The sequence below is a fragment of the Gordonia lacunae genome (assembly GCF_002149015.1).
Classification (GTDB): Bacteria; Actinomycetota; Actinomycetes; order Mycobacteriales; family Mycobacteriaceae; genus Gordonia; species Gordonia lacunae.
On sequence record NZ_NGFO01000005.1, the window covers coordinates 1 to 57,671 of the forward strand.

At 69.1% G+C, this 57,671-nt stretch carries 35 protein-coding genes (1 of these 35 running past the window's edge); 23 read left to right on the forward strand and 12 right to left on the reverse strand.

Annotated features, from left to right (window positions below; genetic code table 11):
• Nucleotides 1-87: 87 nt before the first annotated feature.
• Entirely contained in the window at nucleotides 88-1,200 is a 1,113-nt protein-coding gene (locus CA982_RS05560; protein ID WP_086534367.1) for a CaiB/BaiF CoA transferase family protein, read from the reverse strand.
• Between the two features lie 196 nt (nucleotides 1,201-1,396).
• Between CA982_RS05560 and mftE the strand changes: the two genes are divergently transcribed.
• Genes mftE through CA982_RS05585 form a run of 5 tightly spaced genes read left to right on the forward strand, consistent with a single transcriptional unit; the run spans nucleotide 1,397 to nucleotide 6,068 of the window.
• Nucleotides 1,397-2,092, forward strand: coding sequence for a mycofactocin biosynthesis peptidyl-dipeptidase MftE (mftE, locus tag CA982_RS05565; RefSeq protein WP_086534368.1), 696 nt, complete (start codon nucleotides 1,397-1,399; stop codon nucleotides 2,090-2,092).
• Nucleotides 2,089-3,624: a mycofactocin biosynthesis glycosyltransferase MftF gene (mftF, locus tag CA982_RS05570; RefSeq protein ID WP_086534369.1), complete on the forward strand. Its 1,536-nt coding sequence runs from the start codon at nucleotides 2,089-2,091 to the stop codon at nucleotides 3,622-3,624. Before mftE ends, mftF begins: the two co-directional genes overlap by 4 nt.
• Nucleotides 3,621-4,955 (forward strand): mycofactocin system GMC family oxidoreductase MftG, encoded by a 1,335-nt coding sequence (gene mftG, locus CA982_RS05575; RefSeq protein ID WP_086534370.1) that lies wholly within the window; start codon nucleotides 3,621-3,623, stop codon nucleotides 4,953-4,955. Before mftF ends, mftG begins: the two co-directional genes overlap by 4 nt.
• A gap of 38 nt (nucleotides 4,956-4,993) precedes the next feature.
• Nucleotides 4,994-5,425: a PPOX class F420-dependent oxidoreductase gene (locus tag CA982_RS05580; protein WP_086534371.1), complete on the forward strand. Its 432-nt coding sequence runs from the start codon at nucleotides 4,994-4,996 to the stop codon at nucleotides 5,423-5,425.
• Nucleotides 5,412-6,068, forward strand: coding sequence for a hypothetical protein (locus CA982_RS05585; protein ID WP_208617891.1), 657 nt, complete (start codon nucleotides 5,412-5,414; stop codon nucleotides 6,066-6,068). Before CA982_RS05580 ends, CA982_RS05585 begins: the two co-directional genes overlap by 14 nt.
• A gap of 14 nt (nucleotides 6,069-6,082) precedes the next feature.
• Here CA982_RS05585 and CA982_RS05590 read toward each other — a convergent pair whose 3' ends face one another.
• The 9 genes from CA982_RS05590 to CA982_RS05630 all read right to left on the reverse strand — a co-directional run bounded on the left by CA982_RS05590 (nucleotide 6,083) and on the right by CA982_RS05630 (nucleotide 17,376).
• Nucleotides 6,083-6,841, reverse strand: coding sequence for a MerR family transcriptional regulator (locus CA982_RS05590; protein ID WP_086534372.1), 759 nt, complete (start codon nucleotides 6,839-6,841; stop codon nucleotides 6,083-6,085).
• A gap of 4 nt (nucleotides 6,842-6,845) precedes the next feature.
• Entirely contained in the window at nucleotides 6,846-8,339 is a 1,494-nt protein-coding gene (locus CA982_RS05595) for a flavin-containing monooxygenase (RefSeq protein ID WP_086534373.1), read from the reverse strand.
• Nucleotides 8,340-8,349: 10 nt separating this feature from the next.
• Nucleotides 8,350-9,273: a reductase gene (locus tag CA982_RS05600; RefSeq protein ID WP_086534374.1), complete on the reverse strand. Its 924-nt coding sequence runs from the start codon at nucleotides 9,271-9,273 to the stop codon at nucleotides 8,350-8,352.
• A gap of 43 nt (nucleotides 9,274-9,316) precedes the next feature.
• A complete protein-coding gene (locus tag CA982_RS05605) occupies nucleotides 9,317-10,177 on the reverse strand; it encodes an SDR family NAD(P)-dependent oxidoreductase (RefSeq protein WP_086534375.1) in 861 nt (286 codons plus the stop codon).
• Complete coding sequence (locus tag CA982_RS05610) at nucleotides 10,174-11,181, reverse strand: alpha/beta hydrolase (RefSeq protein ID WP_086534376.1); 1,008 nt, start codon at nucleotides 11,179-11,181, stop codon at nucleotides 10,174-10,176. The genes CA982_RS05605 and CA982_RS05610 overlap by 4 nt, the downstream gene beginning before the upstream one ends.
• Nucleotides 11,182-11,235: 54 nt before the next feature.
• Complete coding sequence (locus CA982_RS05615) at nucleotides 11,236-12,888, reverse strand: NCS1 family nucleobase:cation symporter-1 (RefSeq protein WP_086534377.1); 1,653 nt, start codon at nucleotides 12,886-12,888, stop codon at nucleotides 11,236-11,238.
• Between the two features lie 181 nt (nucleotides 12,889-13,069).
• Nucleotides 13,070-14,980 carry a S9 family peptidase gene (locus tag CA982_RS05620; protein WP_086534378.1) on the reverse strand — a complete coding sequence of 637 codons (1,911 nt, stop codon included), beginning with the start codon at nucleotides 14,978-14,980 and terminating at the stop codon, nucleotides 13,070-13,072.
• Nucleotides 14,977-16,776, reverse strand: a complete 1,800-nt coding sequence (locus CA982_RS05625) for an N-acetylglutaminylglutamine amidotransferase (protein WP_086534379.1) — start codon at nucleotides 16,774-16,776, stop codon at nucleotides 14,977-14,979. Before CA982_RS05625 ends, CA982_RS05620 begins: the two co-directional genes overlap by 4 nt.
• Before the next feature lie 123 nt (nucleotides 16,777-16,899).
• A complete protein-coding gene (locus CA982_RS05630) occupies nucleotides 16,900-17,376 on the reverse strand; it encodes a hotdog fold domain-containing protein (protein ID WP_086534380.1) in 477 nt (158 codons plus the stop codon).
• Between the two features lie 405 nt (nucleotides 17,377-17,781).
• Between CA982_RS05630 and rpsJ the strand changes: the two genes are divergently transcribed.
• From rpsJ to CA982_RS05695, 13 genes are all read left to right on the forward strand, one after another.
• A complete protein-coding gene (gene rpsJ, locus CA982_RS05635) occupies nucleotides 17,782-18,087 on the forward strand; it encodes a 30S ribosomal protein S10 (RefSeq protein ID WP_003938093.1) in 306 nt (101 codons plus the stop codon).
• A gap of 19 nt (nucleotides 18,088-18,106) precedes the next feature.
• The gene (rplC, locus tag CA982_RS05640; protein ID WP_086534381.1) at nucleotides 18,107-18,760 is read left to right on the forward strand and encodes a 50S ribosomal protein L3; all 654 of its coding nucleotides are present in this window, start codon (nucleotides 18,107-18,109) and stop codon (nucleotides 18,758-18,760) included.
• 14 nt (nucleotides 18,761-18,774) lie between these two features.
• Nucleotides 18,775-19,464, forward strand: a complete 690-nt coding sequence (gene rplD / locus CA982_RS05645) for a 50S ribosomal protein L4 (RefSeq protein ID WP_167383333.1) — start codon at nucleotides 18,775-18,777, stop codon at nucleotides 19,462-19,464.
• 1 nt (nucleotide 19,465) lies between these two features.
• On the forward strand, nucleotides 19,466-19,771 hold the full coding sequence (rplW, locus tag CA982_RS05650; RefSeq protein WP_086534383.1) for a 50S ribosomal protein L23: 306 nt from the start codon (nucleotides 19,466-19,468) through the stop codon (nucleotides 19,769-19,771).
• A 30-nt stretch (nucleotides 19,772-19,801) separates the two neighbouring features.
• On the forward strand, nucleotides 19,802-20,638 hold the full coding sequence (gene rplB / locus CA982_RS05655) for a 50S ribosomal protein L2 (RefSeq protein WP_086534384.1): 837 nt from the start codon (nucleotides 19,802-19,804) through the stop codon (nucleotides 20,636-20,638).
• Between the two features lie 17 nt (nucleotides 20,639-20,655).
• The gene (rpsS, locus tag CA982_RS05660; protein ID WP_004020551.1) at nucleotides 20,656-20,937 is read left to right on the forward strand and encodes a 30S ribosomal protein S19; all 282 of its coding nucleotides are present in this window, start codon (nucleotides 20,656-20,658) and stop codon (nucleotides 20,935-20,937) included.
• Nucleotides 20,937-21,347: a 50S ribosomal protein L22 gene (gene rplV / locus CA982_RS05665; protein WP_004020550.1), complete on the forward strand. Its 411-nt coding sequence runs from the start codon at nucleotides 20,937-20,939 to the stop codon at nucleotides 21,345-21,347. Before rpsS ends, rplV begins: the two co-directional genes overlap by 1 nt.
• A gap of 2 nt (nucleotides 21,348-21,349) precedes the next feature.
• A complete protein-coding gene (rpsC, locus tag CA982_RS05670; protein ID WP_004020549.1) occupies nucleotides 21,350-22,156 on the forward strand; it encodes a 30S ribosomal protein S3 in 807 nt (268 codons plus the stop codon).
• A gap of 3 nt (nucleotides 22,157-22,159) precedes the next feature.
• Complete coding sequence (rplP, locus tag CA982_RS05675; RefSeq protein ID WP_086534385.1) at nucleotides 22,160-22,576, forward strand: 50S ribosomal protein L16; 417 nt, start codon at nucleotides 22,160-22,162, stop codon at nucleotides 22,574-22,576.
• Nucleotides 22,576-22,809: a 50S ribosomal protein L29 gene (gene rpmC / locus CA982_RS05680; RefSeq protein WP_004020547.1), complete on the forward strand. Its 234-nt coding sequence runs from the start codon at nucleotides 22,576-22,578 to the stop codon at nucleotides 22,807-22,809. Before rplP ends, rpmC begins: the two co-directional genes overlap by 1 nt.
• The gene (rpsQ, locus tag CA982_RS05685; protein WP_086534386.1) at nucleotides 22,806-23,096 is read left to right on the forward strand and encodes a 30S ribosomal protein S17; all 291 of its coding nucleotides are present in this window, start codon (nucleotides 22,806-22,808) and stop codon (nucleotides 23,094-23,096) included. Before rpmC ends, rpsQ begins: the two co-directional genes overlap by 4 nt.
• Nucleotides 23,097-23,299: 203 nt before the next feature.
• A complete protein-coding gene (locus CA982_RS05690) occupies nucleotides 23,300-24,571 on the forward strand; it encodes a sensor histidine kinase (RefSeq protein ID WP_086534387.1) in 1,272 nt (423 codons plus the stop codon).
• Entirely contained in the window at nucleotides 24,568-25,671 is a 1,104-nt protein-coding gene (locus CA982_RS05695; protein ID WP_086534494.1) for a hypothetical protein, read from the forward strand. The genes CA982_RS05690 and CA982_RS05695 overlap by 4 nt, the downstream gene beginning before the upstream one ends.
• 2 nt (nucleotides 25,672-25,673) lie before the next feature.
• On the opposite strand, the gene CA982_RS05700 is transcribed toward CA982_RS05695, so the two are convergent.
• Both CA982_RS05700 and CA982_RS05705 read right to left on the reverse strand, forming a co-directional pair.
• Nucleotides 25,674-26,054, reverse strand: coding sequence for a GNAT family N-acetyltransferase (locus tag CA982_RS05700; RefSeq protein WP_086534388.1), 381 nt, complete (start codon nucleotides 26,052-26,054; stop codon nucleotides 25,674-25,676).
• Nucleotides 26,051-26,548, reverse strand: a complete 498-nt coding sequence (locus CA982_RS05705) for a phosphoribosyltransferase (RefSeq protein WP_086534495.1) — start codon at nucleotides 26,546-26,548, stop codon at nucleotides 26,051-26,053. Before CA982_RS05705 ends, CA982_RS05700 begins: the two co-directional genes overlap by 4 nt.
• A 357-nt stretch (nucleotides 26,549-26,905) precedes the next feature.
• Between CA982_RS05705 and CA982_RS26825 the strand changes: the two genes are divergently transcribed.
• The 5 genes from CA982_RS26825 to CA982_RS05730 all read left to right on the forward strand — a co-directional run.
• Nucleotides 26,906-28,414: an ATP-binding cassette domain-containing protein gene (locus CA982_RS26825; RefSeq protein WP_244176141.1), complete on the forward strand. Its 1,509-nt coding sequence runs from the start codon at nucleotides 26,906-26,908 to the stop codon at nucleotides 28,412-28,414.
• A 1-nt stretch (nucleotide 28,415) separates the two neighbouring features.
• The gene (locus tag CA982_RS05715; RefSeq protein WP_086534389.1) at nucleotides 28,416-29,243 is read left to right on the forward strand and encodes an ABC transporter permease; all 828 of its coding nucleotides are present in this window, start codon (nucleotides 28,416-28,418) and stop codon (nucleotides 29,241-29,243) included.
• A complete protein-coding gene (locus tag CA982_RS05720; protein ID WP_086534390.1) occupies nucleotides 29,243-30,109 on the forward strand; it encodes an ABC transporter permease in 867 nt (288 codons plus the stop codon). Before CA982_RS05715 ends, CA982_RS05720 begins: the two co-directional genes overlap by 1 nt.
• A 372-nt stretch (nucleotides 30,110-30,481) precedes the next feature.
• Entirely contained in the window at nucleotides 30,482-38,677 is an 8,196-nt protein-coding gene (locus tag CA982_RS05725; RefSeq protein ID WP_086534391.1) for an amino acid adenylation domain-containing protein, read from the forward strand.
• A protein-coding gene (locus CA982_RS05730; RefSeq protein ID WP_086534392.1) for a non-ribosomal peptide synthetase crosses the window boundary here: on the forward strand, nucleotides 38,674-57,671 show its 5' portion. It continues 21,229 nt past the right edge of the window; only the first 18,998 of its 40,227 coding nucleotides appear in the window; it begins with the start codon at nucleotides 38,674-38,676; the stop codon falls past the right edge of the window. The genes CA982_RS05725 and CA982_RS05730 overlap by 4 nt, the downstream gene beginning before the upstream one ends.

Sequence of the window (57,671 nt, forward strand, 5' to 3'; positions counted from 1 at the left end):
GCTTTCGCTCCTCGCACCTCGGGGGGCGGGGTGGGTCGCTTTCGCTCCCCGCGTTCGGTCCTCGCTCCTCGGGGAGCGGGTCGTTCGTCAGTCGGCCCAGAGGGTCGACGGATCGGTCGCCTCGGTGGTCGGGCCCGTCGGGGTCTCCGGCTTGGTGCGCGAGAACCGCGGTGCCACCTGGGCCTGGGTCACGCCGTCGATGTCGACGAGGTTGGCGCGTGCGGCCATGTGGGCGTCGGCGGGCGCCTCGGCGAAGGTGAGGACGGGGGAGGTGCAGGCGTCGGTGCCCTCGAAGACCGCGGCCCAGTCGTCGCGGGTGCGGGACTTGAAGGTCTCGGTGAAGACCTCCTTCAGCTTGTCCCACTGGGCGATGTCGTTCTGGTCCGGCAGATCCGCGTCGGTCAGTTCGAGGCCCTTGAGCAGTTCGGCGTAGAACTGCGGTTCGATCGCGCCGACCGCCATGTACTTGCCGTCGGAGGTCTCGTAGACCTCGTAGTACGGGGCGCCGGTGTCGAGGAGGTTCACGCCTCTTGTGTCGCTCCACAGGCCGGTGCCCCGGAACGCCCACATCATCTGTCCGAGAACGGAAGCGCCGTCGACCATGGCGGCGTCGACCACCTGCCCTCGACCGGAGATCCCGCGCTCGAGCAGCGCCGCGAGGACGCCGACGACGAGGAACATCGACCCACCGCCGAAGTCGCCGGCCAGGTTGAGCGGCGGCACCGGACGGTCGTCCTTGCGTCCGATGGCATGCAGCATCCCGGTGAGCGAGATGTAGTTGATGTCGTGGCCGGCCAGGTTGGCGCGCGGCCCGTCCTGACCCCAGCCGGTCATGCGTCCGTAGACCAGTCCCGGGTTCACCTTCTCGAGATCATCCGGTCCGAGTCCGAGGCGCTCCATCACGCCGGGGCGGAAGCCCTCGAGGATCACGTCGGCCTTGGCGACGAGGCCGAGGATCGTCTCGCGGTCGTTCTCGTCTTTGAGGTTCGCCTCGACGACGCGTCGGCCACGGAGGAGGGCATCGGCGTTGCGGCCCGGCGTGGGCAGCGAGCCGGGCCGTTGCACCCGCACGACATCGGCGCCGAGATCGGCCAGGAGCATGGCGGCATGCGGGCCGGGGCCGATGCCGGCGAATTCGATGACCCGGATCGAACTCAGTGGGCCGGGCTTGCCGCTGTCGCGTGGTGTGGCACTGCTCATGGGTGTCGTCCTCCCGATCGTTGTACTGCGCACTGTGTCAGGTGTCACTGGATGCACCAAGCATTCCACAACCGATCGAACGCTCGTCAGAGTGGTCCGAGGCGGGATCTGGGCGCGTTTTTCGCTTCGTTTTTCGGGCGAGACCGACACACTCGCAAGCACCATCGCTAGCATTGGTCGAATGACAGGGCCATCGATGTTGGGGCAGTGCAACTGGCCAGACCTCGATGGGCAGGTGATCACCCTGCTGGTGCCCCTCGGCTCGGTCGAACAACACGGCCCCCACCTTCCGCTCGACACCGACACGCGCATCGCCGCGGCGATCGCAGACCGCGTGTGCGGACGATCGGACGCTCCCGGGCTCCTGCGCGCCCCTGATCTCAACTACGGTGCCAGCGGCGAACACGAGGGCTTCGCCGGCACCATCTCGATCGGGCACGAGGCGCTGCGGGGTCTGCTCGTCGAATACGGCCGCAGTGCGTGCCGGTGGGCGGCGCGTGTGGTGTTCGTCAACGGACACGGCGGAAACACCAGGACCCTGGTCGAGGCGGTGACCCGACTACGGTACGAAGGCCGGGACGTCGCCTGGTTCCCGTGCGCGTTCGACGGCGCCGATGCGCACGCCGGCTTCACCGAAACGTCTGTGCTGCTGCATGTTTCACCATCAGTGGTCGATCGGTCGCGTGCCGTCGCCGGCAATCGGGAGCCGGTGGGTGCGCTGCTGGGTGCGATGCGGTCGGGCGGTGTGGCCGCCGTCAGCCCCAACGGGGTCCTCGGTGACCCGGAGGGTGCGAACCCCGACGACGGTGCAGGCCTGGTCGGCGACGTCACCGATCGGCTGTGCACTGCGCTCGAGTCGTGGCAGGTCGACGATCTGGGGCGCCTGGGATGACGGCCCTCGACGACTCGGCCCCACGTCGCTGGGCCGAGAACCAGGACGCGAGCGCGGACGGGACGGCTGCCCAGGACGGTTCCGACGCCACCGGCCGGGACGGTGAGCCGGCCGCGGACGTGTCGGCGGGAACGCCCACCGGTCTGCCCGACGGATTCCAGGTGCAGATCGACCTGCGGTGCGCGAAGGCCGGCGACTTCCGCTACCTCGTCGGCGGATCGCCGACACGACTGCTGCGCATGTCCGACACCGCGCTCGGGATGACCTCCGAGGATGGACGGATCGAGGTGTGCGACAACGTGACCCGGCGTCTCGCCCGCGCTCTGCTGGATGCGGGAATCGCCAATCCGCGGCCGATGTTCGGTCCGCAGCCGGACGATGTCACCGTGGTCATCCCGGTGCGGGACAACCAGGACGGTGTCGACCGCCTCCTCGAGGCCCTCGACGGGTTGGCCGTGATCGTCGTCGACGACGGCTCGGCGACGCCGATCGAGACGGACCGGCCGACCGCCCGGGTCCTGCGCTTCGACGAGAATCGCGGCCCGTCGGCGGCGCGCAACGCGGGAGCGGCGGCGGCGACGACCGATTTCGTCGCCTTCCTCGACTCCGACGTCGTGCCGGACCCGGACTGGCTCACGATCTTGCTCACCCACTTCTCGGATCCGACCGTGGGCCTCGTCGCTCCGCGGATCGTCGGACTGCAGTCCGACGACTCGATGGCGGCATCGCTGGCCGAGCGCTACGAGAACGGCTGGTCGTCGCTGGACATGGGGCCCGAGGAGTCCGCGGTGGCGCCGTCCACCCGGACTCCGTACGTGCCCAGTGCGGCGATGGTCGTGCGGCGCAGCGCTTTCTGTGGATTCGACGAGTCACTGCGGGTGGCCGAGGACGTCGACGCATGCTGGCGGATGCACGCGCAGGGATGGCGGATCCGATACGACCCGGTGGCGCGGGTGGCCCACGAGCACCGCACGGACCTGCGGTCGGTGCTCTCGCGTCGCTGCTTCTACGGCACCGGTGCGGCGCACCTGGCCTCCCGGCACGGTGACCGCGCGGCGCCGATGAAGATGTCGGTCCCGATGGCGGCCGCGGTGGTCGCGCTGCTGTCGCGAACCCGTTTCGGTGCCGCACTGGCCATGATCATCCTCACGCACCTCGCGGTCCGGATGCGGCGTCGGCTCGGCGACCTGCCCTCGGCGCCGCTGGTGTCCGCGCAGATGACCGGACGGGCCGCCGGGTTCGGTTTGCTGCAGGCCGCCGATGCGATCTGCCGTCACTACTGGCCGGTGGCGTTGTTGCTCGCGCTGGTGTCGAAGCGATTCCGCACCCTCGCCGTGCAGGTGGCGATCGTCGAGGGGGTGGTCTCCTGGGTCCGGGACCTGCTCGCCGATCCGACCAGTCCACCCACCCTCGGCCCGCTGCGCTACATCCTCATGCACCGACTCGACGATCTGGCCTACGGCGCCGGCCTCTGGCAGGGAGTCATCGCCCATCGAGACCCGGAAGCGTTGCGCCCGGTCATCTCTCGATGACAACGGCCGATCGGTCGTTCACCGCGGACGTCGTCATCGTCGGTGCCGGCAGTGCCGGGTGCGTGCTCGCCGAGAGGCTCTCGCGGGAGCCGGACCGGACCGTCGTACTGCTCGAACGGGGGCCCGCGGGGTTGCCCACACCGGCGGATCTGGATCTCCGGCGACTACCGATCGACGACGCCGCGCCGCACGCGGTCCGGCACGACACCGATCTCGGGGTGTCCGCGGCCCGCGGATCGGCCCTCGGCGGCTCGTCGGCGGTGAACGGCGGGTACTTCCTGAGGTGGCATCGAGACGACTTCGGGTCGTGGCCGGCGGGATGGGAGCCCGACTCCATCGCCGACGCCTATGACGAACTGGACGCGCCCGTGCGAGGCACGATGGGTGTCGGACCTGTGCCCGACGACGAACTCGGAGACGCCGGACGCGCTTTCGAGCGCTACTGGTCGGAGCGGGCGCCGGTGCGCCCGATGACGCAGCGGTGGCCGGTGGTGGGGTTGAATCGGGTGCTGACCAATCGCCGCGGAGTCGGACGTCGCTCGGCCGCGGATGCCTACCTCGCCCCCGCACTGTCACGCCCCAATCTCCGGGTGCTGACCGGGCACACGGTGGACCGCCTGGACACGGCTCGGGCCACGGTGACGGGCGTGCGCGCGGGGGCGCTCGGGGTGAGTGCGGGGGAGGTGATCCTCGCCGCGGGCACCCTCGGGACCGCGGGGATCCTGCTTCGATCGGAACTCCCGGGCGTGACCGGCCGGACGCATGCGCGGTCGCTGATCGCCGGGGAGCATCGAGGCCTCGCGGTGTCGTACTCGAGGCGATCGCCGGCGGATGCGGGAATGGTGTTGCCGACCGTGCTACACACCGACGAAGGTCTCGAGATACGTTGCTATCGGGATGATTTCGCGACCTACATTCGCGGTTTGCCGGCCAGCGGGCCGATCGTCGAGGTGACCGCGATGCGGCACTCGCCGGTGCGGATCGTCGCCGACGACGCACGCGTGCGGATGGAGGTCGACGAGCCGGACCCGGACACCGCCGCCACGCTGCGGACGGCAGCCGACGGGATCGTGGACATGCTGGGGGCGCCGGAGTTCGCCGGCGTCGTCGTGCCGGGGAGCGTCCGTATCGCCGATCGGGCGGGGTTCTCCCAGCACGCCTGGGGGACCATGCCGATGGGTGTCCGGACCGACTGGCTCGGCGGCGTGTCCGGGATCCACGGACTGCGGATCGTCGACGGGTCGATACTTCCCGGCAGCGGACGCAGCGGTCCGCACGCCACCATCATGATGATGGCCTGCCGGATCGGTGCGGTACTCGCGCAACGGTGAGCCGGACGAGTCCGGGACGCACCACCTACCCTGAGAGCATGTCTGCATCCTCGCTGTCCGACCCGGCCGTCCGCGATTTCCTGACCGGCGGCACGAAAACCGGTCATCTCGGATATCTCGCCGCCGACGGACGGCCCCTCGTCGTTCCGGTGTGGTTCGTGCTCGACGGTGACCGGATCGCCTTCAACACCGGCGCCACCACGGCCAAAGGCCGTGCGCTGCTGCGCGATCCGCGGGTCGTGATGTCGGTCGACCTGCCCGAACCGCCCTTCGGGTTCGTGCAGGTGCAGGGCCGCGCCCGCATCACCGACGACCTCGACGAGGTACGTCGCATCGCCTCGCTGTGCGGGGCGCGGTACATGGGCGCCGACCGCGCCGAGGAATTCGGGGCCCGCAACGGGGTGCCCGGCGAGCTGGCGATCTGGATCGAGCCGAGCAAGGTCATCGCGAGCCTCGATGTCACCGCATGAGCGCGGGCACGCGCTCCTGACTCCGACCCTGCGCACCCAGTGCTGGGGGTTCATGGTCGGGTCGGCGCTGTTCGCGCTGGGTTCGGCCCCCGGGCTGGCGCATCTGGCGGGTGCCGGATTCGCCAACGGCTGCTACTTCGTCGGCGCGTGGTTCTTCACCGGTGCGGGTTTCATCCAGCTCGTTCGGAGCGGAACCGTGGCCGAGCTGCGGTCCTCGGCCCCGGGTTCGGTGATCCGTGCCGAATGGCTCGGCGCGGCAACGCAATCAGTGGGCACGATTCTCTTCAACGTGTCGACGACGGGGGCGCTCCTCGCACACACGATCTGGGGCGACCGGCACCTCGTCTGGACCCCTGACGCCGGCGGCTCGATCGCCTTCCTCATCAGTGGCGCGGTCGCCTTCGCCGGGTACACCCGCGCCACCGGACGCCGGTGGGATGCGGGTGACCGCAACTGGTGGTCGGTGCTGATCAACTGGATCGGGTGTGTCGCCTTCGGCGTGTCCGCGGTCGGGGCGTTCGTGACCACGGGCGGCGTCACCGCCGACGCCGTGGCGGCCACGTCCGGGACGTTCGTCGGTGCGATCTGCTTCTTCTTGGCGTCGCTCGTCGTTCTCCCGGAGCGGCACAACGTATCCCGCTGAGCGTGGCTCTGGACTCAGTCCGACTGCGGCGCGTCGGCGTCCGCGCGTTCGTCCACGGCGCTCTGGTGGGCCGAGAGCTCCCGGTCAAGTGCCGTGTCGAGCGCGCGGTCGAGGGCGGCGTGCGCGTTCTCCGTCCCGACGCGGCGCATCATGCCCAGCAGGTTCACCGCCCAGGCCACGTCGTCGTCGTTCTCCGGCAGCCAGCCCGGACCCTTGCGCCGGTCCACCTCGTCGTGCGCGGCCGCGAGCAGGATCTCGGCGGCCTCGTTGATCTTTCCGGTGAACCGTTCGTGCACGTCGGCCAGCGCGGAGATCTGCATGCCCCGCCGTACGAGCTTCGCCAGGTTCCCGATGATGCGCCGATCGACGGCTTCGTACACCCCGTCGCGCGCGGTCTCGGCGATCACCCCGGCGCGCACGAGGGCGGCGACCTGCGCGTCGTCCAGCGGACCGAATCGCTCGTCGAGCTCGGCGCGGGTGATCTCCGGACGCGATGTACTCGACCAGTGCTCGTCGAGGATCTCGTTGAGCTCCAACGCATCCCCGATGCGAGCGCCGGGATTGGTCATGAAGGTGGCGATGTGCTTGAGCGTGAATCCGCTACCGAGCAGCTTGTTGATGGCCCGGAGATTGCGGAGGTGCTTCTCGGTGTAGATCGCCACTCGTCCACGGCGGAGCGGCTGGGGGAGCAGCCCCCGCTCCTGGTAGCCGCGGATGTTCCGGGTGGTGGTTCCGGACACGCGCGCCAGGTCGTCGATCCGGTACTCGGTCATCCCCTCACTGTATCGCTGCCGCGGCCGGAGTCCGAGCCCCCTGGTGGACGAGAATCCGGTAGTCACGCAGCTCGACGCGGCGGAGCTGGCCGACGTACTGGGTGGCGAAGCCGGGATACATCGTCGCGTTGAACCCGTCCTCGGTCAGGTACCAGCTCTGGCAGCCCGAGTTCCACGTGGTCGAGGTCAACCGGCGCTGGATGTCGCGGTTGTACCGCTCCTGCGCCTCGGCGCGGACGTCGAGGGCCTTCCACCCGTGGTCGAGCAGCTGCGTGATGGCGTCGGTGATGTAGTCGATCTGTGCCTCCATGTAGACCAGGGCGGAGCTGTGGCCGGGACCGGAATTGGGTCCGAATGTGAAGAACAGGTTGGGATAGCCGGACACCGCGACGCTGCGGTAGGCGAACGCGCCCCGACCCCACTCCGCGGCCAGATCCCGCCCGTCGAGGCCGGTGATCGGGATCGGCGTCCCGTTCTTGGACACGTCGAAGCCGGTCGCGAACACGATGCAATCGAACTGGTGCTCAACACCTTCGACGGTGCGGATGCCACGTTCGGCGATGCGGGCGATCGGCCAGGTGACCAGTGTGCAGTTCGGCCGTTGCAGCGCCGGGTAGTAGTCGCTGGTCATGAGGAGGCGTTTGCATCCCGCGGCGAAGTCGGGGGTGAGTTGCCTGCGCAGCCACGGGTCGGCGACCTGGGAGCGCAGGTGGAACTTGCTCACCGCCTCGACGACGCGGGTGAGGGGGGTGTTCCAGACGACGCCCAGGGCCACCGTCTCGTGACCCCAGAACCAGAGCGATCGTGCGAGCCGCTGCGCGCCGGGCACCGACCGATACAGCCGTTTGGTGGCCTCACCGGTCCGGACGTCGGCGCGGGGGAGGACCCAGCCGGGAGTGCGCTGGAAGACCTTCACCGACGCGGCCTGTTTCACCAGTTCCGGCACGATCTGCACCGCGCTGGCCCCGGTGCCCACGACCGCGACCTTCTTGCCCGTGAAGTCGTAGTCGTGATCCCAACGCGCGCTGTGGATCTTGTGCCCCTGGTAGTCCTCGATGCCGGGGATGTCGGGGAACGAGGCGTTCGCGAGCGGCCCGGAGGCGAGCACGACCGCGCGCGCCCGTACTTGCTCGTGTCCCTCGTCGAAGGTGATGGTCCACAGGCCTTCGTCGGCGCTGTACTCCAGCCCCGACACCGTGTGACCGAACCGGATGTGCGGGCCGATCCCGGAATCGTCCACCATCGACCGGATGTAGTCGAGGATCTCGGCGCTCCGCGAGTAGGTGTGTGACCACTCGGGATTGGGTGCGAAGCTGTAGGAGTACAGGCGCGACGGGATGTCGCACGCGGCCCCCGGATAGGTGTTGTCGCGCCAGGTGCCACCGACCCGGTCGTCGCGTTCGAAGATCGCGAAGTCGTCGATTCCGCGATCGCGGAGACGGATCGCCGCCCCGATGCCCGCGAAGCCGGCACCGATGATCGCCACCGAGGTGTGCATGCCCACCCCCTCAGGCCGTCGGCTCATAGGTGAGTTCCTGCGACCACGTGGGCGTTCGGTGGACGAGACCGAACGGAATGCGATCGGTGAGCTTCACCATCGAGTCGGCGAACAGGTGGTACGGCACGTTTCCTCGATTGATCACCGCCGCACCGTGGTACGCGACCACCTGGAACATGGGGAGGCGCCGTACGTACTCGCTACGTTCGCCCACCGCCCGGTAACGCTTCATCGCGCTGTACAACCGTTCCTCGTCGACGCCCATCGCGACGATGTTGTCGCGCATCTTGTTCAGGAGCGGAACGTAACTGAGCGCGCCGATCAGGAAGGTCGGCTTGATCCATCCGCCGACGAAGTCGATCGTTCGCTTGCGCAACCCCGCATGTCCGAGGATCTCCATCACCTCGAAGTCGACCGCGAGGTGCCGCGACTCGTCGGAGTTGATCCGCTTGAACACCTCCTGGGCCACCGGGTCCTTGACCTCGTCGGTGATGAACTTGATCAGCGCGCCGTCGAGCGCGACCTCGAGCATCGGGATCACGGTTCCCAGAAAGGACAGGGACATGTCGTCGGAGTGCCGGTCGAGCCAGTTGATCACCAGCTGCACGTTCACATTCGGTGACGGGATCTCGTCGCCGTCGAGCATCCCCCACCGGCGCATCAGTGCCAGTTCGGCATTGGCATGCTTCTGTTCCTCGGCGTGGAAGTGCTCGTAGATGCTCTTGAGCGTCGGGGTCGGGGCCTTCTTCGCCATTGCCGCGAAGCCGCGTGCACCGACGTTCTCGATCCACATGAGGTCACTCATGAAGGGTTTGAGCTTGGCGTGCAGATCCGGCTCGATGAGTTCGGCGCCCGGTGCATCCCAGTCGATGTCGGCCAGAGCCCATTGGCGGTCTTTGATCTTCTGGAGCATGTTGTCGAGGTCGATGGCCATGAGAAGGTCCTTTCGTGTGGTCGTTCGGCCGAGGTCTGACGCGTCAGGACGACGGCAGGAGACGGTTGAGGAGTCCGAGTCCGCGGACGTAGGACGCGGGGAAGTGTCGCTTGAGATGCCAGATCACGCGTGCGTCCAGCTGCGGTAGGACGTAGAGACGTCCCAGGTCGTGGGCGTCGAGTGTCGACGCGGCCACGCCGGCTGGTGACACCCCGGTCCAGCGCATCAGCGTTCCCGCGAGATTCTGTGCGTCCGAGGTGATCCGACCGTCTCGCGCGACGTTGGTCTTGACGAACGTCGGGCACAACACCGTGACACCGATGCCGGAGTGCGCCAGTTCCGCGGCGAGAGTCTCGCTCAGCGAGACCACGCCCGCCTTGGACACGTTGTAGGGGGCCATCACGGGCGCGGCGGCGAAACCTGCTGCCGACGCGACGTTGATGATCCCGCCGCGGCCCGCCTCGCGGAGCATCGGCGCGAAGAGTTCGCAACCGTACACCACGCCCCACAGGTTGATCCCGAGAGTCCAGTCCCAGTCGTCGAACCCGATGTCGCCGACCGGGCGACCGCCGATGCCGACCCCGGCGTTGTTGATGACGAGTGTCGGTGGTCCGTCGAACGTCGTACGGGTGAACGCCGCGAGCGAATCCATCGCCGCCCGGTCCGCGACATCGCAGCCGAAGGCATGGGCCGTCCGGCCGGTCCGGCCGGTGACGAGGGACGCGGTCTCGTCGGCGCGTTCCTCGTCGATGTCGGCGCAGATCACCTCGCCCCCGCGCCGGCCGAGTTCGAGCGCGAATGCCCGGCCGATCCCGCTCCCGGCCCCGGTCACGACTGCTCTGGCGTTCTGCGACAAGGGGTTTCGCAGGAACCGGCGTCGGACGCCGTCGACCGCCGTGATCATGAGGCGTCCGAGACGGTGTGTGCGGCCGGGACGGACGTCGCCGACGGCCCGGTCGACTCCTGGTCGGCCAGGAAGTCGCCGACTCGCCGGAGGGCTGCGTCGGCCTCGGGGCCCAGCCGCGGGAGCGCCTGGAAGACATGCATCATGCCGGGCCAGATCTCCAGCCGGCTGTCACCGCCATGTGCGCGGAGTTCTGCGTCCAGATGGCGCGCGTCGGCGCTGAGCATCTCGGCGCCACCGGTCTGGACCAGGAACGGTGGGAGGTGCCGCGCCGGTGCGAAGTCGAGGGACAGTCGGGGGTCGTCGGCGGCGACGTCGCGGGTGTACAGGGCCACCAGGCGCGCCGCGGCCGCCGCCGTGATGGCCGGGTCGCGCCGGATGCGTTCCTGGGTGCGCGCCAGCTCGAAGGTGAGATCGATGAGCGGGGAGAACAGGACGACCGACGAGGGCTGCTCGGCGGCATCGGCTGCGCGCCGGAGGACGAGATCGCAGGCCAGGTGGCCGCCCGCGGAGTCTCCGGCGATGACGACGTCGCCCGGTGGGAAGCCCTGCCGGAGCAGCCAGTCGAAGCCGGCGGCGACGTCGTCGGCGGCCGCGGGGAACCGGTGCTCGGGTGCCAGGCGGTAGTCGACGACGAACACGGCCAGGCCCGTGGCCAGCGACAGCCGCGCGGCGAGCGAGCGGTGCGTGCGTGCCGAACAGATCGTGTAGGCGCTGCCGTGGATGTAGTAGATCGCGCGTCGCCCGCGCCGGACGCCCGGTCCGAGCACCCACTCCCCGGAGATCCCGTTCTCCTCGACGCGGTGCACCGTCGTCCCGGCGGGGGTGCGCCCGAGGGTGCGCATGATCGTGGCGATGAGGCCACGCGAGAGGCGGATTCCCAGCGGGTTCAGCGGTATCGCGCCGGTGAACGTGCCGAGCCCCCACCTCGTCGCGTGGGCCGTGACGGTTGCCCGCGCGGACGCTCTGGTCGGCAGCGGGGTGGGCGTCGAGATGGTGTGCATCACCTCACACCATCAGCAACTGTGCCATTTGTCAATGGCACGGTTGCGGCATGACTACGTGCGTATGCCTCCGTCGGGGACGGTGTCTGCGGACACGTCGACAGCCGGGATGCCGGCGTCGTCGACCGCACCCGGCGTCACCTCGAGGTCGGCGGTCATGTGGGCGATCGCCGCGGGCCCGTAGATCACGTGGGCCGGCACGAACGTCATCCCCAGCCAGTACAGGGCCAGTCCCAGACCCGCTCCCATGAACCAGGTGAAGCTGGCCTGGTAGACGGTGCCGAAGATGACGACGCTGATCGGGAGGACCGAGGCGATGACGGTGGCGCCCACGGCAACCGGGTTCCAGCCGTTGCGGTACCAGTAGGCGCCCTCGGGCTTCATGGTGAACAGGTCGTCGACCTCGATCTTCTGCTTCTTGATGAGGTAGAAGTCGGCGATCAGGATGCCGAAAAGCGGACCGATCACCGCGCCGAGGGTGTCCATCGTGTAATGGATCGCCGTCGGGTTGTTGAAGAGGTTCCACGGCGTGATGAGCACCGAACCCACCGCGGCGATCATGCCCCCGGTGCGCCAACTGATCTTGGTGGGAGCAACATTCGAGAAGTCGAATGCGGGCGAGACGAAGTTCGCGACGATGTTGATGCCGATCGTGGCGATGGCGAACGTCAGCACGCCCAGCACTGCCGCGGTGGTGTTGTCGATGCGGTCGACGATGTGCACCGGGTCGGTGATGATGTTGCCGTCTTCGTCGGTGCCGATGACCGTGACCGCCGCGGAGACCGTGCACACCACCAGGAGGGAGAAGAAGAGGAAGTTGACCGGCAGTCCCCAGAAATTGCCCTTCTTGACCTCACCGAAAGAGCGGCCGTAGCGCGAGAAGTCGCCGAAGTTGAGCATCGGCCCGGAGAAGTAGGAGACAACGAGCGCGAATGCGCTGATCATCATCGTGATCGACGACCATCCGGAGAGTCCGTCGCCGACCGACAGGTCGAGACTCACGTTGTCCCATCCGGCCTCCACGACGAGGTAGGCCGCCAGCGCGATCATCACGACATACACTGCGGGACCACAGAAGTCGATGAACTTCCGGATCGTCTCCATCCCGTTCCAGAACACGAGCGCCTGCAGGACCCACATCAGGATGAAACCCGCCCAGCCGAGCGCGGACAACCCGAGGAAGCCATGCTGCTCGACGTCGCCCCAGGGCTCGAGTCCCGGCCAGAACTTCAGCGCCAGGAGGCCGAAAGCGACTGACGCCAAGTACGTCTGGATGCCGTACCAGACCACCGCGATCACCCCGCGGATGATCGCCGGGATGTTGGCGCCCTTGACGCCGAAGGACACCCGGGTGGTCACCGGGTAGGGAACGCCCGCCATCTGTGAGGGTTTCGCGACCAGGTTGCAGAGGACGTTGACGGCGATGATGCCGACGAGAAGGGCGACGAGAACCTGCCAGGCGGCGATGCCCAGGGCGAAGAGGCTGCCCGCGAACACGTAACCCCCGACACTGTGCACATCGGACATCCAGAAGGCGAAGATGTTGTACCACGTCCACTTCTGTTCCTTCAGCGGCGCGAGATCGGTGTTGGTGAGCCGGTCGTCGTATGTGGCCTTGACGACGCTCTCGCCGGCGGCGCCGGAATGGGACACCGCCGCTGGTGTCGGTGGGTGCGGACCGGGCGTCCCGGCGGATGGGGTGGACATGGCGTTCTCCTGGTCTTCCGGTCAGCGGCCGGGGGTCGGAAGTCGTTCGGGCGGCGCTGATGGGAAAAATGTAGGAACGCTTTGTTACCCCGCGATGAACGTGCCGAAATATTCGCGGACGTTCGACGACGGGGCCAGACCGGCCGAACCGGGTGTCAGGCCGCCGGGGTCAGGCGTCGGATCAGCGGGGCGCGGGACGGGTGGGGTGTCGCGCGATCCAGTCGGCCACCGCCTCGGTGAGCCGATGTTGGTTGTGTCGCTTGACGATCTCGTGACCTTCGTCGTGGAACATCAACATCTCGGCGACTGCCCCGCGGGCCTGGAGTTCGGCGACGATCTGCTGCGACTCGCTCACCGGGACGTTGGTGTCGTGCGCGCCGTGGACGACGAGCAATGGCGCACGCACCGCGTCGATACGGTGGATGGGCGAGAGATCGGCGAGCAGCTCGCGGTCGGACTCGGGATGGCCGTACTTGGTGTAGGCGGCGACCGCGATCCACGGTTCGGTGTTGCGGAAGAACGATTCGAGGTCACTCATTCCGCAGATCGCGATCCCGGCGGCGAACAGCTCGGGGTGGAACGTCAGGCACGCCAGGGTGAGGTAGCCGCCGTAGGAACGGCCGGAGCAATAGACCGCATCGGGGTCGGCGATGCCCTGCCGGCACAGGAATTCCGCGCAGTCCGCGGCGTCGTTGATCCCGGCGTACCGCCCGTACCGGTCGTCGGCATGGGCGAACAGCCGGCCGTAGCCCGACGAACCGCGGACGTTCGCGGCGAAGACCGTGATCCCGGCGTCGACCAGGGGGCCGAACAGGAACTGGTAGTCCGGGCGGGATTGCCCCTCGGGTCCGCCGTGGAAGTACAGGAGGGTCGGCCCCGGAACGGGGGATCCGGTGGCGTCGCGGGCGCGGAACAGGAAGCCGGACAGCGGCATACCGTCGCGCGCGGAGAACTCGAGGAGTTCGGGCCGGAGCAGGCACGAGGGCCCCTCGCCCGCGATGACGTCGTCGCGGACGGGATACACGGCGCGGTTGGCGACATCGATGAGGTGGACCAGAGGTGAGTGTTGTGGACTCGACACCGTCACGGTGACCACTGAACCCGCCGCACTGATCGAGAGGTCGGACGCCACCTCGCCGGGCAGGTCGATGGGTGGGTGCAGGGTCTGATCGGGCAGCGTCATGATCTGGAACTGACTGCGCCCCTGCACATTCCACAGCAATGCGACCGTCGACTGGTCGTGGCTGACCGCGAACTCGTCGAGCCCGATGTCGACCCGCTGGGCCAACACCCGGAACCGCACGCCGAACCGGCTGACCTCCACACCGAGCAGCCGCGGGAACTTGGCGTCGAAGTCACTGCGCACCAGGGCCTGGACGCTGTCGAGATCGCGGGTCGGTTCGTTCGGCGCGGGCACGAAGACCAGTGAGGAGTGATCGAACCCCTGGTCGAGCAGGTAACCCTGATCGGTGACCGCACCGGGATCCTGCGGTAGGAGAGGGGTCATCGAGATCTCGCCGTCGCCCGAGTCGGGCTGCCGGCGCAACAGCAACATGTCGTGATAGCCGCGGGGACCCACACGGACGAGGGTGGCGCCCTTCCACGAGTCGATGAGCACGCTGCCGACGCGCTGGTCCAGGGTGAGGGTGGTCGCGGTGCCGGGATGCACGCGAAGTGCGTGGGAGGTGCCGTCGGTGTCGATGGCGGTGATGAGGACCCAGTCGGTGTCCCATCCGACGAGACCGACGGTGCCGAACGAGCGGCCGTCGGGACGGGTCGCCGCGATGCGGTGGGCGGTGTCGTCATCGGGATCGGTGGTCACGACCCAGACCTGGTGGTGCTCGCCGCCGCTGGGGGCGATCTCCACCGCCAGCCAGCGGCCGTCGGTGGAGTGCACCACCTTCCGGACGGGTCCGGTGGATCGCAGTTCGACCCACCGCAACTCGCCGACACCGTCCCGGGACAGCGAGCGCTGCGCGGCCCGTGGGTACCCGGTGCCGTCGTCGACGATGTAGGCGAACGCGCTCCCGTCCGGGGAGAGGGAGGCGCCGTAGGTCTTCCAGCCGCGGTCGTCGAATCGCAGAGCCGTCACCGTCGTGTGTTCGCTTCCATGGTCTGCAGCCACATCTCGAGGAGCGCGACCTGCCACAGTTCGTTGCCGTCGAGCCTGGTGCGGATTCCGTTGGGGTCGGCGAAGAGCCGATCGAGCGCCCCGGGCCGGTACAGCCCGCGGTCGCGGGCGGCCTTGGATCGCAGGGTGTCCGAGACGAGGTCGAGGACACCGCCGGTGAGGTGGCGGATGCCCGGCACCGGGAAGTAGCCCTTCGTGCGGTCGATGACGGCCGAGGGCAGAAGCGCCCGGCTGGCCTCCTTGAGCACACCCTTGCCGCCGTGCGCGAGCTTGAGATCGGGAGGACACGTTGCGGCCAGTTCGACGAATTCGTGATCGAGGAACGGGACGCGGGCTTCCAGGCCCCAGGCCATCGTCATCGTGTCGACGCGCTTGACCGGGTCGTCGACGAGCATGACGGTGGTGTCCAGCCGCAGCGCCGCGTCGACGGCCGTGGCCGCGCCCGGCGCGGACTGGTGGGCCCACGCGAATTCGAAGCTGGGGTCGTAGCCGGCCTCCGTGAGGTAGTCGTCGGCGAGGATGCCGCGGATGTCGACGTCGTCGCGGTCGAAGAACACGTCGGCATAGGCACGCGTCGTCTTCTCGCGGGTCACGTCGAGCAGCGGGGGATACCAGCTGTACCCGCCGAGGATCTCGTCCGCGCCCTGGCCGGACTGGACCACCTTGATGGACTTGCTGACCTCCTGGGACAGGAGATAGAAGGCAACGCAGTCGTGGCTGACCATCGGTTCGCCCATCGCTGCGACCGTATCCGGGATCGCGGGCAACAAGCGGTCGGTCCCGATGTGGATCTTGTGGTGGTCGGTGCCGAAGGTGTCGACGATGAGGTCGGAGTAGGCGTACTCGTCGCCCGATTCCCCGGCCGCGGAGTCGAATCCGATGCTGAAGGTGGCGAGATCGGACTGGCCCTGCTCGGCGAGAAGCGCGACGACCAGTGAGGAGTCGACGCCGCCGGACAGCAGCACGCCGACCGGGACATCGGCGACCATGCGCCGGCGCACCGACGTCCGCAGCGAATCGAGCAGCTCGTGTTGCCACCGCTTCTCATCCCAGCCCCGGCGGTCGGGATGCGGCTCGAACGCGGGCTCCCAGTAACGGCGCTCGGTGCGCCGGCCGTCGGGCCGGATCGTCAGAACCGTCGCCGGCGGCAATTTCCGGATGCCGTTGTAGATCGTGTGGGGTGCCGGCACGACGGCGTGGAAGCTGAAGTAGTGGTGCAGGGCCACCCGGTCGATCGAGGTGTCGACGTCACCGGCGCGGAGCAGAGCCTGCACCGACGAGGCGAACCGGAGGCGACCGGGGGTGTCGGCGAGATAGAGCGGCTTGATGCCGAGCCGGTCGCGGCCGAGGGTGACCACGCCGGTGTCGGTGTCGACGATCGCGAACGCGAACATCCCCATGAAGTGGTCGACGCAGTCAGGACCCCAGGCGTGGAACGCCTTGAGGATGACCTCGCTGTCGGCATGGGAGAAGAACGTGTAGCCCTTGCCCTCGAGCTCGGCGCGCAGTTCGTGATGGTTGTAGATGCAGCCGTTGAACACCAAGGCCAGGCCGAGCGCGGGATCGATCATCGGCTGACTGCCCTTCTCGGTCAGGTCGATGATCTTCAGTCGCCGATGCCCCAGCGCCACAGACCCTTTGGCGAAGACACCGGAGCCGTCGGGGCCCCGGCGGGTCATCTCGCAGGTCATCGCGTCGACGGCCGGGACATCCGGTGCCGTGCCGTCGAACCGGATCTCGCCGCAGATTCCACACATGGGTCGCTGGTCCTCCTCGTCGCTGCCGCACTCCGGTGCCGCTGGTGCGCTGGCACACCGGGCGGAGGCATCCTCCCACCCTAGGAGCCGCCCGACGGGACGGCACCCCGGGCGGGGCCGCCGCTACTTCGGCGTCACCCAGGTGGTGATGTCGCAGTGCACGACCTCCACACCCTTGGTGTCGACAATGCTCACCGACACGGTGACGTCGGTGCCGGCGGTGATGGCGTCGAAGTCGACCGGCTCGGCGAGCCGCGCCTCGGCGGTCAGCCGCGTCGTCGCCTTGGTGAGGTAGCTCGTCTGCATCGCCTTCGGGATCCAGCGGTGGGATGTCCGTGTGGTGGCCTCCATCAGCATCCCCATCGCGGCCTCGGCGAGGTTGCAGGCGGCGATCGCGTGGAAGGTGCCGATGTGGTTGTGTACACCGAACCAGTTGGGTGCGGTCACCTTGCAGTAGCCCGGCTCCATCTCCTGCACGAGCGGGAGGACGGTACCGAAATAGGGGACCTTCGCGACCATGCCGAGCGAGAAGAGGACGTTTCCGACCGGATTGGCGGGCAGCTTCTTGCGCAGGGCGAAGGTGGGGTTCGTGGAACTCATGGCGGTATCTTACTCATGAGTCAGGTATGGGCCCGCCCGCGACCGTCGGCGCTGATTTGATCGTGCTCCCGACCTGATGCATACTGTTCGGGTTGCCTTGACCGGCGGACGCAGGTTGTGCCATGTGCCAGACCCGCGAACGCGATCAGGTGAATGACTCCCAGGCCCGGTCTACGGGGACTGGGCGTGTAACGCGTGCGCCGATACCGGCTCACGGTCACGACACGCCCGACCGCGGGTGCCGGGGCACACCGGCTCGTACCAGGTGCGAGCCAACGTACAACGACAGATGAACAGCGTCGATTGCCGTATCTCACACGGTGGTCATGTGCTCAGCCGGCGAGAGCTCGGTCCCGATCACGCGGTGTTTGTCTGTCGAGAACAACTGACGGAAGAGGACACAGCGTGGCGGGACAAAAGATCCGCATCAGGCTCAAGGCCTACGACCACGAGGCGATCGACGCTTCGGCGCGCAAGATCGTGGAGACCGTGACCCGTACCGGGGCACGCGTCGTCGGCCCGGTGCCATTGCCCACCGAGAAGAACGTGTACTGCGTCATCCGTTCGCCGCACAAGTACAAGGACAGCCGCGAACACTTCGAGATGCGTACCCACAAGCGACTCATCGACATCCTCGACCCGACACCGAAGACGGTCGACGCGCTCATGCGCATCGACCTCCCGGCCAGCGTCGACGTCAACATCCAGTAGGACGGGGGCGAGATACATCATGAGCAATCAGAGTTCGACCAAGGGAATCCTGGGCACCAAGCTCGGCATGACCCAGGTCTTCGACGAGAACAACCGCGTCGTGCCGGTCACGGTCATCCAGGCCGGCCCGAACGTGATCACCCAGCTCCGCACCGCGGACCGGGACGGCTACACCGCCGTCCAGCTCGCCTACGGCGCCATCGATCCCCGCAAGGTGACGAAGCCGGTTGCCGGCCAGTACAGCAAGGCCGGGGTCACCCCGCGCCGCCACCTGGCCGAGATCCGCGTCAACGACATCAGCGACTTCGAGGTCGGTCAGGAACTGACCGCCGAGATCTTCGCCGATGGCGCGCTGGTCGACGTGACCGGCACCTCCAAGGGCAAGGGCTTCGCCGGCGTCATGAAGCGTCACGGCTTCGCCGGCCTGGGCGCCAGCCACGGCGTCCACCGCGTGCACCGCGCACCGGGCTCGATCGGTGGCTGCGCCACCCCGGGTCGCGTGTTCAAGGGCATGCGCATGGCAGGCCGCATGGGTAACGACAAGGTCACCACGCAGAACCTCACCGTCCACAAGGTGGACGCCGAGGCCGGTCTCCTGCTGATCAAGGGAGCGATCCCGGGTCGCAAGGGCGGCGTCGTGATGGTTCGCGATGCAGTCAAGGGTGGTGCCTAGAAATGAGTGACACAGTGAGCACCGATACCGCCGCGAAGTTGACGCTGGACGTCAAGACCGCCGACGGCAAGACCAACGGAACCGTTGACCTGCCCGCCGCTCTGTTCGACGCCCCGGCCAACATCGCGCTGATGCACCAGGTCGTCGTGGCCCAGCAGGCCGCGGCACGCCAGGGGACGCACTCCACCAAGACCCGCGCCGAGGTGCGCGGCGGTGGCGCCAAGCCGTACCGCCAGAAGGGCACCGGCCGCGCACGTCAGGGCTCGACCCGCGCGCCGCAGTTCGCCGGCGGTGGCACCGTCCACGGCCCCAAGCCGCGCGACTACAGCCAGCGCACCCCCAAGAAGATGAAGGCCGCCGCCCTGCGCGGTGCCCTGAGCGACCGCGCTCGCAACGAGCGCATCCACGTGATCACCGAACTGGTCTCCGGGCAGAAGCCCTCGACCAAGTCGGCACGTCAGTTCCTGGAGGCACTCTCCGATCGCCGCAAGTTCCTGGTCGTCCTCGGCCGCGAGGACCTGACGGCGTGGCTGAGTGTGGCCAACCTCGACAACGTGCTGCCGATCGCGCCGGATCAGCTCAACACCTACGACGTCCTGGATTCGGACGAGGTGGTGTTCAGCGTCGAGACGCTCAATGCCTTCATCGAGCAGAACACGGCGGATGCCAAGGCTGCCGTCGAGAAGACAGCAGAGGAGGCCTGACATGGCGACCGTTGCAGACCCGCGCGACATCATCCTGGCGCCCGTGATCTCGGAGAAGTCCTACGGGCTCATGGAGGACAACGTGTACACCTTCCTGGTGCACCCGGAGTCCAACAAGACCGAGATCAAGATCGCGATCGAGAAGATCTTCGGTGTCAGCGTTGCCAGCGTCAACACCGCGAACCGACAGGGCAAGCGCAAGCGGACCCGCTCCGGCTACGGCCAGCGCAAGTCCACCAAGCGCGCCATCGTGTCGCTGACCGCAGACAGCAAGCCCATCGAGATCTTCGGGGGCTCGGTCAGCTGACCGGGGCGCCCAGAGAAGGACTAGAGACTCATGGCTATTCGTAAGTACAAGCCGACGACCCCGGGTCGTCGTGGGGCCAGCGGCTCCGATTTCGCGGAGGTCACCCGTGACCATCCCGAGAAGTCGCTGGTGCGTCCGCTGCACGGGCGTGGTGGCCGAAACGCTCACGGCCGCATCACCACTCGTCACAAGGGTGGCGGCCACAAGCGTGCCTACCGTCTGATCGACTTCCGTCGTCACGACAAGGACGGCATCAACGCCAAGGTCGCCCACATCGAGTACGACCCGAACCGCACCGCGCGGATCGCGTTGCTGCACTACGTGGACGGCGAGAAGCGCTACATCATCGCGCCGAAGAACCTGAAGCAGGGCGACATCGTCGAGAGCGGCTCGACCGCCGACATCAAGCCCGGCAACAACCTGCCCCTGCGCAACATCCCGACCGGTACCCAGATCCACGCCGTGGAGCTGCGTCCGGGCGGTGGAGCGAAGATGGCCCGCAGTGCGGGTTCGTCGATCCAGTTGCTCGGCAAGGAGGGCACCTACGCCACGCTGCGTATGCCCTCCGGCGAGATCCGTCGTGTCGACGTGCGCTGCCGCGCCACCGTCGGCGAGGTGGGCAACGCCGAGCAGAGCAACATCAACTGGGGCAAGGCCGGCCGTATGCGCTGGAAGGGCAAGCGCCCGACCGTCCGCGGTGTCGTGATGAACCCCGTCGACCACCCGCACGGTGGTGGTGAGGGCAAGACCTCCGGTGGTCGCCACCCGGTCAGCCCGTGGGGTAAGCCCGAGGGCCGCACCCGCAAGAACAAGGCCAGCGACAAGCTGATCGTCCGTCGCCGTCGTACCGGCAAGAACAAGCGATAACAGGAGGAGGTAAGAGAATGCCACGCAGCCTCAAGAAGGGCCCGTTCGTCGACGACCACCTCCTGAAGAAGGTGGATGTCCAGAACGAGAAGGGCACCAAGCAGGTCATCAAGACCTGGTCCCGTCGTTCGACCATCATTCCCGACTTCATCGGTCACACCTTTGCCGTCCACGACGGACGCAAGCACGTGCCGGTGTTCATCTCGGATTCGATGGTCGGGCACAAGCTGGGCGAGTTCGCCCCCACCCGTACCTTCAAGGGTCACATCAAGGATGACCGGAAAGCGAAGCGCCGGTAATGACTACGCAGACCGATAATCCGACAGCAAAGGCGACCGCCAAGTTCGTGCGCGTCACGCCGATGAAGGCTCGTCGTGTCCTGGACCTGGTCCGCGGCAAGAACGTGGACGAGGCCCTCGACATCCTGCGGTTCGCACCGCAGTCGGCGTCCGAGCCCGTCTACAAGGTCCTGGCAAGCGCCGTCGCCAACGCGGAGAACAACCTGGATCTGGATCGCCGGACCCTGGTCGTCGCCACCGCATTCGCCGACGAGGGGCCGACCCTCAAGCGCTTCCAGCCGCGCGCACAGGGTCGCGCGTTCCGTATCCGCAAGCGCACCAGCCACATCACCGTGGTCGTGGAGAGCTTGCCGGAGAAGGCAGCCGGCGGCCGTGGCCGTTCGCGTCAGCCGAAGAAGAAGGGAGCCTAGTAGTGGGCCAGAAAATCAACCCGCACGGCTTCCGTCTGGGCATCACCACCGACTGGAAGTCGCGGTGGTACGCCGACAAGCAGTACGCGGACTACGTCAAAGAGGATGTCGCCATCCGCAAGCTCCTCTCCACGGGGCTCGAGCGGGCCGGCATCGCGAAGGTGGAGATCGAGCGCACCCGTGACCGGGTTCGCGTGGACATCCACACCGCGCGTCCGGGCATCGTCATCGGTCGCCGTGGCGCCGAGGCCGATCGCATCCGCGGCGACCTGGAGAAGCTGACCGGCAAGCAGGTCCAGCTGAACATCCTCGAGGTCAAGAACGCCGAGTCCGAGGCCCAGCTGGTGGCCCAGGGCGTCGCCGAGCAGCTGAGCAACCGTGTGGCGTTCCGCCGTGCGATGCGCAAGGCGATCCAGTCGGCGATGCGTCAGCCGAACGTGAAGGGCATCCGGGTCCAGTGCTCGGGTCGTCTGGGCGGCGCAGAGATGAGCCGCAGTGAGTTCTACCGCGAGGGTCGCGTCCCGCTGCACACGCTGCGCGCCGACATCGACTACGGACTCTACGAAGCCAAGACCACCTTCGGCCGCATCGGCGTGAAGGTGTGGATCTACAAGGGCGACATCGTCGGTGGACGTCGTGAGCTGGCTGCGGCCGCTCCGGCAGCCGAGGATCGCCGTCCCCGCCGGCCCAGCCGGCCCCGGCGTAGCGGTGCCTCGGGCACCACTGCGACGAGCACCGACGCCGCTCGCGCGGCCGAGGCCGCTCCCGCCGAGGCCACTGCTGGTGCGGCTGAGAAGCAGGAGGGCTAGGCCATGTTGATCCCCCGTCGGGTCAAGCACCGCAAGCAGCACCACCCCAGCCTCAAGGGGCAGGCCAAGGGCGGCACCAAGGTGACGTTCGGCGATTACGGCATCCAGGCCCTGGAAGGCGCGTACATCACCAACCGTCAGATCGAGTCCGCTCGTATCGCGATCAACCGGCACATCAAGCGTGGCGGCAAGGTCTGGATCAACATCTTCCCGGACCGCCCGCTCACCAAGAAGCCGGCCGAAACCCGCATGGGTTCGGGTAAGGGTTCCCCCGAGTGGTGGGTCGCCCCGGTCAAGCCGGGTCGCGTGCTGTTCGAGATGACCTACCCGAACGAGGAGACCGCTCGCGAGGCCCTGCGTCGCGCGCAGCACAAGCTCCCCATCAAGACCAGGATCGTGACCAGAGAGGAGCAGTTCTGATGGCACTCGGAGTTGCTGCGAACGAGCTTCGTGAGCTCAACGACGCTGATCTGGTCGATCGCCTGAAAGAGTCGAAGGAAGAACTGTTCAACCTTCGGTTCCAGATGGCCACCGGCCAGCTCGACAACAACCGTCGCCTGCGGACCGTGCGTCGCGAGATCGCGCGTATCTACACCGTCATGCGCGAGCGGGAGCTGGGCCTGGCGTCCGGACCGGATGGTGATGACGCATGAGTGAGGACCAGAAGGTGACCGAAACCCAGACCGAGGAGCGCGCACGCCGCAAGGAGCGCATCGGCTACGTGGTCAGCGACAAGATGCAGAAGACCATCGTGGTCGAGCTGGAAGATCGTAAGAGCCACCGGCTCTACGGCAAGATCATCCGGACCACGAGCAAGGTCAAGGCCCACGACGAGAACGGCGATGCCGGCGTCGGCGACCGTGTGCGGATCATGGAGACCCGCCCGCTGTCGGCGACCAAGCACTGGCGCCTCGTCGAGGTGCTGGAGAAGGCCAAGTAGGCCCTCTCCCAACGAGATCTACCGCGACCGGCCCGTTCCCCATGGGGGAGCGGGCCGGTTTCGTCTGTCCGATCCCTGGGGGCTCCGGAGCGTGTGGGTTCCGATCCCTGAGGAGCTCCGGAGCGTGCGGAGGAGCGTCACGAAGGGTGTGGTCCCAACGGGGGATTGACCGGCTGAGCCGGGCGGTGTGAGGGTGAGATGCGATGCCCACCACCGATCTCGCGAGCGGCGATTCCCGCGCCCGACCCGCCTGGGTGCGGCGCGCATTCGAATCCGACTCGGTGGAGCCGGACCTGGACCGCGTGCGCCGGGTGGGTGCTCGATTCCTCGGACTGGGGTTCATCGGCTACCCGGTGGTGTCCGCCGCGTCGATACTCGCCTCGGCGTCGCTCACGGACGCCTGGTGGCCTCCGCTGAGCATCCTGCTGTCGGTCGGACCCGGGATCCTGTTGATCGCGGCGACCTTCCGGCCGGGCACCGCATGGCTCACCCCGCTGGCACTGACCTCGTGGGTCGGCTACGTCCTGGGACTCGTGCTGTGGTTCGTGGCCTGGAACGGCACGACACTGGCCGATCCGGGCGACTCTGCCCAGTGGATGGTCGCCTTCTGCGGCATGCCGAGCATGGTGCTGATGCTCGTGCGTCCGCGACTCGCCGTGGTCGCTCTCATCGCGTCCTCGACACTCGCGCATCTCTCCCAGCAGCTCGGCCGATTCGGCGAGGTGACCTCCGACGCGCCGATGGAGGTCATGTGGTCGCTGATGTTCACCGGCGTCTTCCTCGCGGTCGTGCTCGTGGCCACACGGACCGGGCGCGAACTCGACGAGACGCGCGAGGAGACCTACCGCACTGCGGCGAATGTCGCCGCCGCCTCGGCGCGCGAGGTGGAGAAGGAGCGGTTCGACGCCATCGTGCACGACCGGGTGATCGCGTCCCTGCTCGCCGTCCGGCCCGGGCGTCCGGATGATCGGCTGGCGACGCAGGCGGCCTCCGCTCTCGAGGAACTCGCGCGGGTGCCGGGATCGGACGGTCCCGACGCCGCGACCGATGTCGAGGTGATCCGCCGCATCCGGTCGGCCGCCGCGGACGTCTCGGAACGATTCGACGTCGAGGTGGTGGTCGGCGAGACGGGCGGTGACGCGGACGGCCACGACGTGGGGTCCGGGACGGCCACGTATCCGGCCGAGGCGCTCGACGCGGTCGTCGAGGCGATGTCGGAGGCGTTGCGCAACGTCGTCCGTCACGCCGGGGATGACGCCGAGTGCGCTGTGATCGTCCGGTTCGCACCCGACTCGCTGAGCATGGCGGTCGTCGACAACGGGGTCGGTTTCGATCCCGAGACGGTGGCAGTCGGCCGGCTCGGCATCGCCGTCAGCATCCGTGGTCGTCTCGCCCGGCTACCGGGCGGCCACGCGCGGGTGCAGAGCCGCCCGGGGCGCGGGACCACGGTGCAGATCCTGTGGGAGCGGCCGTGAGACGCGATTGCACCCGGGGAACCGACGGCGCCGACCGCGGGGAGGTCGTCAACGCGTTCGGGATCGGCTCGCGGCCCCTCTGGCTGATGATGGGCGTCTTCGCCTGCGGGTACTTCCTCGTCACGTTGTACGCCGACTCGACCGTCACCGGGTGGTGGCAGTGGATCGGGTTGTTCGCCGGGTTCGTGTTGTTCGTCGTCGCGGGGGTGACGATTCTCGACTCACCAGGGGATCCGCTGCCGACGCCGACGACCCTCGCCGTCGCCGGGCTGGCCGTCTCGGCAGTCGCGGCGACACTGTTCTCGCTGCCGTTCCCGCCGACGCACGTGATGCAGACCGGGCCGCCGATGGGTGCGTCGGTGGTCATCCTGGCGTTCGTCGCGGTACGCGGCCGCCCGCTCGCCGCCTGGCTCGCGAGCGGCTGCATCTCGGTGATCGCGACCGTGTGGGGCGCGGTCTCGACGGCGGGTGCCCTGTGGGGACTGTCCATCACCCTGCCCGGTTACGCGATCATGATCATGGGTTCCCTGTTCTCGGTCATGCTGCGCCCGATGGCCCGCCAGATCTACGAACTGCGGGAGGCCAACGAGCGTCAGGTGGCGCTCGACGCCGCCGCGGCGGCCGCGACCGAGGTGCGGGACCGCCGACTCGCCGCCCTCGACGAACGGGCCCGCCCCGTCCTCACCCGGATCGCCCGCCGCGAGTCCTTCAGCGCGGACGAGGTCGTCGTGGCCCGCCTGCTCGAGGCGCAGTTGCGCGACGGCATCCGGGCGTCCGGGCTCGATCTCCCCGTGGTCCGGGATGCTGCCTGGCGCGCACGCCGGCGCGGGGTGCACGTGGTCCTGCTCGACGACGGCGGGCTCGCCGCCCTGGACGATGCGAGTGCGGCAACGGCGCGCGAACGGCTCGCCCTCGCCGTCGCCGCCCTGCTGGACGAGGTCGACGACGGACGGGTGACGGTCCGCATCCAACCGCCGGGGCGCGAGATGCTCGCCTCGGTCGGGGTGGACGCCGGTCATCGCACCGACCGGATCGAGTTCGACCACCGCGTGATCGTCGCCGCCGACTCGGCGCGGGAGACACCTGCCTCGGGCGGATGAGGTCAGGCGGCGCCGCTCCGCAACCACTCGAGGACGGCGGGCGTGACGGGTGCGGTGGCGTCGGCGTACTCCGGGTGTTTCTTGAGGAACGCGGCCACCAGCGGGCACACACCCACGATGGTGAGGTCGCGTGCGCGGGCGTCGTCGAGGGCTTCGCGCACCAGGATCGTCGCGAGGCCGCGTCCGCCGAAGTCGGGGTCGACTTCGGTGTGGAAGAACACCCGCGCCGTCGTCGGGGCGTCCGGGGTGCCGGAGACACGGTCGCGGTACTCGGCGAAGCCGGCCAGTGCCTCACCGCCGGGCGCATCCACGTGGATGTCGTAGCGGCGTTCGGCGGGATTGTCGCGCACCGTGGTCTCGGCGCCGGTCTTGTCCGCGGTCATCGCTGCACCGCCACGATCGGTCCCTGCACGGACCAGGGGAAGTTGATCCACTTGTCGGTGGTCCGCCAGGTGTAATCGGGGATCGTGATGGTGTGCGGCTTCTTGTAGAGAACTGCGTTGCGGACCTCGGCGACCCGGCCCTGCTCCTGGCAGAAGTCGTTGACCAGTTTGAGGGTCTTGCCGGTGTCGGCCACATCGTCGACGACGAGTACCCGCTGGTCGGTCAGGCCGCTCGACTCCAGGAGCGACGGCAGCATCACCGGTTCGGACAGTGTCTCGCCGACGCCGGTGTAGAACTCGACGTTCAGCGAGATCATCAGCTTGCAGTCCAGGGCGTAGGCGAGAGCGCCGGCCGGGATCAGGCCGCCGCGGGCGATGCCGAGGATGATGTCCGGGATGAACGCGTCGTCGGCGACCTGCTGGGCGAGCTCGCGGCAGGCCACGCCGTTGAGCTCCCAGGTGAGGACCTCGCGCTCGGGGGATGTGGTGGTCATGGGGACACTCTTCCAGAGCGTGCGCGGCGGCGGGTGCCCGAAGTCGATGTCGGCGCGGCCGTGTGGTCGGCGTCGGTCGGCCGGTACACGGCCACGAGACGTCGAGAGTGGTGCGACGACGAGAAAGGCCACGTCATCCGCGGGCCCCGGACACGACGTAACCATTCGACCCCGGCCGCGCGACATATTCGTGAAGGACAGACCGAGTCAAATTCGTCGGGAACTCTGATTCGTGCGTAAGTTTGTTGTCGTGGATGCCTAGCGTCAGATCCTTGTCGCCGTCCCATCGGTGGCCGACGACGTGTGACGCTCAGGCTGTCCATGCTGCCGCCCTGTTGTCGACGCGTAGAGGAAGACATGTCCGAGGCCAGTGGTCAGCGACCGTCCGTCGCCTCCTACGCGCCGCGTCATCAACGGCAGGATGCGCCTCTCCCGCCGCTGCCCGAAGATCCGTTCGTGCTGCCGGATCCGGTCGAGGAACAGCTGCGACGCTGGCGCGCCGAGCGTTCGAACCCCACCGTCGACGACACCGCGCCGGTCGATCCCTCGGCCAATGGCCATGTGACGACCCCGTCCGCCGATCCGACGCGCGCGGGCATCCCGCCGGCCGACCCGGCGAGCACGGAGTCCGAACTCACCGATTCCGGGCCGGTCGACGCCGCGCCCGCGGTGGCCACGCGTTCCCCCGAGCCGCAGGACCCGCCGGCCGTGCGTGCCTATGCGGCCCCGTCCGCTCCGCCGGTCGCGCCGCGCCCGCCCTTCGAACGCAACGGTCACGTCGTGCGGCCCGCACCGAACGGTGCCGCGGGACAGGTGGTCCCGGACTGGCAGACCGCCGCCGTCGACGGGTCGGAGTCGCAGACCGTGGCGATCCCGGTCCCCGAACGCGTGCGGGAACCGGCGGCCGGTGACCCCGCGGGCACCGCCATCGAGGCGAGGAACCTGCACAAGAAGTTCAAGGACATGGTCGCGGTCGAGGACGTGAGTTTCACCGTCCCCGCGGGAAGCATCGTCGCGTTGCTCGGACCCAACGGCGCCGGCAAGACCACCACGGTGAACATGCTCTGCACCCTGCTCAAGCCTGACGGCGGGAGCGCCACGGTCAATGGTCACGACGTCTCGCACGACGCGGCCTCGGTCCGGAAGTCGATCATGCTCACCGGCCAGTTCGCCGCCCTCGACGAGGCGTTGACGGGTCGCGAGAACCTGGTCCTGTTCGGCCGGCTCCTGGGCCTCGACAAGACTGCCGCGCGTGCGCGCGCCGACGAACTGCTCGATGCGTTCTCGCTGACCGACGTCGGCGGCAAACGCGTCCGCGAGTACTCGGGCGGTATGCGCCGCCGGATCGATATCGCCTGCGGACTGGTCACCGCGCCGAGGATCGTGTTCCTCGACGAGCCGACGACGGGGCTGGATCCGCGCAGCAGGCTGGAGGTGTGGTCGCTCGTCGAGAAGCTCCGCGACTCCGGTGTCACCATCCTGCTGACCACCCAGTACCTCGAAGAGGCCGACGTCCTGTCCGACAACATCGTCGTCATCGACAAGGGCCGGGTCATCGCCGAGGGAACCTCCGACGAGCTGAAGGCATCGACCGGTGCGGCCTACTGTGAGGTCACGCCGGCGGATCCCGCCGACCGTGTCCGACTCCGCGACACCCTGGCCGACCTCGTCGGCGATCACGTGCAGAACGCCGACGACCACTTCGTCGCGGTACCGGCCCCCGATGGTCCGGAGACGCTCGTCGAGGTCATCCAGCGCACCGCAGCCGCGGGTATCCCACTCTCCGACGTCGCGATGCGTCGGCCTTCGCTGGACGAGGTGTTCCTGGCGTTGACCGACCCACGGCGGGACCGGAGCTCCACCTGACATGACGACTTCTGACGTACTGCGATCGGGGGCGACGTCGGGGGCGGCGACGACCGCGCTGATCGAGCCGCGGGTCCGACCCGTGCAGCAGTGGTGGGCGCTGTCCGGACGCGGGATCTCCAAGGTGTTCCGGGGCGGCGAGGTCATCTTCGCCTTCATCTCGCCGGCCTTCCTCGCGGTGTGCTTCTATCTCCCGCTGCGGAGCATCGTCGAGGTCGCTCCCGGCATCAACTACGGCCAGTTCCTGATGCCCATCATCGTGCTGCAGTCGGTCAACTTCGCCGCGTCCTCGGCGGCGATGCGGGCGGCCTTCGACGGCGTGCAGGGGATCAACACCCGCTTCCGGGTGATGCCGATGTCCCCGGTCATCCCGATGCTGGCGCGGACCGCGACCAACGGTGTGCTGCTGGTGATCTCGCTCACGTGCGCTGCTGTCGCCTGTTTGATCATCGACTGGCGCCCGGGGGGTGGGTTCTGGGGCACCGTCGGCCTGTTCGGTCTGGCGTTCCTGATCGGAGCGCTGTTCTCGTGGGCGGCCGACGGTCTCGGTCTCGTCGCCGGCAGCCCGGAGGCCACCAGCCAGGCCCTGGCCCTGCCGACGCTGATCCTCGGCATGATGTCCACCGGGTTCGTTCCGCTCGAGCAGTTCCCGGAGTGGATTCAGCCGTTCGTGCGCAACCAGCCCATCTCGCAGTTCGCCGACTCGATGCGCGCTCTCGACGCGGGGACCGCCACCTGGCACCAGTTGCAGCCGTCGCTGTGGTGGTGTGCGGGGCTGGCCGCGACCGCGCTGCTGTTGCTGGCCGTCAGCACCCGGAGGACCCGCTGATGAGCGCCGCCGGGGTGGGCCTGTCCACCGGGGAACCGACCGCACAGCGGCACTTCCTGACGACCGCGGCTACCGATGTGCCCACGGAATCGTCGTTCCGGGCGTGGTGGCGGCAGAGTCTCCCGCTGGCGGGCCGGCAGATCGTGGTGTTCGTCCGCGATGTCCCGACGCTGATGCAGGCGTTGCTCTTCCCGGCGCTGAGCATGCTCATGTTCAAGGTCGTGCTGGGCGACGCGATCGGCTCGGCGACCGGTCAGAACAGTGCATACGGCACCGTCCCGCTGGTGATCCTCGTCGGCGCGATGTTCGGATCGATCGCCTCGGCGACCCGGCTGAACCGGGAACGGGCGACCGGTTTGCTCGCCCGGTTGTACGTCCTGCCGATCCACCGGGCGGCAGATCTCACCTCGCGGGTGATGTCCGAACTGGTGCGCATCCTGGTGACGACGCTCATCCTCCTGGCCGCCGGCCACCTCATCGGCTTCCGGTTCACCCAGGGGCTGGGTCCGGCGATCGGGCTCGTGCTGGTCGCACTCGCCTACGGCACCGCCTTCGCGACCCTGACGCTCGCCCTCGCCGTCAGCGCGCGCCCGGGTGCGCCGATCGTGCCGTATCTCGGTCTGGCCTCGAGCCTGCTGATGTTCTTCAACTCCGGCTTCTCACCGATCAGTGCATATCCGGGGTGGCTGCAACCGATCGTGGCGAATCAGCCGATGACGCCGGCTATCGAGACGATGCGGGCGTTGGCGGCGGGTGGACCTCTCGCGGAGAATCTCACGAAAGTCGCGGTTTGGACCGTGGTGATTCTGGTCATTTCCATTTATCCGGCTCTTCGCGGTTATCGGAAAGCCGCGAGGGACCGATGATCGCGAACCGATCCCATACCGTCGGGGTAACGAATGACACCCGGTATGGCCCCAATGCGGGCGACGCCGAGTGTGCCCTCACCCTCCGGCGGCGCATCGGCGCTGGTCAGCGGCCCGTGTACGGCGGAAGGCGGTTCGCGGGTGCCGTCACCTCGCCGCGCGTGGACACGCCCAAGGGCGTAACAAGGAAGGTGGGTACGGCGATGGCATTCACAGAGGCTGGCCCTGCATCCCGGTTTCATGAGACCCCCTCGCGTGAAATAGCATGGAGATTCTGTGTCGGCGTCCGATGTGGAGGGTCTGAACGATTACCAACGGCAGTGTCGTGAGGTCTAATCGACTGCAGGACTAGCGAGGGAGTGTTCAGAGGACGTGGCAATCGCCGATTACCGTGCCGGTACGCCGGGTGACGTGGACGAGACCATCGAGGTCCTCCCGCTCACCGCGGCGCAGCGCGGCATGTGGTTCGCCGAGTCGCTGTCGTCCGAGTACTCGGTCAACATCGCTCAGTACGTGGACATCCGTCATGCGCCGGGCGGATTGGACGTCGAGTTGTTCGCCCAGTGCTGTGTCGAGGTGGGCAAGCTCGTCGAGTCGCCGTTCGTCCGCCTGACCGAGATCGACGGCATCCCGATGCAGTACGTGGACGTCGACTTCGATCAGACCGTCGACATCCTCGACTTCCGGTCCGAGCCCGACCCGGTCGCGGCGGCGACGGAATGGATGCAGGCCGAGTACCGGCAACCGGTCGATCTCCTCAACGACCAGTTCATCATCGTCTCGATCCTGTTGATCTCGGATGAGCGCACATTCTGGTACAACCGTGCCCACCACATCATCATCGACGGCTATGCCGCGCTGTCGATCATGCGGCGCACCGTCGACCGCTACAACGCCCTCCGCCGGGGTGAGGAGCCGCGCGACAAGGCCCCCGCCACCATGGCCGACATCGTCGCCTACGAGGAGACGTATCAGGGCAGTACCCGGCGGGAGACCGACCGTGCGCACTGGCTCGAACGCGTCGCGGATCTGCCGGAGCGGGTGACACTGTCGAAGGTCGGCACGACCGGATCGCTCTCGTTCGACAACGTCGTCTCCAGCGCCGCACTCGACCCGGAGCGGCAACGCCGGTACGAGACCCTCGCCGGTGAGTTGAACAGTTCCCTCGCGGTGCTGATGACCTCCGCCTTCGGCGCTTTTCTCGCGCGGATGAGCAACCACGACGACATCGTTCTGAGTCTTCCGGTCACCGGTCGCGCCACCGCCAAGATCAAGATCTCCGGTGGCATGGTGTCCAACATCCTGCCGATCCGGTTGCGCGAGGTGTCGTCGAAGTCGGTCCGCGAGCTGATCCAGACCGCGCAGCTGGAGCTGACCGGCGCACTGCGCCACCAGCGGTACCGGTCCGACGACATCCGTCGCGACGCCGGTCTCGACCAGAGTTCGGTCTCGTTCGGACCCACCATCAACATGGTGTTCTTCGACGAGCAGGTCGCCATCGACGGCACCGACATGGAGTACCGGATCCTGACCTCGGGCATCCTCGAAGATCTCCTGATCAACCTCTACCAGTCGAGTCCCGGCGCCCCGCTCGTCGTGGACCTGCACGGCAACCCGCACCTCTATTCACCGGCCGAACTCGATGCGCTGCACGGCCGATTCCTGACGTTCCTCGACCGGTTCCTGTCCGATGCCGCTCTCGACACCCCGGTTGCCGACGTCGGCCTGCTGGTGGACAGCGACACCCGGCTGCTCGAGGCCCTTCCGCAGCCTCGTCCCCGCGCGAGCACGTCGACCCTCGTCGAGTTGTTCGACGACGTCGCCACCGCCCATCGTCATCGCGGAGCCGTCTCCGATGCCGACGGCGTGACACTGAGTTACGCCGAACTCGCGAGTCGCTCGGACGCGATGGCGCGATCGCTGCGCGCCCGGGGGATCGGGGCGGGCGATCTGGTGGGTGTGGCGACCGCACGGGACACGAGTCTGGTGGTCGTCATGCTCGCCGTGCTGAAGGCGGGTGCGGGGTACCTCCCCCTGGACACCGGCAACCCGGAAGAGCGGCTGCGCTACATCGTCCACGACGCCGCCCCGGCGTGCCTGGTCGTCTCCGACGGCGACCGGCCCGGGTGGGCGGGGGAGTGCGAGGTCGTCCAGACCGGGCAGCTCCTCGACGAGGCGCGGACGCCCGAGGCCGCCGCGGTCCCGGTGCCGCGCGGACCGATGACGCCCGAGGCGACGGCCTACGTCATCTACACGTCCGGCTCGACCGGGGCGCCCAAGGGCGTCGAGATCGTGCACCGCAACGTGGCCACGCTGCTCGAGGCGGCCTCCGCCGACTTCGACTTCACGCCCGAGGACGTGTGGTCGGTCTTCCACTCCTACGCCTTCGACTTCTCCGTATGGGAGATCTTCGGTCCGCTGCTCACCGGTGGACGTGCCGTGATCGTGGACCGGATGGTCGCCCGCGCGCCCGCCGAGTTCCTGCAGTTGCTCGCCGACGAGCAGATCACGGTGGCGTCCCTCACCCCGTCTGCGTTCAGCATCGTGGCCGACGTCCGGCGCCGCACCGGGACCCCGTTGGCGTTGCGCTACATCGTCTTCGGCGGCGAGGAACTGCGCTTCGACGAGGTGCACAACTGGTACGAGTCGTTCGGCGACGAGATCGAGCTCGTCAACATGTACGGCATCACCGAGACGACGGTTCACGTCACCTACCGTCCGCTCGATCCCGATCTGGTGCGCGGCGAGAGCGCCAGCCTCATCGGCCGCCCGCTGAACTCGTTGGGCCTGCGGGTCCTCGACAACCGCCTGCGGCCGGTACCCGAGGGTGCCGTCGGCGAGATCTACGTCGTCGGTGAGCAACTCGCGCGCGGGTACCGCAACCGCCGTGGGCTCACGGCCACCCGGTTCGTCGCCGATCTCGACGGCACCGGTGAGCGGATGTACCGCTCCGGCGATCTCGGCCGACGTATCGGTACCGACGTCCAATATCTGGGCCGCGCCGACACACAGGTCCAGTTGCGGGGGTTCCGGGTCGAGTTGGGCGAGGTCGAGACGGCGTTGCGCGCGGTCGACGGGGTCGCCGCGTCGGCCGCGGTCGTCACCGATGCGGCATCGGCCGGCGGGGCGAAACTGATCGGCTATGCCGTCGTCGAAACCGGTTGCGAGCTGGACGAATCCGCCATCCGTGAGCAGGTCCGCGCCCGTGTGCCCGGTTACATGGTGCCCGACGTCGTCATGCTCATCGACGAACTGCCCCTCACCGCGAACGGCAAGCTGAACCGGCAGGCGCTGCCCGCTCCGGTGTTCGCGCGTGACGAACGGGTCGCCTACGTCGCGCCGTCGACCCCGCGCGAGCGCGAAGTCGTCACCATCGTCGAAGAACTGCTCGACATCGAGCCGATCGGATTGCAGGACAACATCTTCGCGCTCGGCGCGGATTCGCTGACCGCGGCCCGGCTGGCGTCGCGCCTGCGCACCGTCGCCGGCCTCGACATCAAGCTGGCCAATGTCTTCGAGAGCCAGAGCCTCGGCGACATCATCCGGGTCGCGACACCGGTGGCCGACGACGCCGCCACGCGGCGGCCCGAACTCGTTCCGCAGCCGCGACCGGATCGGATCCCGCTGGCGTTCAGCCAGCGTCGCCTCTGGTTCATCAACCGGCTGGACCCGACGTCGGCGGCCTACAACATCCCGGGGGCGGTGCGGCTCGGCGCCGACGTCGATGTCGCCGCGCTGGCCGCCGCGATCGACGACGTGATCGCGCGACACGAGCCTTTGCGGACCACGTTCCCGGACGAGGACGGCGAGACCTTCCAATTCATCCACTCGGCCGAGGCCGCCGCCGCGGCCCGGCTGTTCGACGTGGTCGACGTGGCACCGGTCGACACCGACCGCAGGCTCGCCGACTTCGCGGTGACCGGCTTCGACCTGAACTACGAATACCCCGTCCGCGCACGACTTTTCCGCGCCGTCGCGCCCGACGGGACGCTTGACCACGTCTTGATCGTCGTCATGCACCACATCGTCGGCGACGGTGCCTCGCTCGGTCCGCTGATCACCGACGTCCTGACGGCGTACGCCGCGCGCCTCGCCCACCAGGAGCCCGCCTGGCGTCCGCTGCCGGTGCAGTACGCCGACTACGCACTGTGGCAGCGCGAGGTCCTGGGGGAGGCCACCGACGAGACCTCGCTGATGTCGGCTCAGCTCGACTTCTGGCGCACCGAACTGGCGGGGATGCCCGAGCTCATCTCGTTGCCCACCGATCGGGCGCGACCCATCCGCCCGTCCGGTGCGGGCGGGTACGTCGACACGCTGCTCGACGCCGACACGGTCGCCCGGTTGCACGCGGTGGCCGCCCAGCACGGGGTCACCGTCTTCGCGATCTTCCACGCCGCACTCGCCGTGATGCTCTCGCGCCTCAGCGGTAGCGACGACGTGGCGATCGGCACCGCGATCGCCGGCCGGGACGAGCCCGAGCTCACCGAGCTGATCGGCATGTTCGTCAACACCCTCGTGCTGCGCACCCGGGTGCACCCCGACACCGACCTCACGAAGCTGCTCAACGAGGCCAATCACACTCGCGCCCAGGCCCTCAGCAACGCCGACGTGCCGTTCGAGCAGGTCGTCGACGCGGTGGGTGCCCGCCGCTCCACGGCGCATTCCCCGCTGTTCCAGGTCGAACTGGTGATGCAGCACGACCAGGTCGAGAGGCTGTTCCAGGACGAGGCGGGCATCAGCCTCATCGACGCGCGGGCCCCGTTCGCGAAGTACGACCTCTCGCTCAGCGTCGTCGAGTACTCCGACACCGGCGACCACGCGGGCCAGATCTCGGTGGCCTTCGGATATGCGCGTGACCTCTTCGACGAGTCGACCGTCGAGCGGTTCGCGCGCTACCTTCACGACGTACTCGGCGCGATCGCCGGCTCGCTCGAGGCGGACGACGCCGGCCGGTCGTTGCGCGTCGACGACCTCTTCGCCTTCCCCGAGACCGAGGTGGACACGGTCCGGGGGTGGTCACGCGGCGCCCCGCACGAGCTCACCGCACCCGATCTGGCGTCCGCGCTGCTCGCCGGGTACCGGCAGGACCCCGACGCGGTCGCATTGGTCTTCGCCGACCGCGAACTCACCTACGCCGAGTTCGCCTCGCGGGCGTCGACTCTCGCGCGCCGGTTGGTCGACGACGGCGTCGGCCCGGATGTCGCGGTGGCCGTGTGCATCCCGCGTTCGGTGGAACTGCTGGTCGCGGTGCACGCGATCGTGCTCGCCGGTGGCCAGTACGTGCCGCTCGACACCGAGGCGCCGTCCGACCGTGCCGACTACATGCTCGAGACCGCCGGTACCCGGCGCGTCCTGGTCGGGCCGGGACCCCGCCCCGCCGTCGTGGACGATCTCGCCGACCGCGTGACCGTCACCGTGGTCGACGCCTCGACCGATGCGGACGTGCCGGGCGAACCGTTCACCCCGGACGAGCGACACATGCCCCTGGGGCCGGAGAACGCGGCGTACACGATCTTCACCTCCGGCTCCACCGGACGGCCCAAGGGTGTGGTCGTGTCACATCGCGCGATCGTCAACCGCCTCGACTGGATGCAGGAGCACTACACGCTCACCCAGCGCGACGTGGTGCTGCAGAAGACGCCGGTGACGTTCGACGTGTCGGTGTGGGAACTGTTCTGGCCCTTCATCTCCGGTTCCCGACTGGTCGTCGCGGTACCCGGTGGGCACGGCGACCCGTCCTACCTCGTCGACATCATCCAGCGCGAGGACGTCACCACGCTGCACTTCGTGCCGTCGATGTTGTCCACCTTCCTCGACGTCGTCGGCGCCGACCGGCTCGCCGAGCTGAGTTCGCTGCGACAGGTGTTCACCTCGGGCGAGGCCCTGACCGCCTCGACCGCGGGTGGTCTGCGCACCGCGTTGCCCGCCGTCGGGTTGCACAACCTGTACGGGCCGACCGAGGCCGCCGTCGACGTCACCGAACACAACGTCCGCGGTTCGGAGACCGTCGTCCCGATCGGGCGGCCGGTGCCGAACACGACGATCCACATCCTCGACCACCGGCTGCGGCCCCTGCCGGTCGGTGTGCCCGGCGAGATCTATCTCGGCGGCGTCCAGCTGGCCCGCGGGTACGTGTCGCAGGGCCGGCTGAGCGCGGAGCGCTTCGTCGCCGACCCGTACGGCCCGCCCGGGTCGCGTCTGTACCGGACCGGTGACCTCGGCAAGTGGAGCCCGGCAGGGGAGATCGAATACCTGGGCCGCAACGACTTCCAGGTGAAGTTGCGCGGTCAGCGGCTGGAGCTCGGTGAGATCGAGTCCGCGCTGATGTCGGTGCCGGGTATCGTCCACGCGGCGGTGACGGTCGCCGACCTCGCCGCGGGGCAGAGCCTCGTGGCCTACTACTCGCCCGACTCCGTCACCCCGGCCGACGCGCAGTCGCACCTGAACGGGACCGTGCCGGAATTCATGGTGCCGACGATCTGGATGCCGCTGCCGACCATGCCGCTCAACTCGGCGGGCAAGGTCGATCGCAAGGCGTTGCCCGCACCGGTGATCGAGACCGCCGAGTTCGTGCCGGCGAGCACGGAGACCGAACGGATCATCGCGCGGGTCTTCGCCGATGTCCTTGGCGTGGACCGGATCAGCGTGGCCGAGTCGTTCTTCGACCTCGGCGGCAATTCGCTGAGCGCGACCAAGGTCGCCGCCCGGTTGTCCGCCGACCTGGAGGTCGACATCCCGGTCGCCGCGGTGTTCGACGCACCGTCGGTACAGGCGATGGCGACATTCGCCAGCGACCACGGAACCCCCTCGCGCCGTCCGCGTCTGGCGGCTCGCACGCACGGCGACCGCGCGCCGCTGTCGGCCGTGCAGCGCGGGATGTGGCTGATCAACCGCGCCGATCCGGCGTCGCCCGCCTACAACGTCGCGATGGCGTTGCGCCTGTCGGGACAGTTGGACACCGACGCGATCGGCGGGGCCATCGAGGACCTCATCGACCGCCACGAGTCGATGCGGACGCGGTATCCGCTCGTCGACGGCGAGCCGATCCAGCTCGTGCTCGACCTGGACGCCGCGCTGGATCTGCTCGAGCGCAGCGTCGTCGATGTCGACGGCGATCCGGTTCCGGTGATCGCCGAGTTCACCGGCCGCGGCTTCGACGTCACCGTCGCACCGCCGCTCCGGATGATGTTGCTGCGACTCACCGACACAGAGCACATCCTGGTCTTCGTCGTGCATCACATCACCGCCGACGGCGCCTCGATGCTGCCCCTCGCCACCGACGTGATGACGGCGTACTCGGCGCGCGTGTCCGGCCGGCGGCCGGAATGGGCGCCGCTGGCGGTGCAGTATCTCGACTACACGCTGTGGCAGCAGGAGGCCCTCGCCGTTCCCGGTCCCGACGGGACGACCGAGGCGGACCGTCAGCTCGCGTACTGGTCCGACCGGCTCCGCAACGCACCGGCCCGGCTCGAACTGCCGACCGATCGACCGCGACCGCGCACTCCGTCCTTCGTCGGCGACGAGGTGCGCTTCGACATCGACGGCTGCCTGGTGCGCAAACTCGAGGCGGTCGCGCGCCAGCACAACGCGACACTCTTCATGGTGATGCAGACCGCACTCGTGGTGTTGCTGAGCCGGCTGACCACCCAGCGCGACATCGTGATCGGCACGCCGTTCGCCGGGCGGGGTCAGCCCGAACTCGACGGCGTCGTCGGCATGTTCGTGAACACGCTGGCCCTGCGCTCGCGGCTGCAGGACGAAGAGAAGTTCGCCGAGCTCCTCCAGCGCGTGCGCGACGAGGATCTGGCCGACATGGCGAACGCCGAAATCGCGTTCGATACGATCGTGTCATCTGTTCTCTCCTCCCCGCCCACCAGTTACAACCCGATCTATCAGGTGATGTTCGCCTACCAGAACTTCACCATCCCCTCGCTCGACATGGACTCGATGACGATTGCACCGATATCCGAGCAGTTGACCCCAGCCAAGGTGGATCTTCAGCTCACGTTGTTCCCGGACGATTTCGGTGCACCGGCAGCAAAGGACGCTGATTCAATGACGGGCCAGTTGATCTACGCCGCCGACATCTTCACCAAGAGCACTGTCGAGACCTACGCGCAGCGCTATCTGCGCGTCCTCGAGGAGGTGTCGGAGAACCCTCAGGTGCTGGTGGGCGACATCGACATCGCGACGGCTGCCGAGCAGGTGGCGGCCGACGAGATCGCCGGTGCCGAACTCGCCGTCGCGCTCCCCGATCTCGTCGCCCGTGCCACGGCCGCGGCGCCCGATGCCGTCGCGGCCGCGCACCAGGGGGCAGAGGTAACGTTCGCGGTGCTGTCGTCGATCAGTGATGCGATGGCCGCCGCACTCCCGGATCCGGACTCGGCCCTCACCACCGCGCTGATGAGCCTGCTGCCGGGCCTCGCGGTGTCGGGGCCCGACGCGCTCGGTGACGTGCTGGGCGAGCTCCGCACCAACGCCCTGGGGACACTGGACGGGGCCGTGTCCGGAGGCGGGTCCCGCGGGAACGAAGCAGTGCAGTCGACCAAAGGAATGACTCAGACGTGACCGATGTCGATTCAACGGCCTCCAACATCTCTCTCACCTGGGGCTCGCGGCCTTCGACACTGCACCTGATCGCCTTCTCGGCCGGCGTTGCACCTTCCGAGACCGCCTATGAGGCGGTGTCCGGCCCGGTCACTTTCGGTGAGTTGTATGCGCGTGTGTCGGCGACGGCCGGCGTCTTCATCGCCCAGGGTCTCGACACCGAAGCCGCGGTGGGCGCCGGGGTCACCCAGACCGAGGCAGCGGCCGGTCGCGCGCCCGCCGAGATCGCCGACGCCACCCGGCGCGCGATCGCGCTGATCCGCGAGCGTGCGCTCGAACTGATCGGCAGCACCGATCTCGGCTCACTGCCCGGACTCTTCCGCTCCGCCGTCGCGCGCCACGCCGACCGTCCCGCGGTCAGCGACGCGACCGGGGCCGGGCTGTCCTACCGCGAACTCGACGAGCAGTCCGACGCGCTGGCCGGTGGGCTCCGCGCGGCCGGAGCCGGCCCGGGCAGGCTGGTCGGCGTCGCGCTCCCGCGCCGGACCGAGCTGATCGTGGCCCTGCTGGCCGTGCTCAAGACCGGGGCGGCATACCTGCCGCTCGACCGCTCCCAGCCGGTCTCGCGCGCGCAGTCGATCATCGACGACGCCGCGCCGCTGCTGGTACTCGCCGACGCGGAGCTCGCCGCGGCGTGGGATGTCATCGACGTGCGGTTCGTCACGACCGGGGACGTGCTGCGGGACGCTTCGAGGAGCCCCTCCGCAAGCTCCGGGGCTCCTCAGGGAGCGGAGGGGCCAGGCTCCGGGTCACTCGACGACCGGCTGCCGGCCTACCTGATCTACACGTCCGGTTCGACGGGCAAGCCGAAGGGTGTCGTCGTCTCGCACCACGAGGTCGTGGCGCTGATGAAGGCCGCGGCCGAGGAGTTCTCGTTCGGGCCGGACGACGTGTGGACGCTGTTCCATTCGTACGCCTTCGATTTCTCGGTCTGGGAGATCTGGGGACCCCTCGTGACCGGCGGACGCGTGGTCGTCGTCGATCAGGACACCACGCGGGATCCGGAGGCCTTCGTCGAGCTCCTCGAGACCGAGCGGGTCACAGTACTGAGCCAGACGCCCTCGGCCTTCTACCAGCTCGTCGCCGCACAGCGAACGGCTCAGGCCTCACTCACCTTGCGCTACATCGTATTCGGTGGCGAGGCGCTGAGTTTCGAGCAGGTCCGGCGCTGGTTCGACGACAACCCGGCCGATCCGGCGCAACTGGTCAACATGTACGGCATCACCGAGACCACGGTGCATGTCAGCTACCGCGCGCTGCACCGCGACGCGGTGTCGGCGGGGGACGCGTCGTTCATCGGACGGCCGCTGTCGTCGCTGGACATCCACATCCTCGATTCGCGGCTACGGCCGGTGCCCGAGGGCGTCATCGGCGAGATGTACGTCACCGGAACGCAACTCGCGCAGGGTTATCTGCGGCGGGCCGGTCTCAGCGCCACGCGTTTCGTCGCGAACCCGTTCGCGGCCAACGGTTCCGGTGACCGCATGTACCGGACCGGCGATCTGGCGCGCCGCGTCGGCGACGACATCGAGTACCTCGGTCGGGGCGACGCCCAGGTCCAGCTCCGCGGCTTCCGCATCGAATACGGCGAGATCGAGGCCGCGCTGGTGGGCGTCGACGGGATCGCGGCCGGTGCGGCCAACGTCGTGGACCTGCCCGACCGTGGCGAGATCCTCGCCGCCTACGTGGTTCCCGAGCCGGGCGTCGAACTCGACGAACAACTCGTCCGCCGTCGTGTCGCGACCGCGGTGCCGGAGTACATGGTGCCCGACGTCGTCATGGCGGTCGAGCGGCTGCCGCTGACCCAGAACGGCAAACTCGATCGCGGTGCACTGCCGCGGCCGGTGCTGGCATCGACGACCGAATTCGTCGCGCCCGAGAACGACACCGAGACGGCCCTGCGGGACATCTTCGCGGAGGTGCTGGGACTCGAGGACATCAGCGTCGTGGAGTCGGTCTTCGACGTCGGTGGCAACTCGCTGCTGGCCGCCCGCATCGTCGGTCGCGCCGCGGAGACCCTCGGTGTGGACCTCACCGTCCGCGACCTCTTCGACGCCCCGACGGTTCGCGACCTCGCGCTGGCCGCGGCCTCGAAACGGCCGGGACTGCCGCCGATCGAACCCGTTGCCGCGCGTCCGGACCGCATTCCCCTCTCGCTGGCGCAGCAGCGGATGTGGTTCATCAACCGCTTCGATCCGGCCTCGCCCGCCTACAACATCCCGATGGTGCTGAGGCTGTCCGGCAGTGTCGACGCCGATGCCCTGCGTGAGGCATTGCTCGACGTGATGACCCGCCACGAGGTCCTGCGCACCACCTACCCCGAGTCCGATGGTGAGGCCTACCAGCTCGTCCACGAGCCGGTCGCGGCGGCCGCGATGCTCGACTGGCGCGAGGTGCCGGAATCGGTGCTGCCCGAGGTGATGCTCGGCGGATTCGATCTGGTCGCCGAACTCCCGGTGCGCGTGGGCTTCTCCCGTGTCTCGGACACCGAGGCGGTCCTCGGGATGGTCGTGCACCACATCTCGTGCGACGGGGAGTCCCTGGCACCGCTGGTGACCGACCTGATCACCGCGTACACCGCGCGGGTCGCCGGGAACGCACCCGAGTTCCGGCCGTTGCCGGTCCAGATGGCCGACGTCGCCCTGTGGCAGCGCCGCGTGTTCGGTGCCGCGACCGACGACTCCTCGCTCATCGGAGCGCAGCTGCAGTACTGGGCGCGGCAACTCGACGGGGCGCCCGACGTGCTGGAGTTGCCCACCGACCGACCGCGGCCCGCAGTGGCCTCGCAGCGCGGAGCACGCGTCGAGTTCGCTGTGCCGCAGGAGGTCTCCGAGCGCGTCGCGCGGTTGGCCCGCGACCGCGGGCTGACCCCGTTCATGGTGGCGCATGCGGCGCTCGCGGTGCTGCTGTCGCGCCTGTCGGCGACCGAGGACATCACCGTCGGCACGCCGATCGCCGGGCGCGGGCAGTCGATCCTCGACCCGATGGTCGGCATGTTCGTCAACACCCTGGTCCTCCGGACCGGAGTCGATCTGTCGGCCGGTTTCGGCCGGTTGCTCGACGACGTCCGGCGCACCGATCTCGAGGCCTTCGCCAACGCGGACATCCCGTTCGAGGCGGTCGTCGAACGGGTGAACCCGCTGCGTACCGAGGCCTACGCCCCGCTGGCGCAGGTGTGGCTCGCCTTCGACCAGTCGGCCATCGCCGATCTGGCGTCCCAGACGCTGACGATCGGGGAGGGTGGCGGGCTGGCCGTCACACCGGTCGAACCGCACGACCTGTCCGCTCGGGTCGACCTGACCGTCGGGATCGCCGACAACGGGGACAACTGGCAGGGATCGGTGCTCTACGCGACCGACCTGTACGACGCGGAGACGGTGCGTCTCTTCGCGGATCGGTTCGTCCGACTCCTCGACACCCTGACGGCCGACCCGGCCGCTCCCGTCGGCGATGCCGATCTGATGACCGCGGCCGAACACGCGGTTCTCGACCGGTGGAGTGGCGACGCCGAGTCCGCCACTGTGCCCGAGCCGGCCGTGACGGTCGCCGATGCGCTGGCAGAGTCGTTCGCGCGCAACCTGTCCCGGGTGGCGGTGCGGGCCGACGGCCAGACCCTGGACTACGCCGAGTACGGGGCACTGGTCCACGCGTTCGCGCGGACCCTCCTGGCGCAGGGGGTCGGGCCGGACGTGCCCGTCGCGGTCGGCGTGCCGCGATCGGTCGAGATGCTGGTCGCGATCCACGGGATCGTGCTCGCCGGCGGAACATATGTGCCGCTCGACCCGGAGGCGCCGGCGGATGTCGTCCGCAGGCAACTCGCGCTGTCCGGTGCGTCGACGGTCGTCGTCGTCGGCGCACGGCCGAGCTGGGCCGAATCGGTATCGCAGACGGCAGCTCTCGTCACCGTCGATGTCGATGCCCTCGCCACCGCGGCGACGGCTCCCGTCACCCACGCGGACCGCCCGGCATCGCTCCGCGCCGGACACCCGGTGTACACACTCTTCACGTCCGGTTCGACGGGGCAGCCCAAGGGCGTGACGATCACGCACCGCGGTCTGCACGACATGCTGTCCTGGTTCGGGGCCTACACCGGCGATCCGGCGGACGAACGGGTGCTGGTGAAGACGCCGTACACCTTCGACGCGTCGATCTGGGAGCTGTTCTGGCCTTTCGTCGCCGGCGCCACCGCCGTGGTCGCCGCACCCGACGGACACCGGGACCCGGCCCATCTGGCCCGCGTCATCGCCGATGAACGGGTCACCTCCGTGCAGTTCGTCCCGTCGCTGCTCTCGGTGTTCCTCGACGAAGCCTTCGATCCCGCCACCGGTCTGTCCTCGGTGCGCCAGATCTTCACCGGCGGTGAGGCACTCACGCCCGCGGTGACCCAGCAGACCCTCGCGGCCGCACCGCACGCGGTGATCGTGAACCAATACGGCCCCACCGAGATGACCGTCGACGCGACGATCGCCACCCTGACCGAACCCGTGGACGTCGTGCCCGTCGGTCGCCCCGCACCCGGGCTCACCGCACGAATCCTCGACCGCCGCCTCCGCCCTGTCGCTCCAGGCGTGCCGGGAGAGCTGTATCTCGGTGGCGCACAGATGGCCCGGGGTTATGCGGCCGCGCCCGCCCTGACCGCCCAGTCATTCGTCGCGGACCCCGCCGGGCCCGCCGGCACGCGGCTGTACCGGACCGGCGACCTCGCCCGCTGGCGCGCCGACGGCGACATCGAGTACCTCGGTCGCACCGACTTCCAGGTCAAGATCCACGGCCAGCGCATCGAACTCGGCGAGACCGAGGCCGTGCTGGCCGCGGCGCCGGGCGTGGTCTCGGTGGCCGCGGCAGTCACCACGACCCCCGCGGGCGATGCGCTCGTGGCCTACCTGACCGGTCATCCGGGCGACACCGTGGACGTCGACGCGGTCCGTGCCTTCGCCGCCGAGCGTCTGCTCGCGCACCTGCGTCCCACGCTGTGGGTCGTCCTGGAAGAGATGCCGCGCAACGCCTCCGGCAAGGTGGATCGCCGGGCGCTGCCCGCGCCCGCCGTGGCCGAGTCCGAGGTCGTGGAACCCGAGACCCCCGCCGAGCGCACTCTCGCGGGGGTCGTCGCCGAGGTGCTCGGCGTCGAGCAGGTCTCGGTGGTGGACTCCTTCTTCGACCTCGGCGGCAACTCGCTGGCCGCGATGCGGGTGGCGGCCCGAGCCGGTGCCGCCCTCGGCGTCGAGGTCACTGTCCGCGACCTCTTCGACGCACCGAGCGTGCGTGAGCTCGCGCAGCGCGTCGCCGACCGCGTACCCGGCCTACCGCCGGTCACCGCGGTGCGCCCGCGCCCGGACGATATCCCGTTGTCCTATGCGCAACAACGAATCTGGTTCATCAACCAGTTCGACACCACGTCGGCCGCCTACAACATCCCGATTGCCCTGCGGCTGCGCGGCAAGCTCGATCTCGCGGCGCTGCGTGCCGCGATGGTCGACGTCGTCGAGCGTCAGGAGGTGCTCCGGACGGTGTTCCCGTCGATCGACGGTGCACCGCGACAGGTCATCGGGGATGCCGCCGGGGTCGGGGCCGAACTCGACTGGGACGTCGTCGACGACGAGTCCGAGCTCTTCGCGGCCGCCGCCGGTGGCTTCGACGTCACGGTGCAGCGACCGATCCGGATTCGGGTCCATCGCGTCGACGATCTCGAACACATCGTCCTCATCGTGATCCACCACATCGCCGGCGACGGCGAGTCGATGCGTCCGCTGGTCACCGACGTCGTCACGGCGTATGTCGCCCGCTCACAGGGACGTTCGCCGGAGTTCGCGGCGCTGGAGGTCCAATTCGCCGACGTCGCGCTCTGGCAGCGTCGTGAACTCGGATCCATCGACGATCCGGACTCGCGGGTGTCGGCTCAGGTCGACTACTGGCGCTCCGCGCTGGCCGGGCTTCCCGAGGTGCTCGAACTGCCCGCCGACCGTCCGCGTCCCGCGGTCGCGTCGATGGCGGGCGCCGAGGTCGGATTCGAGATCGACTCGGCCACAGCGGAGCTGGTACGCGAGCTGGCTGCCGAACGTGGCGTGACCGAGTTCATGGTCATCCACGCGGCGCTCGCGGTGCTGCTGTCGCGGCTCTCGGCCACCGACGACATCGCGATCGGCACGCCCATCGCCGGCCGCGGCGACGCCGCCCTGGACCCGCTGGTCGGTATGTTCGTCAACACGCTCGTCCTGCGGACCGTCATCGACCCGGCGCAGGGGTTCGCCGACCTCCTCGACGCGGTGCGGGTCACCGATCTCGACGCCTTCGCGCACGCCGACGCACCGTTCGAGGCAGTCGTCGACGCACTGGCGCCGTCGCGATCCGAGGCGTTCGCCCCGCTCACCCAGATCCTGCTGACCGTCGACCCCACACCCGCGGATCCGTCCACGCTCGTCGCGGACATCGACGAGCTGGCGGTGGAAGTGGTGGAGACCGAGGAGAACTCGGCCAAGGTGGACCTGACGGTCGGACTCCGCGGCGGGCGCGGCGGGTCCTGGATCGGTCGCGTCAACTACGCCACCGATCTGTTCGACGAGGCGACGGTCGCGCAGATGATGGATCGGTTCGCGCGGCTGCTGCACGAGCTGGTCACCGATTCGACCGTGCCGGTCGGGGACGCCGACCTGCTCGACACCACCGAGCGTGACATGCTCACCCCGGTCGGCCGTCGCGCCGCGACGCCGGCCGTACCGCTCGCGGAGCTGTTCGCCGCCGCGGTCGCGAATGCCGGAACCGACCGCACCGCGGTCGTCGATCCCGACCGGACACTGACCTACGGTGAACTCGACTCCGCGTCGAACCGGCTGGCCCGCCACCTGCTGGCTCAGGGCATCGGCCGCGGAACGCTGGTGGCGCTGGTCATCCCGCGTTCGGTCGACCTCATGGTCGCCATCTGGGCGGTCGCCAAGACCGGCGCCGGGTACGTTCCGATCGACCCCGACTACCCGGCCGACCGCGTTGCCCACATGATGTCCGACTCCGGTGCGACCATCGGACTCACACTGACCGGCGTCGCCGACGTCGCCGCCTTCGGCGGGCAGTGGGTGCATCTGGATTCACCGGAGCTGACCGAATCGGTTGCCGGACAGAGCGATACGCCCGTCACCGACTCCGATCGCCTCGCCCCCGTCCGCGCCGGCGACACCGCCTACGTGATCTACACCTCCGGCTCGACAGGTCTGCCCAAGGGTGTCGAGGTCACCGCGGGCGGCCTGCGCAATTTCGGTGCCGAGGCGGTCACGAGGTCCGGGATCACCCGCGACTCGCGGGTCCTGGGCTTCGCGTCGCCGAGTTTCGACGCCTTCGTCCTCGAGTACCTGATGGCCTTCACGGCGGGTGCAGCGGTCGTCTACCGCGATCGTGACGCGGTCGCCGGCGCGCCGCTCGCGGACTTCATGCGCGCTCATCGGGTGACCCACACGTTCCTGACCCCGACGGTGCTGGCATCACTCGATCCCGCCGAACTACCGCACCTCGAATCCGTCTGGGCGGGTGGCGAAGCCGTGCCGGAGTCGGTGCGCGACCGCTGGAGCCGATTCGTCGCCTTCCGCAATGTCTACGGTCCGACCGAGACCACGATCGTCATCACCGTGGCCCCGCCGACCCGGCCCGGCGAACCAGTCCACATCGGACCGCCGATCGACGGCGTCGACCTGCTGGTGCTCGACGCCCGGCTCCGTCCGGTCCCGGTGGGGGTCGCCGGCGAGCTGTACGTCAGCGGTCCCGCCCTGGCGCGTGGCTACCTCGACCGGCGTGGTCTGACCGCGGAACGCTTCGTCGCCAATCCCTTCGGTGAGCCGGGGGACCGGATCTACCGCACCGGAGACATCGTCCGCTGGGCCCGCGACCGCGACGGCTCCCTCACGGTGGACTATGTCGGCCGCAGCGACGACCAGATCAAGCTCCGCGGTCTGCGCATCGAACTCGGCGAGATCGAGAGCGCCCTCGGAGATCATCCCGCCGTGGCGTCCGCGGTGGTCACCGGTGTCGACGCCGACGGTGGGCTCGCCGCAAGCGGACAGTCGGTGGTCTCGGCGCTCGCCGCCTACGTGGTGTTGCGCGAAGCCGTCGACATCGCCACGCTCCGTGAGCATCTCGCCGAGCGGCTGCCGCTGTTCATGGTGCCGGCCGGTATCGTCGTGCTCGACGCCCTGCCGCTGACCCCGGTGGGCAAGCTGGATCGTCGGGCGCTCCCCGCGCCGACGATCGAGGTCGACTCCGATCACGTCGACGCCGAGACGCCGGTGGAGCAGCAGCTCGCCTCGATCATCGCCGGACTACTCGGACTCGAGCGCGTCAGCGTCACCGACTCCTTCTTCGCGCTCGGCGGCGATTCCATCATGTCCATCCAGGTGGCGTCCGCGTCACGCGCCGCCGGGATCGACGTGTCCCCGCGGGACATCTTCGAGCACAAGACGGTTCGCGGGATAGCCCGTGCCGTCGGCGCACGGGGCGAGCGCGTGCCCGCCCTCGAGGAACTGCCCGGTGGTGGGATCGGCCCGATGGCCGTACCGCCGGTGGTCTCCTGGATCCTCGGGCAGACCGACGCGGTGGCCGACTTCGGCGACTTCTCCCAGTCGATGGTGCTGACCGTCCCGGCGGAACTCACCGCCGAGATCGCGCAGGAACTCCTCGCGCAGGTCGTCGCCGCGCACCCGATGCTCAGCGCTGCAGTCGAACCGGGTCGGGGTGACGGCGAGTGGCTCATGCGCACGGGTGTCGCGCCGCTGGACGCCGGTGCGGTCACGGCTCTGGCCAGTGCGGCGCGCGCCGGCGAAGCCGGCTTCTCCGACACCGTGGTCGAGGCCTTCGAGGACGCCTCCCGGCGACTCGACCCGACCACCGGACAGCTCGTCGCAGCCGTCCTGGTCACCGATCCCGCGGGTGAGTCGCGCCTCGTGGTCGTCATCCACCACCTCGGCGTCGACGCCGTCTCCTGGCGGGTCATCATCGAGGACCTGCTCACCGCGTGGGCCCAGCGTCAGGCCGGTCAGGCCTGTTCGCTGCGCCCGGAGGTCACCTCGGCTCGTGCCTTCAGCGCCGCCCTCGACGCCCAGCGCACCGATCGCGCCGTCGAGCTGCCCTACTGGCTCGACCGGTCGCCGGAACGGATCACCGATCTCGGGGCAGAGCTCGACCGTGCGCGTGACCGCATGTCGACCACCGACACCGTCGTGCACACGATCAGCTCCCCGGTCACCGAGGCGCTGCTCACGACCGTCCCGACCGCCTTCCGCGGCAACGTCAACGACGCCCTCGTCGCGGCCCTGGCACGGGCTGTGCGGTCCTGGCAGCAGGCCCGGGGAATCGCCGACGACCAGCCGGTCACCCTCCTGCTCGAGGGCCACGGCCGGTACGAGGAAGCGCTCCTGCGGGGAACCGATCCGCGCACGGTGGACCTGTCCCGGACCGTCGGCTGGTTCACCACCATCGCGCCGATCGCCGTCGACGTGCGCGGCGACTCCGTCCACACGGTGAAGGTCGCCAAGGAAGAGCGGGTGGGCCAGCCGGACAACGGGATCGGCTACGGACTGCTCCGGTACGCCGACACCGAGCTGGCGCGACGGCCGTTGCCGAGTATCGGATTCAACTACCTCGGCAACGTCGCCGGGACCGGGTCGGCCGGCGAGGACGCCGCGGCCTCGGGCGAGGCGGGGATGCCGTTCCTGCCCGACGCCGCCGCACCGCGCCTGCCCGGCACGGTCACCGGCGCCATGGCGGTCCCGAATGTGTTGAGCATCAATGCGGGTACGGCGATCGGCGACGGCGGCCGCGAGTTCGTGGCCGGGTTCACCTTCCCGCGCGGTGCGCTCTCCGCCGACGATGTCGACGATCTCGCACGCCGCTGGGACGCCGAACTCACGGCGATCGTCGACGAGGTCGCCCTCGTCGGCGACCCCGGTCTGTCGCCCTCCGACGTCCTGGGTGCACGTGTCACCCAGGACGATCTCGATCACCTGGCCCGGAGGTACCCGGGCGCCGACGTGTGGCCGCTGTCGCCGTTGCAGCGCGGCCTGCAGTTCCAGGCCGAGCTCGCCGCAGCCGGCCGCGAGGCCGGAGCGGTCGACGTCTACACCGCCCAGGCGGTTCTCACGCTCAAGGGCCAGATCGACGCCGAGCGTCTGGCCGCCGCAGTGCGCGAGGTCTTCGATCGGCATCGGGTGCTGCGGTCCAGTTACGTCCGGGTGCCGAGCGGCGAGGTCGTCGCGGTCGTTCCCGAGACGGTCAATATCCCTTGGCGGACAGTCGATCTCGATCCCGACGCCGCATCGGTTGTCGGCCTGGACGGTGACCGCGGGGTCGCCGAGGTCGCGCAGGCCGAGCGCGCGACGCCGTTCGACCTCGAATCCGGCCCGCTCATGCGGTTCGTCCTCGTCCGTCGTGGCACGCGGTCGACGCTGGTCGTCACGAGCCACCACATCCTGATCGACGGCTGGTCGAGCCCGCTGATCATGGCCGACCTGTTCGCGCTCTACGCCACCGGTCAGACCTACACCGGCACCGTCGCCGCCGAGTCCGGCGCCCGGGGCGACTACCTCGACTATCTGCGCTACATCGCCGCATCCGACACCGAGGCGGGCCTGGCGGCCTGGCGTTCGGTACTCGATGCCGTCGACGAGCCGACGCTCGTCGGAGCCGGTCGTGAGGCGACCTCCGAGGCGCTCCCGCGCGACCACAGTGTGCTCCTCTCGGCCGAGATCACCTCTGCCATCGAGGAACTGACGCGCGCCCGCGGCGTCACCGTCTCCACGGTGATGCAGTTCGCCTGGGCGGTGTTGCTGTCGCGCATCACCGGCCGGCGCGCGGTGGTCTTCGGCGAGACCGTCTCCGGCCGGCCGGCCGATCTGGACGGTGTGGAAACCATGGTCGGCCTGTTCATCAACACGCTGCCCGCCGTCGCCGACGTCGACCCGGACGCCAGCGCCGCCGACGTCCTCGACGCGCTCCAGGCGTCGAAGGTCGCGGTACTCGACCACCAGCACCTCGGTCTGCCCGAACTCACGGCGCTCGTCGGCCGTGGGCAGCTGTTCGACACGCTCGCCGTGCACGAGTCGTATCCGGTCGACGCACAGTCGCTGAAACAGGGGGCCGACGCCGGCGGCATCGGGATCGAAGATCTTGATGCGACCGACTCGACCCACTACCCGCTGAACCTCGTCACCGGCGTGGTCGGCGACCAGATCGAGCTGAAGTTGAAGTATCTGCCCGCCGCGTTCGGCGAGCGGCAGGTCGAGGTGTACTCGGATGCGCTGATCCGCATCCTGACCACGCTCGTCGCAGACCCGGCCACCCAGGTCGGCGCGATCTCGCTGCTCGACGACGCGGAATACCGCCGCGGGCTCACGCCGCCGGTCACCCACACCGCGAACACCGAGTCGTCGCTGGCGGAGCTGTTCGCCCGTTCGGTGCACGCGCACGCGGATCGTCCCGCCGTCACCGACACCGGGGACACTCTCGACTACCGGGCGCTCGACGCCCGCTCGGCCGCCATCGCCGCGGCTCTGCAGGGCCGCGGCGTCCGGCCCGGCGACCTCGTGGCCGTCGCGACGGCCCGCACCGTCGACCTCGTGGCGTCGATCGTGGGTGTGTTGCGTTGTGGCGCAGGATATCTCCCGCTGGACGCCACCAACCCCGTCGAGCGCCTGCGCTTCATCGTCGACGATGCGTCGCCGAGTGCGGTGATCATCGACGACACGACCGCGGATCACGAACTGTGGTCCCAGCTGGACGCGACCCCGGTGGTGCCGGTCGAGCAGCTGGTGGCCGAGGGCGCCGGGGCGAGGCCCGAACCGCTCGCGATCCATCCGGATTCGCGTGCCTACGTGATCTACACGTCGGGTTCCACCGGCCGGCCGAAGGGCGTCGAGGTCACCCATCGTGACGTGGTCACCCTGATGGACACCGCCGCAGGCGATTTCGACTTCGACGAGACCGACGTGTGGACGATGTTCCACTCGTACGCGTTCGACTTCTCGGTCTGGGAGCTGTGGGGGCCGCTGCTGTCCGGCAGTCGTCTGGTCCTGGTCGACCGGGATCTGGCGCGGGCGCCGGAGGAGTTCCTCGACCTGCTCGCCCGCGAACGGGTCACCGTGCTGAGCCAGACGCCGTCGGCGTTCTACCAACTCGCCGAGACCCGACGACGCCGCGACACCCCGCTGTCGTTGCGCTACATCGTGTTCGGCGGCGAGGCGCTCAGCTTCGAGCAGGTGCGGCGCTGGTTCGACGACCATCCGGACGAGACCACGACGCTGGTCAACATGTACGGCATCACCGAGACGACCGTGCACGTCAGTTTCCGGCCGCTGGACCCGCAATCGGTGGCGGCCGACGACGCGAGCTTCATCGGCCGGCCGCTGTCGTCGCTCGCCATCCACGTGCTCGACGACCGGCTGCGGCCGGTCCCCGAGGGTGTCGTCGGCGAGATGTATGTCACCGGTGGACAACTGGCGCAGGGATATCTGAAGCGCGCCGGGCTGTCGTCGACGCGTTTCGTCGCGTCTCCCTACGGCGAGCCCGGAACCCGCATGTACCGCACCGGCGACCTCGCCCGTCGCGTGGGCGACGACATCGAGTACCTCGGCCGCGGTGACGCGCAGGTCCAGTTGCGTGGCTACCGGATCGAGTTCGGCGAGATCGAGGCGGCACTGCTGGCGGTGCCGGGTGTGAGCGCGGCAGCGGCGCGTGTCGTCGACATCCCCGGTCGCGGTGAGCAACTCATCGGTTACCTGGTCCGCGACGAGCAGGACGCGGTCGACGCGGCCGAGGTCCGGCGCATCGCCGGCCGCGCGGTGCCGTCGTACATGGTCCCCGACCAGATCGTCGACGTCGAGGTCCTGCCCCTCACGGCGAACGGCAAACTCGACCGCGAGGCGCTTCCGGTTCCGGACGCGGCCACCGTCGACGACGACGTCGTCGCGCCCGCGGGCCCGCAGGAGACCGCTGTCGCGCAGGTCTTCGCCGAGGTCCTCGGTGTCGACGAGATCGGGGTCACGACGAGCTTCTTCGATCTCGGCGGCAACTCGCTGTCGGCGACCCGCCTCGCCTCGCGCGTCGCCGATGCACTCGGGACCGACGTGTCGGTTCGAGACGTCTTCGAGGCACCGTCCGTCCGGGATCTGGTGGACGCCGTGTCCGGCCGCGGAATCACTCTGCCACCCGTGGTGGCGGTGTCGCCCCGCCCGGAGCGCATCCCGCTGTCGTTCGCTCAGCAGCGCCTGTGGTTCATCAACCGGTTCGAGCCCGCGTCGTCGACCTACAACATCCCGATCGGTCTGCGCTTGCGCGGCGACCTCGACACCGACGCGCTGCGCGCTGCGGTGACCGACCTCGTCGCACGACAAGAGGTGTTGCGCACCACCTTCCCCGAGGTCGACGGCGTTCCCCACCAGCGCATCGACGGCCCGGACCAGGTCGACCGACTGGACTGGGCGGTCGTCGGCTCCCAGGCCGAGATCGAGTCCGCGGTCACCGACGGCTTCGACGTGACCGCCGAGTGGCCCATCCGCGCACGCCTGTGGCCGGTGAGCGCGGGAGAGTTCGTCTTCGTGGTGGTCGTCCACCACATCGCCGCCGACGGCGAGTCGATGAGACCGATGCTCGCCGACCTCATCACCGCCTACGGCGCACGAGCCGCCGGCCGGGACCCGGTCTTCGCGCCGCTCGAGGTCGAGTTCGCCGACTACGCGATCTGGCAGCACGAGGTCTTCGGCTCCGCCGGCGACCCGGACTCGCGCATCGCCGCGCAACTGGACCACTGGGTCCAGCGCCTCGCGGGAGCGCCGGACGTGCTCGAACTGCCCACCGACCGGCCGCGTCCGGCGGTGGCGTCGCAGCGCGGCGCCCGGTTCGACTTCGCCATCCCGGCCGAGATCGGGACCGCGATCGAACGCGTGGCCGCCGAGCGGGGCGTCACCCCGTTCATGGTCGTCCACGCAGCCCTCGCGGTCCTGCTCGCACGACTCTCGTCCGACGACGACATCGTCGTCGGTACCCCGATCGCCGGGCGCGGCAAGGCCGCCCTCGACCCGCTCGTCGGCATGTTCGTCAACACGCTGGTGCTCCGGGTCCCGGTCGACGGTGCCGAGTCCTTCGAGTCGTTGCTGGACCGGGTGCGGGCGACCGACCTGGACGCGTTCGCGAACTCCGACGTGCCGTTCGAGACCCTCGTGGAGAAGCTGAACCCGGTGCGGACGGAGGCCTTCGCCCCGCTCGCCCAGGTGAATCTCACCTTCGACCAGTCGGCGTCGGCCGACTTCGCGATCGACGCCGAACAGAGTGGTTCCATCGGCGATCTGGGCTTCGAGCCCCTTCCGCCGGCCGCGCCGGGTGCGAAGGTCGACCTGAACTTCGCGATCGACCGGGGAGACGACGGGCGCCGGTGGTCCGGATCGGTCATCTACGCCACCGACCTGTTCGACGAGTCCTCGATCGACACCCTGACCCGTCGACTCGTCGCCGTGCTGACCGGAGTCCTGAGCGCGCCGTCGCGTCCTGTCGGTGACGCCGGGCTCGTGCTGCCGGACGAGTCATCGCGTCTCGACGACTTCGCGACCGGCGCCCGGGTCGAGGTGGGATCGCCGCACATCGTGGCCGACCTCGTGGCGTCGAACGCCGCCTCGGCTCCCGATGCGCCTGCGGTCATCTTCGACGACCGCGTGGTCGATCAGGCCGAGTTCGCCGCCCGCGTGTCACTCCTGGCACGCGAGCTCATCGACGCGGGTGTGGGTCCGGACGTCGCGGTCGGCGTCTGTCTCGACCGGTCGGTCGAGATCATGGTCGCGGTACACGGAATCGTCGCCGCCGGTGGGCATTACGTTCCCGTCGACCCGGAGAGCCCGGCCGAACGCGGGCAGTACATCCTCGACACCGCGCAGGTCGCCACCGTCGTCGTCGGTCCCGGAACGATCCCGTCCGTCCTCGACGAGTTCGCGGGCCGGATCGTGCGTGTCGACGCCTCGACTCCGCTCCCGGACGCGCCCGTACCGCCGGTGACCGAGGCCGACCGTCTCGGGGTCGTCCACCCGGACAACGCCGTCTACACGATCTTCACCTCCGGATCGACGGGACGCCCGAAGGGTGTCACCGTCACCCACGGCGCGCTGCGCAACACCCTCGCGTGGTTCAGCGAATCCAACGGCGAAGGGCCGCATCGCTTCCTGCTGAAGACCCCGTACACCTTCGATGCCTCGGTCTGGGAGTTCTTCGGGCCGGTGTTCAATGCCTCGCCGGTCGTCGTCGCCGAGCCGGGCGGCCACCGCGATCCGCGTCATCTCGCCGGGCTCATCGAGCGCCACGGCGTGACCACGGTGAAGTTCGTGCCCTCGATGCTCGCCGCCTTCCTCGACGGGGCCACCGGTGTCGGCATCGAGCGGCTCGCCGGCCTGCGCCGGATCTTCTCCGGCGGCGAGGCGCTGCTGCCCGGCCTCGCGTCGGGACTGGCGGCCGCACTTCCGAATGCGCTGCTGGTCAACCAGTACGGTCCCACCGAGGCCGTCGTCGACATCACCTACGGTGCCGTCACCGGGCCGCCGCCGCAGAACATCCCGATCGGTACCCCGGTCTGGAACTCGTCGGTGCGCGTGCTCGACGCGCGGCTGCGTCCGGTACCCGTCGGCGTGGCCGGTGAGCTGTACCTCGGCGGAGTCCAGCTGGCACGCGGGTACGCCTCCCGGCCCGGCCTGACCGCCCAGACCTTCGTCGCCGACCCGTTCGGGCCGGCCGGCGCACGCCTGTACCGCACCGGTGACCGCGGACGCTGGAACGCCGCAGGTGAACTCGAATACCTGGGTCGCAATGACTTCCAGGTGAAGCTGCGCGGCCAGCGCATCGAACTCGGCGAGATCGAGTCGGTGCTCGGATCGGCCCCGGGCGTCGTGCACACCGCCGTGGTGGTCGCCGCCCCCGCCGGAGGAGGCGAGCAACTGGTGGCCTACCTGGCCGCCGGGCCGGGCGTCGATCTCGACGCCGACACGGTGAAAGACGTTGCGCGGCGCGGTCTCCCGGAGTTCATGGTCCCGACCACATGGATGGTCCTGGACCAGATGCCGCTGACCACCTCGGGCAAGGTCGATCGTCGCGCGCTCCCCGCGCCGGAGTTCACCGCGAGTGAGTACGTGGCGCCGGCCGACGGCCAGGAGACCGAGGTCGCCGAGATCTTCGCCGGCCTGCTCGACGTCGACCGGGTCGGCGCGACCGACGACTTCTTCGCCATCGGCGGCACCTCGCTGTCGGCGATGCGTCTCGCCGCGCGGATCTCCGACGCGCTCGGAGTCGAGGTCTCGGTTCGGGACATCTTCGACGCCCCGACGGTTCGCGAGCTGGTCGCGCGCACCCGCGAGCGCGGCCACGCGCTGCCCCCGGTCGTCGCGGCGTCGCCGCGGCCGGACCGGATCCCGTTGTCCTTTGCGCAGCAACGGATGTGGTTCATCAACCAGTTCGACCCGACGCTGCCGACCTACAACATCCCGACCGTCGTGAGGATGGTCGGTGACCTCGACGTGTCGGCACTGCGCGCGGCGATCGCCGACGTGGTCGTCCGTCACGAGGTGTTGCGTACGACCTTCGCGCAGGACGAGAACGGCCCGTTCCAGCGGATCTCGGCCGCGGACGAGGTCGAGTCGCGTCTGAGCTTCTCCCTGGCCACCACGGCCGAGGACTTCGAGCGCACGGTCACCCGCGGGTTCGACGTGTCGCGGGAGTGGCCGGTGCGTGCCTGCCTGTGGCAGATCGACGCCGAGACCCACGTGCTGGGCGTCGTCGCCCACCACATCGCCTCCGACGGCGAGTCCCGCAAGCCGCTCGTCGCCGACATGGTGGCCGCCTACGTCGCTCGAACCGCTGGGGAGGCACCGGCGTTCGCTCCATTGGAGATCCAGTTCGCCGACTACGCGATCTGGCAGCACGAGGTGCTCGGCTCCGCCGACGACCCCGAATCGGTCCTCGGCCGCCAGCTCGCGCACTGGACCGGGCGCCTGGCCGGGCTGCCCGACGTCCTGGAACTGCCGGCGGATCACGACCGTCCGGCGGTCGCCTCGACCCGGGGCGCACGGATCGCCTTCGAGATCCCGGCCGAGGTCGCCGACGCGGTGAGCACGACTGCACGTGCCCACGGCGTCACGCCGTTCATGGTCGTGCATGCCGCGCTGGCCGTGCTGCTGGCGCGGTTGTCGGCCACCGACGACATCGCGATCGCGACACCCGTGGCGGGCCGCGGATCGCGCGTGCTCGACCCGGTCGTGGGCATGTTCGTCAACACCCTGGTGCTGCGTTCGGCCATCGTTCCGGGGATGACCGTCGACGAGGTGCTCGCACAGGTGCGGGCGACCGATCTCGACGCGTTCACCAACGCCGACCTGCCCTTCGAGACCCTGGTCGAACACCTCGACCCGACCCGTTCCGAGGCCTTCGCGCCGCTCGCGCAGGTCCTCTTCACGCTCGATCAGTCCCGCGCCGCGGGGGGCGGTGTGCCCGGCGAGAGCGCCGATGCGCAGGCCGCGGTGCTGCCCGGACTCACGATCTCGCCGGTCGAGCCGCCCGAGGTGTCGGCGCAGCTGGACCTGGCCGTCGCGGTCGCCGCCGACGGGCCGGGCCGGCCGTGGACCGGAACGGTGATCTACGCGCTCGATCTCTTCGAGGCGGACACGGTGACCGAGCTGGCGAACCGCCTGGTCTCGGTGCTGCGGGACATGACCGATTCTTCTCGGACGTCGCGGGCCGTCGGCGATCTCGCACTCGTCTCGGACGCCGATCGCGCCCGGGTCGACGACTGGTCGGTCGGCGCGGCACAGGAGTTCGGCGAGCCCGTCATCCCCACCGCCGTCGCCGCCCGGATCGCCGCCGATCCCGCCGTCGTCGCGATCGAGTTCGCGGGGCGTCAACTCACCTACGGCGAATTCGGTTCGCGCGTAGCCGATCTGGCGCGCACGCTCATCGGGCTCGGCGTCGGGCCGGAGGTGGCCGTCGGCATCTGTATCGACCGGTCGGTCGAGATGGTCGTCGCCGTGCACGCCGTACACGCCGCCGGCGGACAATACGTGCCGATCGACACCGCCGCCCCCGCCGACCGCGTGCAGTACATGGTCGACACCGCGCAGGTGCGGCTCGTGCTCTCCGCGTCGGGTGCCCGCCCGCCGGCCCTCGAGGGTCTCGACGATCAGGTCACCGTCCTCGACGTCGACGCCTCGAAGCCGGTCGGCGACGTCGCGCCGGTCACCGATGCCGAGCGGATCGCCCCGCTGCGCGGAGACCACGCCGCCTACACGCTGTTCACCTCCGGTTCCACCGGTCGGCCGAAGGGTGTGACCGTCTCGCACGCCGCGGTGATGAACCGCCTCTGGTGGGGGCTCGGCGAGTTCCCGTGGACGGTGGGCGACCGGGTCGTGCAGAAGACGCCGTACACCTTCGACGTGTCGGTGCCGGAGCTCTTCGGTCCATTGCTGACCGGGGCGACCATGGTCGTCGCCCGCGCGGGGGGTCACACCGACCCGGACTACCTCGCGGACCTGATCGTGTCCACCGAGGCCACCTCGGTGCACTTCGTGCCGTCGATGATGTCGATCTTCCTCGATCTCGTCCCGGCCGCGCGCTTCGCCGAGATGTCTTCGCTGAAATGGGTTTTCGCCTCCGGTGAGGCCCTGCCGCCGGCGGTCGTCGCGAAGCTGGCGGCCCTGCTCCCCGGGGTCGCCATCGTCAACCTCTTCGGTCCCACCGAGGCCGCTGTCGAGGTGGCCGTGGCCGACGTGTCGTCGGCGCCCGCACTCGTCCCGATCGGGACACCCGTGGCGAACACGTCCACCTGGGTGCTCGATGCGCGCCTGCGGCCCGTGCCCGCCGGTGTGCCGGGCGAGCTCTATCTGGGCGGCGTCCAGCTGGCGCGCGGCTATGCGGCGCGTCCCGACCTGTCCGCCGAGCGGTTCGTCGCCGATCCCTACGG

Bases quoted from the DNA above. Each gene is read 5' to 3' on its own strand.
- CA982_RS05560 (WP_086534367.1), bottom strand. From the start codon at position 1,200: ATGAGCAGTGCCACACCACGCGACAGCGGCAAGCCCGGCCCACTGAGT.
- mftE (WP_086534368.1), top strand. From the start codon at position 1,397: ATGTTGGGGCAGTGCAACTGGCCAGACCTCGATGGGCAGGTGATCACC.
- mftF (WP_086534369.1), top strand. From the start codon at position 2,089: ATGACGGCCCTCGACGACTCGGCCCCACGTCGCTGGGCCGAGAACCAG.
- mftG (WP_086534370.1), top strand. From the start codon at position 3,621: ATGACAACGGCCGATCGGTCGTTCACCGCGGACGTCGTCATCGTCGGT.
- CA982_RS05580 (WP_086534371.1), top strand. From the start codon at position 4,994: ATGTCTGCATCCTCGCTGTCCGACCCGGCCGTCCGCGATTTCCTGACC.
- CA982_RS05585 (WP_208617891.1), top strand. From the start codon at position 5,412: ATGTCACCGCATGAGCGCGGGCACGCGCTCCTGACTCCGACCCTGCGC.
- CA982_RS05590 (WP_086534372.1), bottom strand. From the start codon at position 6,841: ATGACCGAGTACCGGATCGACGACCTGGCGCGCGTGTCCGGAACCACC.
- CA982_RS05595 (WP_086534373.1), bottom strand. From the start codon at position 8,339: ATGCACACCTCGGTGGCGATCATCGGTGCCGGCTTCGCGGGCATCGGG.
- CA982_RS05600 (WP_086534374.1), bottom strand. From the start codon at position 9,273: ATGGCCATCGACCTCGACAACATGCTCCAGAAGATCAAAGACCGCCAA.
- CA982_RS05605 (WP_086534375.1), bottom strand. From the start codon at position 10,177: ATGATCACGGCGGTCGACGGCGTCCGACGCCGGTTCCTGCGAAACCCC.
- CA982_RS05610 (WP_086534376.1), bottom strand. From the start codon at position 11,181: ATGCACACCATCTCGACGCCCACCCCGCTGCCGACCAGAGCGTCCGCG.
- CA982_RS05615 (WP_086534377.1), bottom strand. From the start codon at position 12,888: ATGTCCACCCCATCCGCCGGGACGCCCGGTCCGCACCCACCGACACCA.
- CA982_RS05625 (WP_086534379.1), bottom strand. From the start codon at position 16,776: ATGTGTGGAATCTGCGGCGAGATCCGGTTCGACGGCACGGCACCGGAT.
- CA982_RS05630 (WP_086534380.1), bottom strand. From the start codon at position 17,376: ATGAGTTCCACGAACCCCACCTTCGCCCTGCGCAAGAAGCTGCCCGCC.
- rplC (WP_086534381.1), top strand. From the start codon at position 18,107: ATGAGCAATCAGAGTTCGACCAAGGGAATCCTGGGCACCAAGCTCGGC.
- rplW (WP_086534383.1), top strand. From the start codon at position 19,466: ATGGCGACCGTTGCAGACCCGCGCGACATCATCCTGGCGCCCGTGATC.
- rplB (WP_086534384.1), top strand. From the start codon at position 19,802: ATGGCTATTCGTAAGTACAAGCCGACGACCCCGGGTCGTCGTGGGGCC.
- rpsS (WP_004020551.1), top strand. From the start codon at position 20,656: ATGCCACGCAGCCTCAAGAAGGGCCCGTTCGTCGACGACCACCTCCTG.
- rplV (WP_004020550.1), top strand. From the start codon at position 20,937: ATGACTACGCAGACCGATAATCCGACAGCAAAGGCGACCGCCAAGTTC.
- rplP (WP_086534385.1), top strand. From the start codon at position 22,160: ATGTTGATCCCCCGTCGGGTCAAGCACCGCAAGCAGCACCACCCCAGC.
- rpmC (WP_004020547.1), top strand. From the start codon at position 22,576: ATGGCACTCGGAGTTGCTGCGAACGAGCTTCGTGAGCTCAACGACGCT.
- rpsQ (WP_086534386.1), top strand. From the start codon at position 22,806: ATGAGTGAGGACCAGAAGGTGACCGAAACCCAGACCGAGGAGCGCGCA.
- CA982_RS05690 (WP_086534387.1), top strand. From the start codon at position 23,300: ATGCCCACCACCGATCTCGCGAGCGGCGATTCCCGCGCCCGACCCGCC.
- CA982_RS05700 (WP_086534388.1), bottom strand. From the start codon at position 26,054: ATGACCGCGGACAAGACCGGCGCCGAGACCACGGTGCGCGACAATCCC.
- CA982_RS05705 (WP_086534495.1), bottom strand. From the start codon at position 26,548: ATGACCACCACATCCCCCGAGCGCGAGGTCCTCACCTGGGAGCTCAAC.
- CA982_RS26825 (WP_244176141.1), top strand. From the start codon at position 26,906: ATGTCCGAGGCCAGTGGTCAGCGACCGTCCGTCGCCTCCTACGCGCCG.
- CA982_RS05715 (WP_086534389.1), top strand. From the start codon at position 28,416: ATGACGACTTCTGACGTACTGCGATCGGGGGCGACGTCGGGGGCGGCG.
- CA982_RS05720 (WP_086534390.1), top strand. From the start codon at position 29,243: ATGAGCGCCGCCGGGGTGGGCCTGTCCACCGGGGAACCGACCGCACAG.